General features: G+C 72.0%; 54 protein-coding genes and 1 pseudogene (1 of these 55 only partly in view). 24 read left to right on the forward strand and 31 right to left on the reverse strand.

Features of this window, described 5'->3' with window-relative positions; all coding sequences use genetic code 11:
* Positions 1-25 precede the first annotated feature (25 nt).
* Positions 26-724, reverse strand: coding sequence for an NUDIX hydrolase (locus SA2016_RS18180; protein ID WP_066500872.1), 699 nt, complete (start codon positions 722-724; stop codon positions 26-28).
* Positions 725-795: 71 nt separating this feature from the next.
* Here SA2016_RS18180 and SA2016_RS18185 point away from each other — a divergent pair, with 71 nt between their 5' ends.
* Entirely contained in the window at positions 796-1,764 is a 969-nt protein-coding gene (locus tag SA2016_RS18185; protein ID WP_066500879.1) for an NAD-dependent epimerase/dehydratase family protein, read from the forward strand.
* Between the two features lie 57 nt (positions 1,765-1,821).
* Here SA2016_RS18185 and SA2016_RS18190 read toward each other — a convergent pair whose 3' ends face one another.
* Both SA2016_RS18190 and SA2016_RS18195 read right to left on the reverse strand, forming a co-directional pair.
* Positions 1,822-3,501, reverse strand: coding sequence for an APC family permease (locus SA2016_RS18190; RefSeq protein ID WP_066500880.1), 1,680 nt, complete (start codon positions 3,499-3,501; stop codon positions 1,822-1,824).
* A gap of 138 nt (positions 3,502-3,639) precedes the next feature.
* A complete protein-coding gene (locus SA2016_RS18195) occupies positions 3,640-4,578 on the reverse strand; it encodes an NAD(P)-dependent oxidoreductase (protein ID WP_229710803.1) in 939 nt (312 codons plus the stop codon).
* A 122-nt stretch (positions 4,579-4,700) separates the two neighbouring features.
* Between SA2016_RS18195 and SA2016_RS22675 the strand changes: the two genes are divergently transcribed.
* Positions 4,701-5,102: a hypothetical protein gene (locus SA2016_RS22675; protein WP_371326668.1), complete on the forward strand. Its 402-nt coding sequence runs from the start codon at positions 4,701-4,703 to the stop codon at positions 5,100-5,102.
* A gap of 255 nt (positions 5,103-5,357) precedes the next feature.
* Here SA2016_RS22675 and SA2016_RS22680 read toward each other — a convergent pair.
* Positions 5,358-6,044 (reverse strand): annotated as a pseudogene (locus SA2016_RS22680) (LysR family transcriptional regulator); the annotation flags it as partial.
* A 124-nt stretch (positions 6,045-6,168) separates the two neighbouring features.
* Between SA2016_RS22680 and SA2016_RS18210 the strand changes: the two are divergent.
* From SA2016_RS18210 to SA2016_RS22370, 3 genes are all read left to right on the forward strand, one after another.
* Positions 6,169-7,296, forward strand: a complete 1,128-nt coding sequence (locus tag SA2016_RS18210; protein ID WP_066502827.1) for a PrpF domain-containing protein — start codon at positions 6,169-6,171, stop codon at positions 7,294-7,296.
* Between the two features lie 59 nt (positions 7,297-7,355).
* Positions 7,356-8,666, forward strand: a complete 1,311-nt coding sequence (gene dctA / locus SA2016_RS18215; protein WP_066500887.1) for a C4-dicarboxylate transporter DctA — start codon at positions 7,356-7,358, stop codon at positions 8,664-8,666.
* A 115-nt stretch (positions 8,667-8,781) separates the two neighbouring features.
* Positions 8,782-8,904 (forward strand): hypothetical protein, encoded by a 123-nt coding sequence (locus SA2016_RS22370; protein WP_257125794.1) that lies wholly within the window; start codon positions 8,782-8,784, stop codon positions 8,902-8,904.
* A gap of 30 nt (positions 8,905-8,934) precedes the next feature.
* Here the strand turns inward: SA2016_RS22370 and SA2016_RS21580 are convergent, their stop codons facing one another.
* Both SA2016_RS21580 and SA2016_RS18220 read right to left on the reverse strand, forming a co-directional pair.
* Positions 8,935-9,105 carry a hypothetical protein gene (locus SA2016_RS21580; protein WP_157089149.1) on the reverse strand — a complete coding sequence of 57 codons (171 nt, stop codon included), beginning with the start codon at positions 9,103-9,105 and terminating at the stop codon, positions 8,935-8,937.
* Between the two features lie 181 nt (positions 9,106-9,286).
* Positions 9,287-10,189 (reverse strand): MurR/RpiR family transcriptional regulator, encoded by a 903-nt coding sequence (locus SA2016_RS18220; RefSeq protein ID WP_066500890.1) that lies wholly within the window; start codon positions 10,187-10,189, stop codon positions 9,287-9,289.
* Between the two features lie 122 nt (positions 10,190-10,311).
* On the opposite strand from SA2016_RS18220, the gene SA2016_RS18225 reads away from it, so the two are divergent.
* The 3 genes from SA2016_RS18225 to SA2016_RS18235 are packed head-to-tail and all read left to right on the forward strand — an operon-like array spanning position 10,312 to position 13,393.
* The gene (locus SA2016_RS18225; protein ID WP_066500892.1) at positions 10,312-11,709 is read left to right on the forward strand and encodes an MFS transporter; all 1,398 of its coding nucleotides are present in this window, start codon (positions 10,312-10,314) and stop codon (positions 11,707-11,709) included.
* Positions 11,710-11,731: 22 nt separating this feature from the next.
* Positions 11,732-12,139: a GAF domain-containing protein gene (locus tag SA2016_RS18230; protein ID WP_257125872.1), complete on the forward strand. Its 408-nt coding sequence runs from the start codon at positions 11,732-11,734 to the stop codon at positions 12,137-12,139.
* 3 nt (positions 12,140-12,142) lie between these two features.
* A complete protein-coding gene (locus SA2016_RS18235) occupies positions 12,143-13,393 on the forward strand; it encodes a metal-dependent hydrolase family protein (protein ID WP_066500899.1) in 1,251 nt (416 codons plus the stop codon).
* 53 nt (positions 13,394-13,446) lie between these two features.
* Here SA2016_RS18235 and SA2016_RS18240 read toward each other — a convergent pair whose 3' ends face one another.
* From SA2016_RS18240 to SA2016_RS18270, 7 genes are all read right to left on the reverse strand, one after another.
* A complete protein-coding gene (locus tag SA2016_RS18240) occupies positions 13,447-14,421 on the reverse strand; it encodes a sugar kinase (protein WP_229710805.1) in 975 nt (324 codons plus the stop codon).
* Entirely contained in the window at positions 14,418-15,068 is a 651-nt protein-coding gene (eda, locus tag SA2016_RS18245; RefSeq protein WP_066502832.1) for a bifunctional 4-hydroxy-2-oxoglutarate aldolase/2-dehydro-3-deoxy-phosphogluconate aldolase, read from the reverse strand. Before eda ends, SA2016_RS18240 begins: the two co-directional genes overlap by 4 nt.
* An 11-nt stretch (positions 15,069-15,079) precedes the next feature.
* Positions 15,080-15,916 carry a 5-dehydro-4-deoxy-D-glucuronate isomerase gene (gene kduI / locus SA2016_RS18250; RefSeq protein WP_066500906.1) on the reverse strand — a complete coding sequence of 279 codons (837 nt, stop codon included), beginning with the start codon at positions 15,914-15,916 and terminating at the stop codon, positions 15,080-15,082.
* Positions 15,917-15,964: 48 nt separating this feature from the next.
* The gene (gene kduD / locus SA2016_RS18255) at positions 15,965-16,729 is read right to left on the reverse strand and encodes a 2-dehydro-3-deoxy-D-gluconate 5-dehydrogenase KduD (protein ID WP_066500909.1); all 765 of its coding nucleotides are present in this window, start codon (positions 16,727-16,729) and stop codon (positions 15,965-15,967) included.
* A 25-nt stretch (positions 16,730-16,754) separates the two neighbouring features.
* Positions 16,755-17,918, reverse strand: coding sequence for a beta-galactosidase BglB (gene bglB, locus SA2016_RS18260; RefSeq protein WP_066500910.1), 1,164 nt, complete (start codon positions 17,916-17,918; stop codon positions 16,755-16,757).
* Positions 17,919-18,003: 85 nt separating this feature from the next.
* A complete protein-coding gene (locus SA2016_RS18265; protein ID WP_066500912.1) occupies positions 18,004-19,383 on the reverse strand; it encodes an MFS transporter in 1,380 nt (459 codons plus the stop codon).
* Positions 19,384-19,706: 323 nt separating this feature from the next.
* The gene (locus SA2016_RS18270; protein ID WP_084249632.1) at positions 19,707-20,771 is read right to left on the reverse strand and encodes a LacI family DNA-binding transcriptional regulator; all 1,065 of its coding nucleotides are present in this window, start codon (positions 20,769-20,771) and stop codon (positions 19,707-19,709) included.
* A 163-nt stretch (positions 20,772-20,934) separates the two neighbouring features.
* Here SA2016_RS18270 and SA2016_RS18275 point away from each other — a divergent pair, with 163 nt between their 5' ends.
* From SA2016_RS18275 to SA2016_RS18290, 4 genes are read left to right on the forward strand one after another with little or no spacing between them, the layout of a single operon-like run.
* The gene (locus tag SA2016_RS18275) at positions 20,935-21,360 is read left to right on the forward strand and encodes an L-rhamnose mutarotase (protein ID WP_066500914.1); all 426 of its coding nucleotides are present in this window, start codon (positions 20,935-20,937) and stop codon (positions 21,358-21,360) included.
* Between the two features lie 2 nt (positions 21,361-21,362).
* Positions 21,363-22,529, forward strand: coding sequence for an L-rhamnose isomerase (gene rhaI / locus SA2016_RS18280; protein WP_066500921.1), 1,167 nt, complete (start codon positions 21,363-21,365; stop codon positions 22,527-22,529).
* 17 nt (positions 22,530-22,546) lie between these two features.
* Positions 22,547-24,610: a bifunctional rhamnulose-1-phosphate aldolase/short-chain dehydrogenase gene (locus tag SA2016_RS18285; RefSeq protein ID WP_066500923.1), complete on the forward strand. Its 2,064-nt coding sequence runs from the start codon at positions 22,547-22,549 to the stop codon at positions 24,608-24,610.
* Complete coding sequence (locus SA2016_RS18290; protein ID WP_066500925.1) at positions 24,607-26,091, forward strand: rhamnulokinase; 1,485 nt, start codon at positions 24,607-24,609, stop codon at positions 26,089-26,091. The genes SA2016_RS18285 and SA2016_RS18290 overlap by 4 nt, the downstream gene beginning before the upstream one ends.
* Before the next feature lie 92 nt (positions 26,092-26,183).
* Here the strand turns inward: SA2016_RS18290 and SA2016_RS22535 are convergent, their stop codons facing one another.
* Entirely contained in the window at positions 26,184-26,849 is a 666-nt protein-coding gene (locus SA2016_RS22535) for an NADPH-dependent F420 reductase (protein WP_066500927.1), read from the reverse strand.
* Positions 26,850-27,044: 195 nt separating this feature from the next.
* Here SA2016_RS22535 and SA2016_RS18300 point away from each other — a divergent pair, with 195 nt between their 5' ends.
* From SA2016_RS18300 to SA2016_RS18305, 3 genes are all read left to right on the forward strand, one after another.
* Positions 27,045-27,815 (forward strand): SDR family NAD(P)-dependent oxidoreductase, encoded by a 771-nt coding sequence (locus SA2016_RS18300; protein WP_084249633.1) that lies wholly within the window; start codon positions 27,045-27,047, stop codon positions 27,813-27,815.
* A 103-nt stretch (positions 27,816-27,918) separates the two neighbouring features.
* Entirely contained in the window at positions 27,919-28,077 is a 159-nt protein-coding gene (locus tag SA2016_RS21585; RefSeq protein ID WP_157089150.1) for a hypothetical protein, read from the forward strand.
* Between the two features lie 26 nt (positions 28,078-28,103).
* Positions 28,104-28,382 (forward strand): YciI family protein, encoded by a 279-nt coding sequence (locus SA2016_RS18305; protein WP_066500930.1) that lies wholly within the window; start codon positions 28,104-28,106, stop codon positions 28,380-28,382.
* Between the two features lie 117 nt (positions 28,383-28,499).
* Here SA2016_RS18305 and SA2016_RS18310 read toward each other — a convergent pair whose 3' ends face one another.
* The gene (locus tag SA2016_RS18310; protein WP_066500932.1) at positions 28,500-29,540 is read right to left on the reverse strand and encodes an NAD(P)-dependent alcohol dehydrogenase; all 1,041 of its coding nucleotides are present in this window, start codon (positions 29,538-29,540) and stop codon (positions 28,500-28,502) included.
* A gap of 113 nt (positions 29,541-29,653) precedes the next feature.
* Here SA2016_RS18310 and SA2016_RS18315 point away from each other — a divergent pair, with 113 nt between their 5' ends.
* Positions 29,654-30,469 (forward strand): hypothetical protein, encoded by an 816-nt coding sequence (locus SA2016_RS18315; protein WP_066500936.1) that lies wholly within the window; start codon positions 29,654-29,656, stop codon positions 30,467-30,469.
* Positions 30,470-30,476: 7 nt separating this feature from the next.
* Here the strand turns inward: SA2016_RS18315 and SA2016_RS18320 are convergent, their stop codons facing one another.
* Positions 30,477-31,019, reverse strand: coding sequence for a VOC family protein (locus SA2016_RS18320; RefSeq protein WP_066500937.1), 543 nt, complete (start codon positions 31,017-31,019; stop codon positions 30,477-30,479).
* A gap of 68 nt (positions 31,020-31,087) precedes the next feature.
* On the opposite strand from SA2016_RS18320, the gene SA2016_RS18325 reads away from it, so the two are divergent.
* Positions 31,088-31,867, forward strand: coding sequence for a helix-turn-helix transcriptional regulator (locus tag SA2016_RS18325; RefSeq protein ID WP_084249634.1), 780 nt, complete (start codon positions 31,088-31,090; stop codon positions 31,865-31,867).
* 5 nt (positions 31,868-31,872) lie between these two features.
* Here SA2016_RS18325 and SA2016_RS18330 read toward each other — a convergent pair whose 3' ends face one another.
* Together SA2016_RS18330 and SA2016_RS18335 are read right to left on the reverse strand one after the other, a co-directional pair.
* On the reverse strand, positions 31,873-33,003 hold the full coding sequence (locus SA2016_RS18330) for an FAD-dependent oxidoreductase (RefSeq protein ID WP_066500938.1): 1,131 nt from the start codon (positions 33,001-33,003) through the stop codon (positions 31,873-31,875).
* 110 nt (positions 33,004-33,113) lie between these two features.
* Complete coding sequence (locus tag SA2016_RS18335) at positions 33,114-34,727, reverse strand: AMP-binding protein (protein ID WP_066500940.1); 1,614 nt, start codon at positions 34,725-34,727, stop codon at positions 33,114-33,116.
* 302 nt (positions 34,728-35,029) lie between these two features.
* On the opposite strand from SA2016_RS18335, the gene SA2016_RS22380 reads away from it, so the two are divergent.
* A complete protein-coding gene (locus tag SA2016_RS22380) occupies positions 35,030-35,242 on the forward strand; it encodes a helix-turn-helix domain-containing protein (protein WP_229710858.1) in 213 nt (70 codons plus the stop codon).
* Positions 35,242-36,426 (forward strand): type II toxin-antitoxin system HipA family toxin, encoded by a 1,185-nt coding sequence (locus tag SA2016_RS18345; RefSeq protein WP_066500943.1) that lies wholly within the window; start codon positions 35,242-35,244, stop codon positions 36,424-36,426. Before SA2016_RS22380 ends, SA2016_RS18345 begins: the two co-directional genes overlap by 1 nt.
* 27 nt (positions 36,427-36,453) lie before the next feature.
* On the opposite strand, the gene SA2016_RS18350 is transcribed toward SA2016_RS18345, so the two are convergent.
* Positions 36,454-37,398 (reverse strand): helix-turn-helix transcriptional regulator, encoded by a 945-nt coding sequence (locus SA2016_RS18350; RefSeq protein WP_066500948.1) that lies wholly within the window; start codon positions 37,396-37,398, stop codon positions 36,454-36,456.
* Positions 37,399-37,564: 166 nt separating this feature from the next.
* Between SA2016_RS18350 and SA2016_RS18355 the strand changes: the two genes are divergently transcribed.
* The gene (locus SA2016_RS18355) at positions 37,565-37,813 is read left to right on the forward strand and encodes a hypothetical protein (RefSeq protein ID WP_066500950.1); all 249 of its coding nucleotides are present in this window, start codon (positions 37,565-37,567) and stop codon (positions 37,811-37,813) included.
* 30 nt (positions 37,814-37,843) lie between these two features.
* On the opposite strand, the gene SA2016_RS18360 is transcribed toward SA2016_RS18355, so the two are convergent.
* Positions 37,844-39,058 (reverse strand): beta-ketoacyl-[acyl-carrier-protein] synthase family protein, encoded by a 1,215-nt coding sequence (locus SA2016_RS18360; RefSeq protein ID WP_066500952.1) that lies wholly within the window; start codon positions 39,056-39,058, stop codon positions 37,844-37,846.
* An 87-nt stretch (positions 39,059-39,145) separates the two neighbouring features.
* Here SA2016_RS18360 and SA2016_RS18365 point away from each other — a divergent pair, with 87 nt between their 5' ends.
* Positions 39,146-39,763 carry a TetR/AcrR family transcriptional regulator gene (locus SA2016_RS18365; RefSeq protein WP_066500953.1) on the forward strand — a complete coding sequence of 206 codons (618 nt, stop codon included), beginning with the start codon at positions 39,146-39,148 and terminating at the stop codon, positions 39,761-39,763.
* Between the two features lie 199 nt (positions 39,764-39,962).
* Here the strand turns inward: SA2016_RS18365 and SA2016_RS18370 are convergent, their stop codons facing one another.
* From SA2016_RS18370 to SA2016_RS18380, 3 genes are all read right to left on the reverse strand, one after another.
* Positions 39,963-41,564 (reverse strand): 4-hydroxyphenylacetate 3-hydroxylase family protein, encoded by a 1,602-nt coding sequence (locus SA2016_RS18370; RefSeq protein WP_084249636.1) that lies wholly within the window; start codon positions 41,562-41,564, stop codon positions 39,963-39,965.
* A gap of 80 nt (positions 41,565-41,644) precedes the next feature.
* Positions 41,645-42,205: a flavin reductase family protein gene (locus tag SA2016_RS18375; protein WP_066500958.1), complete on the reverse strand. Its 561-nt coding sequence runs from the start codon at positions 42,203-42,205 to the stop codon at positions 41,645-41,647.
* 143 nt (positions 42,206-42,348) lie between these two features.
* Positions 42,349-43,380, reverse strand: coding sequence for a helix-turn-helix transcriptional regulator (locus SA2016_RS18380; protein WP_066500960.1), 1,032 nt, complete (start codon positions 43,378-43,380; stop codon positions 42,349-42,351).
* Between the two features lie 209 nt (positions 43,381-43,589).
* Here SA2016_RS18380 and SA2016_RS18385 point away from each other — a divergent pair, with 209 nt between their 5' ends.
* A complete protein-coding gene (locus tag SA2016_RS18385; RefSeq protein ID WP_084249637.1) occupies positions 43,590-44,738 on the forward strand; it encodes an AI-2E family transporter in 1,149 nt (382 codons plus the stop codon).
* Between the two features lie 43 nt (positions 44,739-44,781).
* Here the strand turns inward: SA2016_RS18385 and SA2016_RS18390 are convergent, their stop codons facing one another.
* The 6 genes from SA2016_RS18390 to SA2016_RS18415 form a co-directional block, all read right to left on the reverse strand.
* Positions 44,782-45,414 carry a phosphatase PAP2 family protein gene (locus SA2016_RS18390; RefSeq protein WP_066500965.1) on the reverse strand — a complete coding sequence of 211 codons (633 nt, stop codon included), beginning with the start codon at positions 45,412-45,414 and terminating at the stop codon, positions 44,782-44,784.
* Between the two features lie 42 nt (positions 45,415-45,456).
* On the reverse strand, positions 45,457-46,884 hold the full coding sequence (locus SA2016_RS18395; protein ID WP_218030597.1) for an MFS transporter: 1,428 nt from the start codon (positions 46,882-46,884) through the stop codon (positions 45,457-45,459).
* 499 nt (positions 46,885-47,383) lie between these two features.
* The gene (locus SA2016_RS18400) at positions 47,384-48,802 is read right to left on the reverse strand and encodes a dihydrolipoamide acetyltransferase family protein (protein ID WP_066500970.1); all 1,419 of its coding nucleotides are present in this window, start codon (positions 48,800-48,802) and stop codon (positions 47,384-47,386) included.
* Between the two features lie 10 nt (positions 48,803-48,812).
* The gene (locus SA2016_RS21590; RefSeq protein ID WP_066500971.1) at positions 48,813-49,793 is read right to left on the reverse strand and encodes an alpha-ketoacid dehydrogenase subunit beta; all 981 of its coding nucleotides are present in this window, start codon (positions 49,791-49,793) and stop codon (positions 48,813-48,815) included.
* Entirely contained in the window at positions 49,793-51,019 is a 1,227-nt protein-coding gene (gene pdhA / locus SA2016_RS21595) for a pyruvate dehydrogenase (acetyl-transferring) E1 component subunit alpha (RefSeq protein WP_066500973.1), read from the reverse strand. The genes SA2016_RS21590 and pdhA overlap by 1 nt, the downstream gene beginning before the upstream one ends.
* Positions 51,020-51,177: 158 nt before the next feature.
* Positions 51,178-52,248: a histidinol-phosphate transaminase gene (locus tag SA2016_RS18415; RefSeq protein WP_084249819.1), complete on the reverse strand. Its 1,071-nt coding sequence runs from the start codon at positions 52,246-52,248 to the stop codon at positions 51,178-51,180.
* A gap of 156 nt (positions 52,249-52,404) precedes the next feature.
* Here SA2016_RS18415 and SA2016_RS18420 point away from each other — a divergent pair, with 156 nt between their 5' ends.
* Positions 52,405-52,830, forward strand: coding sequence for a phage holin family protein (locus SA2016_RS18420; RefSeq protein WP_066500981.1), 426 nt, complete (start codon positions 52,405-52,407; stop codon positions 52,828-52,830).
* Here SA2016_RS18420 and SA2016_RS18425 read toward each other — a convergent pair.
* Positions 52,796-54,217, reverse strand: a complete 1,422-nt coding sequence (locus tag SA2016_RS18425) for a hypothetical protein (protein ID WP_141305541.1) — start codon at positions 54,215-54,217, stop codon at positions 52,796-52,798. The two genes, SA2016_RS18420 and SA2016_RS18425, sit on opposite strands and share 35 nt — an antisense overlap.
* Positions 54,214-54,744 (reverse strand): hypothetical protein, encoded by a 531-nt coding sequence (locus tag SA2016_RS18430; protein WP_066500988.1) that lies wholly within the window; start codon positions 54,742-54,744, stop codon positions 54,214-54,216. Before SA2016_RS18430 ends, SA2016_RS18425 begins: the two co-directional genes overlap by 4 nt.
* 185 nt (positions 54,745-54,929) lie before the next feature.
* On the opposite strand from SA2016_RS18430, the gene purB reads away from it, so the two are divergent.
* A protein-coding gene (gene purB / locus SA2016_RS18435; protein ID WP_066500991.1) for an adenylosuccinate lyase crosses the window boundary here: on the forward strand, positions 54,930-55,176 show its start. The gene runs 1,205 nt beyond the window's last position; only the first 247 of its 1,452 coding nucleotides appear in the window; it begins with the start codon at positions 54,930-54,932; its stop codon lies off the right edge, out of view.

Here is a 55,176-nt window from a genome sequence, read left to right on the forward strand (position 1 = left end):
CGCGGGTGCTCCTGTCATGTGCCTGTCATGTGCGCTCATAGACCCAGGGCAGGCGCGAGATCGTGAGCCGGTGCCGCCCGCTCCCGGCCGCTGCCGGGTCCCCGTATTGCGCGTCGCCGGCCCACAGGACGGCCTCGATCCTCCCGTCGGCGTCCAGGAGCTGGTAGCTCGCGAAGTGGGCCGCCGGACGGGGAGCGCTTCCCAGGGCGTCCTCGACCGAGCCGGCGCCGGCCAGGCCGTGCAGCGTGAGCCACGTCGGCGGGAACAGCACCATCTCCCCCGCCGCGTGCCGCTCGAGGGCCACGGCCGGGCGGAGCCAGGCGGAGTCCACGTGCTCGTCGGCGCTCAGCAGCATCTCCCCGCCCGGGTCGCGGGCCAGGAAGAACCATGTGGTGAGCCGCTTGGGAGCGCGGGCCGGGGGCACCCAGCGGGAGAGCTCCACGAGGTGCGACTCGGCCAGGAGCAGCCCGGTCTCCTCCCGGGTCTCCCGCACCGCGGCCCGGCGCACGGCGGCGGGGGCGGCCGAGAAGGCCTCGTCGTGCACGGCGTGCTCCTCGGGATCGTCGGGGTGGGAGTCCTCGGGGTCGACGCGGCCGCCGGGGAACGCCCAGGCGCCGCCGAAGGACCCGGCCACGGGCCTCTCGAGGAGCAGGACCTCCAGCCCCGCCTCCGCGTCCCGCACCACGACGACGGTGGCCGCACGCCCCACGATCGGTGATTCCATACCGACACTGTAGGCGCATGATGGGGCAGTACCTCCTCACGTCTGAGCACGACTGAACGGAAGGCAGCATCATGGGCAGAGTCGTCGTCATCGGTGCCACCGGGCACATCGGGTCCTACCTCGTGCCGCGGCTCGTGCGCGCGGGCCACGAGGTCGTCGCCGTGAGCCGGGGAAGCCGGCAGCCGTATTTCGAGGCCGCCGAGTGGGCCTCCGTGGAGCGTGTCGCCGCAGACAGGGACGCCGAGGAGGCGGCCGGCACCTTCGGTTACCGGATCGCCGGGCTCGAGCCCGACGCGGTGGTGGACCTCCTCTGCTTCACCCCCGAATCGGCGCGGCACCTCGTCGACGCGCTGCGGCCCGCGAAGCCACTCCTGCTGCACTGCGGGACCATCTGGGTCCACGGCCGCGCGCTCCGCGTCCCCGTCACGGAGGACGAGCCCCGCACGCCGTTCGGCCCGTACGGGACGGGCAAGGCGCGCATCGAGGAGCTGCTGCACCGCGAGACACGCACGGGCGGGGTCCCCGCCGTCGTGCTCCACCCCGGCCACATCACCGGCCCGGGCTGGCCGGTCATCACGCCCGCGGGCAACCTCGATCCCGAGGTGTGGCGGCGCCTCGCCACCGGCGAGCCGCAGGCGCTGCCGGACCGCGGCCTGGGCGTGCTGCACCACGTCCACGCCGACGATGTGGCGCAGGCCTTCGAGCTGGCGCTCACGAGGCCGGCCGCGGTCGGCTCGAGCTTCCACGTGGTGTCCGCCCAGGCCATGACCCTGCGGGGACTCGCCGCGGGCGCGGCCGCGTGGTTCGGCCGCGAGCCCGTGCTCGAGTTCGTGGATCCCGAGGAGTTCGAGCGCCGGTACGGGCCCGAGCACGCCCGGGCCACGCACGAGCACACCGAGCGGAGCATCGCAGCGGGCATCGGGCGTGCCCGCGAGGTCCTCGGCTACTCGCCCCGCTACTCCTCGCTCGAGGCGCTCCGCGAGTCACTGCGGTGGCTCGTGGACCACGGCCAGGTCGACGTGGGCGGCCAGGCGTTCTGAGCACGTCCGCGGGCCACCCCACGGGGCCGCTGCTCCGTGGGGTGGCCCGTGGCGGCGTCAGAGGTTCGGTTGGCCCGCCGGGCGCCCCTCTGCAGGGAGGTCGATGGCCTCGAACTCGAACTCGTCCTCCTCGACGGCGGCGGCGATGTCCTCCGGCTTCATGGCCAGGCCGATGGCGTAGTAGAAGATCAGCAGCGCGAAGGCGACCACGAAGGCGATGTCCACCCATTCGGGCAGGATGCTGAGCGATCCCTTGCCGTAGCGCCCGAGGAGCCCGAGGACCACGAGCCCGATGAGCCAGGGCCAGATCCACGAGGCCGCGCGCCAGTCGAGGTCCCGGCGCGTCTTGAGGGTCTTGGAGCGGTGCAGGGCGATCTCGAAGATGATCCGCCCGAGGAGGACCGCGGTGAGGATCTTCCAGGTCGACTCGAACCCGGACCAGTAGATGATGAGGTTGGCGGCGATGAACCCGAACGGCATGAGCACCTTGGGCCAGGGCAGGCGGTACGGGTGCTCCCGGCCGGCGTGCTGGCGCATGAGCGCTGCGAGGGAGACCGGGGCGAAGGCGTACATGATGGCCGTGGCATCGGTCACGAGGCCCACGAGGGCCTGCCAGCTCGGGAACGGCAGGAGGGCGATGAGGCCCACGCCGAACGCCAGCAGGATCGATCCCCACGGCACTCCGCGCTTGCTGACAGCGGTGAGCCACGGCGGCAGCGCATCGTCCTCGCCGAGGGCGTAGGAGATGCGGGCCGACGTGCCGATGTACACGAGGCCGGTGCCGAACGGGGAGACGACGGCGTCGATCAGCAGGACGATCGCGAGCCAGCCCGCGCCGGCCGCGAGGGCCAGGTCGTAGTACGGCCCGAAGGCGCCGGCGCCGAGCGGCTTGTCCCAGTTCGTGAGGATGTTGGCGGGATCCACGGCGCCGATGAAGGCCACCTCGAGCAGGATGTACACCACGGCCCCGATGGCCATGGCGGTGATGATGGCCTTCGCGACGTCCTTCTTGGGGTCCCGGGCCTCACCGGCCATCTGCGCGGCCTGCTCGAAGCCCTGGAGGGCGAAGACCACCCCGAGCGGAAGGGCTGCGAAGATGCCGTGGAACCCGTTCGGGGCGAAGCCGCCGCCGGCCGAGAAGTTGCCGGGGTGGAACAGGAGGGCCGTGATGACGACAACCGTGAGGATCGGCACCGCCGTCTTCCAGATGACCACGCCGATGTTGCTGTCCGAGAGCCATTTGGCGCCCATGAGGTTGACCATGGTGAACAGCAGCAGCGAGATGGCGGCGATGACGAGCCCGAGCGGCGTCAGCGTCTGGTCGGCGTTGACGAGGTCGATGTTGTTGTCCTTGAGCCACGGTGCGCTCTCGAGGTAGGTGATGGCTCCTTCAACCTCGATGGGGGCGATCGTGACGGCCTGCAGGTAGCCGACCCAGCCCGCGGTGAAGCCCGCGAGGGCGCCGAACGCGTAGTGCGGGTAGCGCGCGGTGCCTCCGGCCACGGGGTACGCGGCGCCGAGGTCGGCGTGGATGAGGGCGAGGACCGCGAGCATGATCGCGGCCAGGACCCACGAGATGATCGAGGCGGGCCCCGCTGACTTCGCGGCGCCGAGGGCACCCAGGAGCCAGCCCGATCCGATGATCGAGCCCAGGGAAACGAACATGAGGCCCCAGAACCCCATGACCCTCTTGAGCGGTCGGCCTTGCCGAACTCCGGACACGGCGTCGTTTGCCATATGTAGTGAGTACTTTCGTTGCACGGTGCGTCCAACGGACCGAAGTCCGCCCCCGATGACCCCACGACAATAGACTGTGACGCAGCTCTCAGCAAACCCAGAGGGCGGCTGATCTGCCGGTGTCTGGGATCCCGGGCACTAGTAGCCGGCGGCGGCGTCCACGAGGCCCTCGAGCTCGCGGCCGGCCGAGTACCGGCGCAGGTTCTCGGAAAAGCGCTCGCCGAGCAGTGGACGGATCATCTCCAGGGTGTCCGCGGCGTGCGGGGTGATGAGCGCATGCGGCTCGTCCCACAGCGGGTGGCCGTCGGGCAGGGGCTCGGGGTCCGTGACGTCGAGCGCGGCGCCGGCGATCGTCCCGGACCGCAGCGCCGAGACCACCGCGTCCGTGTCGACGAGTCCGCCGCGGGCGATGTTCACCAGGACCGCCGTGGGCTTCATGAGCGCCAGCTCGGGCGCTCCGATCAGCTTGGAGGTATCCGCCGTGAGGGCGGCGGCGACCACTACGACGTCGGCCTCCGGCAGCAGCTCGGCGAGGTGGGCCGGCGTCGTCGTGCTCCTGGCCCCCGGGACCGAGGCGCGGGTGCGGCGCACGACGTCCACCTCCATGTCGAACACCTTCAAGAGGCGCAGGATCTCCAGGCCCACGCCGCCGGCGCCGATCACGAGGGCCCGCATCCCGTGCAGGGACGTCCCGGTGGCCGGGCCCCAGGAGCGGGCGCGGGCGCGCTCGGGCAGGTGGCGCAGGAGCGCGAGCGAGAGGGCGAGGGCGTGCTCGGCGACGGGCTTGGCGTAGGCGCCCTTGGCGCTGGTCCACACCTTCTCGGGGTGCGCGGCGAGCGCGTGCGCGTAGGCCTCGATCCCGGCGGAGGGCAGCTGGACCCAGCGGATCGACGGCGTCGCGTCGAGCACCGCGAGCAGCTCCCGCTTCGGGTTGCCGTGGTCGAGGACGAGGACCTCGGGCTCCCCGTCGAGCCCGACCAGGGACGCCCCTCCCGCCTCGATCGCCTCGGTCATGAACGGCAGCGGCTCGCCGTGCACGGCAACGCGGACGGGCGCGGACGGGGTCTTCGTGGTCATGGGGCCACCCTATCGGCGCCTACGATCGAGGCGTGCACCGCTTCGCGATCGTCCTGCCCCTGGCGCCCATGGCCATCGGCGAGCGCTACGCGGTGCGGGACTGGCCCCTGCACATCACCGTGATGCCCGTGTTCACGACCTGGGCGAGCGCGGCGCAGCTCGCAGCGGACATGGGCGCCGTGGCCGCCCGGACTGCCCCCATCACGGCCGTCGCGGGGCCCGGGGAGCTCTTCGGGCCGCGGCACGACACCCCGGTGGCCCTCGTGGACTCCCCCGAGGTCCGGGCCCTGCACCGCGACCTCGTCGGGGCACTGGAGATCCACGTGCCCACGTTCCGCCGCCCCGACTTCGCCGGCGACGGCTACCGCGCCCACATCACGGCGACCCGGCGCGGCGCCGCCGAGGAGGGCCAGCCACTGCGCCTGACCCAGCTCGCGCTCGTCGACATGGAGCCCGAGCCCGGCCAGGGGCGGCCGCTGGTGGTCGCCGTCGCCGGGCTCGCCCAGCTGGGGCGCGGCGCCTGAGCGGCGCCCCGCTCCCCTACTCCGCCGCCTGCAGGAGTCCCTGGGCGGCGCGCTCGGCCGTCGAACGGAAGACCTCGGTGGCCTGCTGCGCCGCGGGGCTGAGGCGGCGGCCCGCAAGCTGGGCCAGGAGGATCCTCCGGGCGGGCGAATGCTCGATCGGCACGATCGCGACGTCGGGGCGCAGCGCACTGAGCGCGAGCCGGGGGCCAAGGCTATGCCGATGCCCGCGGCGACCATGCCCTGGGTCTCGTTGTAGTCGTTCGCGGCCAGGGCGATGCGGGGCTCGAAGCCCGCGCCGCGGCAGACGCGCCTGAGGACATCCGCCACCGGGTGCTCGTCGCGGACCACCCATTCCTGGTCCCGCAGCCGGCCCATGCGCACCGGGCCGCCGCGGGCGAGGGCGTGCTCGCGGGGCACCAGGAGCACGGTGGGGTCGTCGAGCAGCGGCGTGATGGCCAGCTCCTCGTCCTTGATGCGCTCCCAGGGGTAGTCCCACAGGAGGGTCAGCTCGATGTCACGGCGCTTGAGCCGCTCGATGAGCCCGTCCCGCCGGGCGCTGGCCACCGTGACGGCGACCCCGGGGTGGCGCGCGCGGAAGGCCAGGACCACGTCCGGCATGAGCGAGGCGCCGACCGTGGGGAACGTCCCCAGCCGCAGCTGGCCGCGCCGCAGGCCCGCGAACTCCCCCATTTCGGCGTGCGCCGCCTCGATCGTCCTGTCGATCTCGTCCGCATAGCGCAGCAGCGCGGTGCCTGCCTCGGTGAGGACCACGCCCCGCGGGTGCCGCTCCACGAGCGCCACCCCCATCTCGCGCTCGAGCTTGGAGATCTGCTGGGAGACCGCGGAGGTGGTGAAGGACAGGGCCGCCGCGGCGGACGTGAGGGAGCCCAGGCGGCCCACTTCCCGCAGGAGATGGAGGCGCCGCAGGTCGAGATCGGCCATGCGTGGAGTTTAGCAAAAGTAGAGGGACGTCTACTTTTCAGCGATTGTGCTGAAGCATCGCTGCCCTGATCGTAGAAGGAGCAGGCGCTGTGAGGCGCACCACCGAAGGATGAAGGAGAGGACCGTGCAACTCCGCGGTCATTGGTATCGAGGCGGCACGAGCAAGTGCTGGCTCTTCGACGCCCAGGACGTGGCCCGGCATGCCCACACCCCCCAGGAGGTGCTGCGCCTGCTGGCCGACGCGTTCGGGGCGGCGGACGCCCGGCAGCTCGACGGCGTCGGCGGCGGGACCTCGACCACGTCGAAGGCCGCCATCATCACCGCGACCCCCGAGGGACCGTCGGACCTCGACTACCTGTTCGCGCAGATCGGGATCGGCGATCCCACCGTCGAGCTGGGCTCCAACTGCGGCAACTGCGCCACCGCCATCGCGCTCTACGCCGTCCAGTCCGGCATCGTCGCCGCACAGGAGGGCACCACCCGGGTCCGGATGCGCAACGTCAACACCGGTGCGGTGCTGACCGGGACGATCGCGACGCCGGGCCGCCGCGTGCCGACCTCCGGCCGGGCCACGGTGCCCGGCAGCAGCGCGCCCGGGGTGCCCGTGAGTCTGTCCTTCCACTCGCCCTGGGGCGGGACCACCGGCAGCGTGCTGCCGACCGGCAGGCCGGCCGACGCGCTCGCCGTGGGGAGGACCACGCTGAACGTGACCATGGTGGACGCGGGCGCCCCCGCGGCCCTCATCCACGCCGACGACCTGGGGATCGACCTGTCCTCCATGGGCGCCAGCCTCGCCGGGAATCTGCCCCAGCTCATCGCCGCGCGTGCCGCCGCCGGCCTGGCGATGGGCCTGAGGACGCCGGAGGACCCGCCGCAGAACGCGATCCCGAAGATCGGAGTGGTGGCCCCCGCTGCGGACTACACCGCCGCCGACGGCACGCTCGTCTCGGCCGAGAGCCACGACCTGCGCGTGCGCATGCTCTCGATGCTCGCTCCGCACCCGGCCATCGGCCTGACCTCCGCGGTCGCGGTCTCCCTCGCAGCCGCCGTGCCCGGATCGGTGGTGGCCGACGCGCTGCCCCCGGGCCACACCGGGCAGCTGCTGCGCCTCGGCACCCCTGCCGGAGTCATCACCACCGAGGTCGTCACCGACTCCTCAGGCGCCGTCACCGAAGTCGCCCTCCACCGGGCCGCGCGCCAGCTCGCTGTCGCGGACATCGACGTCGCACACTCCAGGGCCAAGACGGCCTGATCCCCACCCCCCCCGGCCCCGCCCTGAGCAGCGGGACCCCCCATCCAGGAAGTTGTTCAATGAAGATCAAGTCCATCCTCGGACACCTCTATGTCCAAGTCCTCGTCGGCGTCGCGCTCGGCATCCTCGTCGGGGCACTCTGGCCCAACCTGGGCTCCTCGCTCCAGCCGCTCGGCGACGGCTTCGTCAAGCTGGTGAAGTTCCTGATCGCCCCGATCGTCTTCTGCACGATCGTCAGCGGAATCACGTCCCTGACGGACGCCAAGAAGGTCGGCCCGACCCTGCTGCGCTCGCTCGGGCTCTTCTACGTCCTCACCGCCCTGGCCCTCGCCCTCGGCCTCGGCGCGGTCCTCCTCTTCCAGCCCGGGGCCGGGATGCACATCGATCCGGCCCACCTCAACGCCTCCGTCGCGTCGAAGTACACCAGCCAGCTGCCCAGCAGCAACCCGGCCGACTTCCTGCTGAACATCATCCCCGCCACGCTCGTGGGGGCCTTCGCCAACGGCGAGGTCCTGCCCGTGCTCCTGGTCGCCCTCCTCTGCGGGTTCGCCTTCACCAAGCTCGGCGCCCCCGGCAAGCTCGCTCTCGACGTCGTCAACAGCTTCAACAAGCTCCTGTTCGTCGTGTTCGGCTACATCATGAAGGTCGCCCCGATCGGCGCCTTCGGTGCCATGGCCTTCACCGTCGGCAAGTACGGCGCGCACTCCATCGGCAACCTGGGGATGCTCATCCTGGCCTTCTACGCGGCCTGCATCGCCCTCGTGGTCATCGGCCTGGGCATCCTCGCCAAGATCACCGGCTTCAGCCTGTGGCGGCTCCTGCGCTACTTCAAGGACGAGTTCCTCATCGTCCTCGCCACGTCCTCGAGCGAGCCCGTGCTGCCGCGCCTGCTCTCCAAGCTCGAGCGGATCGGCTGCGAGCGCGGCGTGGTGGGCCTCGTCGTCCCCACCGGCTACTCCTTCAACCTCACCGGCACCGCCGTCTACCTCACGCTCGCCTCGATGTTCATCGCCCAGGCCTGCGACATCCACCTCAGCTGGGGCCAGATCCTCCTCATGCTCGGCATGATGCTGCTGACCTCCAAGGGCGCGGCCGGGGTCAGCGGCAGCGGCTTCGTGGCCCTCGTTGCCACCCTCACCGTCATGCCCACGCTCCCGGTTGCAGGGGTCGCGCTGATCGTCGGGATCGACCGGTTCATGAGCGAGGCGCGCGCCCTCACCAGCACGGCCTGCAACATCGTCTCCTGCATCGCCGTCGCCCGCTGGGAGAAGGCCCTGGACACGGACGTGCTGCAGGCCGAGCTCAGCTCCGGCTTCGTCCCCACCGAGAACGAGAAGCAGGCGCTCGCCGCCGCCGTCCCCGCCCACTGACCCAGAGAAGGCCTCCCGGCGCCGGCTCGCGCAGCTCGCAACACGCACCCCGAAAGTCGGGGGAGCCGGCGCCGGGACACCACGCACCACAGCACGAAGGACGAAGGACGAACCCATGGCACCCACCGCGCTCGCCGCGATCGAGACCGACGCGATCGGCACGGCCGAGGAAGAGGTCTGCACCGGCGCCCCGCAGGCGGGCGGGTGCATCTACTGCTCGGGCCCCGAAACCGACTGACGACGCGCCTCGGCTGCGCGACCTCCAGCGCTACGCAGCGTCGGGGCCCGAGGCCCGCCGGTGGACCTCGTACTCCTCGAACTCGATGATGCGCCGCTCGCCCGCCGGCGACTCCGCCCAGAAGAGGCCCATGCTCGGGTGGATCTCCAGCACGCGGCCGCCAAAGTGCCACACGCCGCCCACCCTGGCCTCGATGTCCATCCCGGGCCTGAGCTCCCTGCAGGCCCTGATGCGCCCTGGTGCCGCGCCGTGTGCCGCCGCCACTGGTGCCTCCGCTGTCATCCCGGTCTCCGCTCGTCGATGCCTCCGCGGTGCATATACCCCGTCGGGCCGCGGGCTACCCGTCGGCGCGGACGGGGGATTACCCCGGAGCCCGGCCCGCCTAGGGCATGTGGCGCGGCGCGGACCGGTGCAGCAGGTTGAATTTCTCCCAACTGCGTTCCACCGCCATCAGGCTCGTCCGCGTGCGCTCATCGTCGAGCTTCGCGAGGGTCGCCACGATTCCCTGCTGGACGGCCATCGCCCCCGTGAGCGAGGGGAAGAACGAGATGCTCTCAGCCGGCGTGAGGACGACCTCGTCCGCTGACTTCTCGAGCGCCAGGGAGAGGTTGTCCGCCAGCACCACCACCGTGGCGCCGTTGGCCTTTGCTTCCGTCGCGGCAGTCACAGCAACGTCGTACAGGCGCCAGTACGAGCAGACGACGAGGGTGTCCCCCGGTCCCATCCTGGCCACCGCATTGGCAAGGCCTGCGGGATTGTCGAGGAGGGAGCGCGCCGGGTACCCGGCGATCTGCATGTTGTGCACGAACGCGTGGCCCACGGCGGCATAGCTTCCCTGGGCAGTGACGTAGATGTTCTCCGACTGGGCCAGCAGAGCGACGATCCGTGCGATGCGCTCCTCATCCACCCCGCGCAGGAGGCTCGCCAGGGAGTCCGCGTCCTGGCGGAGCGAGGCCCGGAAGGGGGAATCCGCCGTGCGGTGGCTCTCGGAGACCTCAAGCATCGACAGGTGGGCCAGATAGCGCGCCCTCAGGTCGCGCTGCAGGTCGGGCCACCCCGCGTAGCCGAGCCGCTGGGCCATCCTCGTCACACTCGAGATGCTCGTCTGCACCAGCTCGGCCAGTTCCGCTGCCGGGGCGAACGCGGCCTTGGCGGGCTGGCTCGCGATCAGGGCGAACACCTGGTGCGCGCTTCCTCCCAGCGCCTTGTCCGGCAGCAGTGAGCGCAGCCAGTCCTCGACGGAGTCAGCCTCGCCGACCCTCGGCACCGTTTCGTTGCTGGCCACACCGCCCCTTCCCCTTGAAAAAACTATTGCAGAAGGACATTGTCTGCAAAAGACCTTGCGCCTACGATGTCGGATCAAGCGGATCGAACCGTCCGATCACGCTATCCCCCAAGGAGCAAGTTGTGTCCCTTTCCGCAAGGCTAGACCGGCTGCCGCTCAGCAGGCCGCACTACGTCCTCCTCCTCATCGGAGGCCTCGGGTACACCTTCGATGGCATGGACAGCGCGATCGTCGCCTTCCTCATGCCCGACGTCCGCCACGTCTTCGCCCTGTCCTCCGGACAGCTGGGGCTCGTTGCATCGGCCGCCCCCTTCGGCTTCCTGTTCGGCGCCTTCTTCGCCGGCTACCTCGGCGACAGGCTGGGCCGCAAGAAGGTCATGATGTACTCGTTGGCCCTCTACGCGGTGGCCTCCCTCGTGGCCGCGTCCGCCTGGAACTTCGAGGTCTTCCTCATCGCGCGGATCCTCGCCGGTGCTGGCGCCGGTGCCGAGAGCGCCATCATCGCCCCGTTCCTGTCCGAGTTCGTGCCCCGCCACCGGCGCGGCTGGTTCATTGGCGCCCTGTCCGGGTTCTTCTCCTTCGGCTTCGTGGCTGCAGCGCTCATCGGGCGCTTCGTTGTCCCCGAAATCCCCCAGGGCTGGCGCTGGGCGCAGGTCATCACCTTCCTTCCCATCGTGATGCTGCTCTGGTGGCGGCGCTCCCTGCCCGAGTCGCCGCGCTACCTGCAGAACCTCGGCAAGGTCGCCGAGGCCGAGCAGGTCGTCGCCCACTTCGAGCAGAGCGTCCTCGATGCCACAGGCGCCCCGCTCCCCGAACCAGACCCCCACCACGCTGCGGAACCGGCCCCGGTGAAATTCTCGCTGGGCCGAGCCATCGCGTTCCTGTGGGGACCGGCGATGTGGAGGATCACCGCTGTCACCTGGCTGATCTGGTTCGTCATCACCTTCTCCTACTACGGCTTCTTCTCCTGGATTCCCACCCTGCTGATCAGCAAGGGCCTCACCGTCACCAGCAGCTTCACGTTCTCCCTGTACATCTACCTGGCCCAGATCCCTGGGTACTTCAGCGCCGCGTGGCTGAACGAGAAGCTGGACCGCAAGTTCACCATCGCGATCTACCTGGTCGGGTCAGCCGTCAGTGCCTTCTGGCTCAGCGCGATGACGGACACGCTGTGGATCACCGTCGCCGGCATCGCCCTCTCGTTCTTCCTCAACGGCACCTACGCCGGCGTCTACGCCTACACCCCAGAGGTCTTCCCCACCTGGCTGCGCGCCACCGGGGTCGGCCTGAGCTCCTCGTTCGGGCGCGTCGGCTCCATCACCGCTCCCCTGATCATCGGAATCTTCGCGACGCAGTGGGGCTTCGCCGGAGTCTTCGGCATGACGACCGCAGTCCTCGCCGTCGGCGTCGTCTGCACCCTGCTCTTCGCGGTCCGCACGGCCGGACGCTCGCTCGAGGACATCACCGCCAAGGAAATCATCGGCAAGGAGAACCCCGCTGAATACCCAGCAGCCCACTGACATCCCCACCGTCGAAGAGGCCATCGCCCACGCTGTCGGCTTCCGGCTCTTCACGGTCCTCGCCTTCCGCAAGGACGGCCAGGAGATGGAGAGGATCCACTCCTCCCGTCCCGCCGAATACCCGGTGGGTGGCCGCAAGCAGGTCGGCACTGACGTGGCCGCCGACTGGCTCCGAGCCAGCCTCGAGGAGCAAGTCCCCTTCTTCGGGAAGAGCCGCGCCGACGTCGACCGGATCTTCAAGGATGCCGAGCTCATCGCGAGTCTCGGCTGCGGCTCCATCATCAATGTGCCCGTCATCGCAGCGGGGAAGACTGTCGCGGTCCTGAACGTCCTCGATGCCGAGGGCGCCTATACCGACGACGATGTCGACACCGTCCAGACCATAGCCCGCCACGGCGCACAGGCGATCATCGCCGCCGCGAAGGAGTAAGAGATGCCCTACGACCTGCTCATCACGAACGCGCGCTACCTCGACGCTTCCGCGGGCGAGTACCGAGAGGGGGACATCAGAGTCGTCAACGGCACCATCGCCGAGATCGGGGCGGACCTGGCTGCCGCCGGACAGGCCACGGTCGATGCCAGCGGCAAGTTCGTCCTGCCGGGCCTGATCGACTGCCACGTGCACGTCACGGCCGCAACCGCGGACCTCACCCAGCTCGGCGAGTGGTCGCCGAACTACGCTGCCCTGAACACGGCCAAGCTCATGGGCAACATGCTGGACCGGGGCTTCACCACCGTGCGCGACGTTGCCGGGGCCGACTTCGGGCTCCACGACGCCCAGGCCGAGGGCCTCCTGCGCGGACCCCGCCTGTTCTTCGGCGGCAAGGCGCTGTCCCAGACCGGCGGCCACGCCGACCCCAGGCCGCGAGGACGGGCCGCCCACGACGGCGGCTACTGCTGCCCGCACATCGGTCGCCTGGCCGATGGAGTCGACCAAGTGCGCCAGGCGGCCCGGGACGAACTGCGCAAGGGGGCCCACCACATCAAGATCATGGCCGGCGGCGGCGTGGCCTCACCCACAGACCGCATCGACTCCACCCAGTACTCCGTCTCAGAGATCGAAGCGGCAGTCGAGGAAGCCGAGGCCGCCAACCGTTATGTCACCGCCCACGCCTACACGGGCCGGGCGATCAACAGGGCCCTCCGCGCCGGAGTGCGGGGCATCGAGCACGGAAACCTTCTCGATGACGAGTCCTTGGAGCTCTTCAAGGAGCACAACGCCTTCCTCACCATGAACCTCGTGACCTACTGGGCGCTGGAGCGGGAGGGGCGCAACTTCGGGCTCTCACAGGAGAACTGGGAGAAGGTGGCCGAAGTGCTCGACGGCGGGTACGAGGCGCTCGGCAGAGCCCACGAGGCAGGCATCAACCTCGCCTACGGGTCCGACCTGCTGGGCGGCATGCAGGCCCACCAGGCCAAGGAGTTCGCCATCAGGGGCAAGATCCAGCCGGCCATCGACGTGATCCGCAGTGCCACCACGACCGCCGCTGCCCTGCTCCAGCGCGAAGGCCAGTTGGGAGTCATCGCCCCCGGCGCCCAGGGCGATTTCGTGATCACCGGCGAAGATCCCGTCGCCGACCTCTCGGTCCTCGCCGACACGCGCCTGGACTACGTGATCCAGGGCGGTTCCATCGTCAGGGGTCCCGGGAACGGCCCCAGTGAGGAAGGCCCGGGCCCCCGGTGAGGACGCTCAAGGACTGACGCACCGCCCTGCGGGCCGGCCCTGCCGGAGCCTGCTCAGCGGGTGACTGGGTCGTGCGGGTCCAGCAGGTGCAGTTCGCTCCTGCGGGGCGCGCCCTCCCAGTCGCCCGGCACCAGGCAGGCGAACGCGCCCACTTGGGCGGCCAGCAGGAGCCGCTGGTCGACGTCCGCTCCAAGGAGCAGTTCCGAGAGGTACCCGCCGACGAAGGCGTCCCCCGCCCCGACCGTGTCGACGGCCTTCACGGGCACGGCCTCCCGGGCGTGCCCGGCCCCGTCCACCAAGGCCAGACAGCCCTGGGCGCCGCGCTTGAGGATCACCTGCGAAGGGCCCAGGGCGGCAATGCGCCGGGCCAGCTCCCACGGGTCGGGAGCGGGGCCGACGGCGATCGCGGCCTCGTCGTCGCCGGCGAAGACGATGTCTGCCTTGGCGATGATCTGCCGATACTGTTCCCCCGCGGCTTCCTGGGACCACAGGGCTGCACGGTAGTTCAGGTCGAAGGACACGAGCACCCCGGCCGCCCGGGCACGGTCGATGGCGTCATGGGCAGCGGCGGCCGCCGAGGGCGAGAGGGCCGGAGTGATGCCGGTGACGTGCAGAAGGCGGGACTGCTCGATCACTCCGGCGGGCAGGTCCTCGGGGGCCAGGCGGGAGCCGGCGCTTCCCGCGCGGTAGTACCAGACCTTCAGAGCGTCGGCGGTGCGTCGTTCCTTGACCATCAGCCCGGTGGGGGCGGCATCGCGCACGGAACGGACGTCGATGCCCTCCGCCACGAGCTCGCGCGCCACGAGGTCGCCCAGGCTGTCGGCGCCCACCCGTCCGATCCAGGTCACCGGGGTCCCCAGGCGCTGGAGTGCCACGGCCACGTTGCTCTCGGCTCCGCCGATGCCCAGGCTCCAGCCGTGGACATGGGCGAGCGGGCCGGCCGCACCGGCCTTGAACAGCGCCATCGTCTCGCCGAGGGTCACGACGTCGGTGCGCGCCGCCGTGCCTTCCTGCAGCGGGGCACTCACGGGGTGCCCTCCCCCACTGCGGACCCGGATGCCAGGGCGACAGCCTCGGACGTGAGGCGGGTGATCCCGGCGAAGTCTCCGCCCCGGATGCGGTCCCTGGGCACCATCCATGATCCGCCCACCGCTGCGACGGCGGGGATCGCGAGGTAGTCGTGGAGGTTCTGGGGGCCGACGCCGCCGGTGGGCACGAAGCGCACGCCGGCGAACGGCGCCGCAAGTGCTGCGATCGCCGCAGGGCCGCCGGAGGTGCCGGCGGGGAAGAACTTGAGGGTGCTCAGCCCCAGCTCGAGGGCTGCCTGGATCTCGGTGGCGGTCACGGCGCCGGGCAGCGCCAGCACGCCCTTCTCCTGGCAGCGCTCCACGACCGCCCTGCTCAGGCCCGGCGAGACGACGTAGGAGGCGCCAGCCGCGACCGCGTCGTCGACCTGCTGGACGGTCAGCACGGTGCCTGCGCCCACGGTCATGTCCCCGCGGGCGGCCATGATGCGCACTGCCTCGGCAGCCGCCTCCGTCCGGAACGTCACCTCCGCGACCGGCAGGCCGCCGCCGACGAGGGCTGCGGCGAGCGGCGCGGCGTCGGCGGCGTCGTCGAGCACCACCACGGGCACGAGCCCGGCTGCGCTGAGTGCGTCAAGGGGTCCGCTCATCGTGGCGCCCTTCACTTCAGGATGGTGACAGGGACGGCGTCCATGTCATCGAAGGACTGGTTCTCCCCTGCCATGGCCCAGACGAACGAGTAGGCGGCGGTGCCGACGCCCGAATGCAGCGACCAGGACGGGGAGATGACGGCCTGCCGGTCCGCGACCACGAGATGCCTCGTCTCGTCGGGGCGCCCCATCAGGTGGATGACCCGGGCGTCCTGCGGAACGTCGAAGTACAGGTAGCACTCGGTGCGCCGGTCGTGGGTGTGGGCCGGCATCGTGTTCCACATGGACCCGGGGTGGAGTTCGGTCACGCCCATGACGATCTGGCAGGACTTGATGCCGTTCTCGTGGATGTATTGGTTCAGGGACCGTCGGTTGCTGGTGAGCTGGTCGCCGAGCTCGCGCGCGGTGCCCTGCCCCTTGAGCACCAGCTGGCTGGGATAGGCGGTGTGGGCGGGGGCGCTGAACAGGTAGAACTGGGCGCCGCCCTCATCCCCGTCCGGCGCGTCGGCGAAGACGACGTCGCGGGTGCCCCGCCCGAGGTACAGGCACGCGCCGTTCGGGAGGGTGTGCACCTCGCCATCGGCGGTGACGGTGCCCGAGCCGCCCACGTTGACGATCCCCATCTCGCGGTGGGCCAGGAAGTACTCCGCGCGGAGCTCCTCGAACACGGGCAGGGGAAGCGGTGCGCCGGCGGGCACCGCTCCGCCGAGGACGATCCGGTCGTGGTGGGTGTAGGCGACGCGGACCTCCCCGGGGATGAACAGGTCCTGCACCAGGAACCGGTCGCGCAGCGCGGCGGTGTCGAAGTGCGGGAGCTGGTCAGGGCTCGTGGCGTAACGCTGGTCCATGGGGTGCTTCTCCAATGCAGGGGTCGGTGGGTTCTTGAGGCGGGGAGGTCAGCGGACGAGCCAGCCGCCGTCGACGGGGATGACGGCGCCGTTGACGTAGTCCGACGCTGAGGAGGCGAGGAAGACGAAGGCGCCCTGCAGGTCGGCGGGGGTGCCCCAGCGTCCGGCAGGGATGCGGTACAGGATGGACTTCTCGCGCGCCTCGTCCGAACGGATCGCCGTGGTGTTGTCGGTGGCCATGTAGCCCGGGGCGATCGCGTTGACATTCACCCCGCGGGCGGCGAGCTCGTTGGCGAACGACTTGGTCAGCCCGGCGACGGCGTGCTTGCTCGCGGCGTACCCGGGCACGAGGATGCCCCCCTGGAAGGAGAGCATCGAGGCGACGTTGATGATCTTCCCCCCGCCGTTGGCCACGAACCGCCTCGCCGCGGCCTGCGAGAGATGGAACACGGCGTCCAGGTTGACGGACATCACCGCGTCCCAGTCCGCGGCCGGGTGCTCCAGGAGCGGGGCGCGGCGGATGATCCCGGCGTTGTTCACGAGGATGTCGATGCGCCCGAGCTCTGCCTCGACGGACTGGATCGACTCGTCCAGCTCCTCCGGGGTCGCCGTCACGAGGTCCTGCTCGATCAGGTGGGCGGTGCGGCCGAGGGCCCGGACCTTCTCGGCCGTCTCGCGTGACGCGCTCTGGCTGAGCAGGGCGACGTCGGCGCCTGCCTCGGCGAGCGCGACCGCCGCGCCCTGCCCGAGACCCCGTGACGCGCCCGTCACGAGAGCGACCTTCCCGTCCAGTCGGAACGAGTCGAGAACCATCAGATTTCCTCCATCACGGTCAACGTCAGTAGTAGGTGCGCAGGTACTCGGCCAGGCAGAGGATCGCCATGGCCTGCCCGTACGGCATCGAGGTGCGCGGGATGCTGCGGTAGAAGTCCAGGTCCGGGCCCATGCCGGTGCCGAAGGACACCTGCTGCAGCTCGCCGTCGGCGGAGATGTTCCGGATGACGGCCTGCACAGCACGCTCGGCCGTCGCCGTGTACTCCGCCTTGAGGTAGCCCTTGCGGACGGCCTTGAGGATCCCGTAGGCGAATCCGGCGGTGGCCGACGCCTCGAGGTACGAGGACGGGTCGTCGAGGAGCGTGTGCCAGAGTCCCGAGCTGTCCTGCACCGCGGCGAGGGCCGCAACCTGGGCGTCGAGGACCTCGATGAGGAACCGACGCACGGGGTCCGACTCCGGCAGGCCGGTCAGCTCGAGGAAGTCTGGGATGACCATCGTCAGCCACGAGTTGCCCCGCGCCCAGCGCGCCCTGGCGAAGTTGTGGTTCCCCTCGAAGGACCAGCCGTGGAACCACAGCCCCGTCTCGCGGTCCATGAGGTAGGCCACGTGGGTGAGGAACTGGAAGGTTGCCTCTTTGACGTACTCCGGGCGGTCGAGCAGCAGGCCGATCTTCGTCAGGGGCAGGACGGTCATCATGAGCGTGTCGTCCCACAGCTGGTGGTGGTTCTCCTCTGCCAGGGTCATGTGCTGCATGCCGCCGTGGGGCGTGCGCGGCATGGACCGCATGGCCCATTCGGCCCACGCATCGAGCCACGGAAGCAGGGTGCGGTCCTTCGTCTCCTCGTAGCGGCAGGCGAGCGTCAGGAAGGGTGCCATGGTGTTGACGTTCTTCGTGGTGCCCTCCGCGAGCCGCTCGGCGAACCACGAGTCGATGATCTCGCGCATGCCGTCCTCGCCGGTCTGGTCGTAGTACTGCCAGATCCCGTAGAGGCCGATCCCGTGGGTCCACTCCCAGCCTGCCCAGCCCTTCGTGTCGATGACCCGGCCGTCGTCCAGCCGGAGGAGGAACTCACCGGTTTCATCCGTGATGGCGACCAGGTTCTCGGTGAGCCGGCGGATCAGCTCCTGAAGGCCGCTGCGCGTGATGGACCGCTGCGGTGCCCGCAGCAGCGGACTGTGCTTCACCGGCCACACCGCTGCGCTCGGGGCCTTGGTCTTCTCGGTCATCTGCTTCTCCGCTTGATGTGGTGTAGGTGCTGATGGGGTGGCTCTCGGCGAGGGGACCGCGGGGATCCCCCGCCGAGGAGCGGGCCTAGACGCCGCTGGTGCTTCTCGGGTGCAGCGAGGCCTTCTCGTCCTCGAGGTCCGCGAGGGACTTGCCCTTCGTGTCCGGGGAGAGGAGCGCCGCCAGGCCGGCGACGACGCAGATGCCGAAGGTGGCACCTCCGATGACGAGGGGGACGTTCGCGGTCCCAGGGGGAGCGATCGCGGTGAAGATGCTGGGGAAGAACGAGGCGATCATGAGGCCGATGTTCTGCGCCACCGCGAAGCCGGTCACGCGGATCCGCAGGGGGAACTGCTCCTGGAAGAAGGTCGCGAAGGTGGCGTTCCACATCTGGAAGAGCGCCCCCTGGACGATGACCACGAACACGAAGACGAGGACCAGGCTCCTCTGGTCGATGGCCCAGAGGTATGCCGTGGCCAGCAGGCCGCCGCCCACGCCGCCGACCACCATGAGGGCCCTGCGCCCGATCCGGTCGGACAGGGCACCGAAGACGGGGATCAGGATCACGGCGACGATGTTGGCCACGAGGGTGACCCAGAGGAACTCTCCGGCCGAGAAGCCGATGCCGTAGCCCTTCTGCGTCGCATAGGACACCCCGAAGACCAGGGTCGCCATGCCGATGACGTTGGTGAAGGTCATCAGGATGCACCGGACCAGGACCCACGGGTAGCTGCGCAGGAGCTCGAGGAGGGGGAACCGCCGCTTCACTGCGGCCTGGGCGGACTGGGCGACGTAGGCCGGGGGCTCCTGGACGCGACGACGGATGAGGTACCCCGCGAGGATCACGAAGGCACTCAGCAGGAACGGGACGCGCCAGCCCCACGACTGGAACTGGTCTGCGGGCAGCATCGCGGACAGGGGCAGGAGCGCGGCCGTGGCGAGGATCGAGCCGACCTGGGTGCCCTGGAGGCTGAAGCTGGCGAAGAACCCGCGCTTCGCGTCGGGCGAGTGCTCGACGATCATCGCGCTGGCTCCGCCGAGTTCACCGGCGACCGCGAAGCCCTGGATCAGGCGGAGGGCCACCAGGAGGGCCGGCGCGAGCAGGCCCACCTGGCGGTACGTGGGGAGGAGCCCCACCGCGAAGGTCGCGGTGCCCATCAGCAGCATGGCGAAGACGAGGACCTTCTTGCGGCCGTGGCGGTCCCCGTAAGCACCCAGGACGACCGCCCCGAGCGGACGGGAGACGTAGCCGACCGCGTACGTGGCGAGGGAGGCGATGATGGCGACCGTCGGGTTCCCTGACGGGAAGAAGATGCCCGGGAAGACGAGCGCAGCGACTGTCGAGTACAGCGCGAAGTCGTAGTACTCGAGGGCGCTCCCGATCCACCCGCTGATCGCGGCCCTCCTCGGGTTGCGCCGCCCCATGGTGGCTTCGGGACTGATGGTGTCCCCGGCTGACGTGTTCATGTGCTGACTTCCTTCATCGACGTTGGTGACAAGCCGGCGCTGGCCCCGCAGGGCGCTGGTCGTGTTGGGCTGCTGATGGCTCCAGTCCGCGCGTCCGCCGCGCGGTGGGGACGGGGCCACGGCCTCCTCCTCTCTGCGGCGCAGAGTCCGGAGGACCCAGAAGACGTTTTCTTGAATCGTTTCATGAATCGTAGGAGCGTGAGGCAGGCCACGTCAAGGGCCGGGTGCAATCCGGGGGTCAGCGACCGGCGTGCGTCACGCCGGGCCGAGTGCGCCCGGCCGGACGCGGCTCAGCGGTGCGGCCGGATTCGGGGGCGCGACGGCTAGTCTGCGCGCCCCGTCGTGGACGCCCGCACGACCAGTTCGGGCTCGAAGACGACATGCCGCGGCCCGAGTCCCGGATCCTCGGCCTCCTCGCGCAGGATGCGCACCGCGGTCTGGCCGATGAGCTCGCGCGGCTGGCGCACCGAGGAGAGCGGCACCACCGCGGCCGAGGCGAAGTCGATGTCGTCGTAGCCCACGATCGCCACATCCTCGGGAATCCTGAGCCGGCCCTCGCCCATGAGCACCTGCAGCGCTCCGATGGCCACGAGGTCATTCCCCGCCAGGATCGCGTCCGGCCGCTGGGCCGGCGGGCGTCCGAGGAGGGCCTTCGCTGCGAGCCGCCCATCCTCGAAGGTGAGGGCCTTGGTGGCGATGGCCTCGACGCTCGCCTCGGGCACGGCGCCGACGGCGGACTCCACCCCCGCGAGGCGGTCCTGCATCTGCTCGAGGTCGGGCGGCCCTCCCACGAAGGCGAGCCGGCGCCGCCCGAGGTCGAGCACGTGCTGGGCCGCCATCCGGCCGCCCTCGACGTCGTCCACGGCCACCGAGCTCAGGTTCCTCGTTCCGGCGGTGCGGTCCACGAGGACCACCGGGGTCCCCGCGGCCCGGAGCCGCTCGAGCCGGTCGCCGGGGTCCTTGATCGGGGAGATGAGCATTCCGAGGACCCGCTGCGTCTCGAAGTAGTCGAGGTGCGCGGCCTCACGCTCCGGGGACTCATCGCTGTTCGCCATGACGACCGAGAGCCCGTGCGAGTCCGCCTCGTCCTCGGCTCCGCGGGCCACATCGGTGAAGAAGGGATTGCGCACGTCCAGCACGAGGAGCCCGATGGTGGTGGAGCGGCCCGCCCTCAGCTGCCTGGCAGCGTCATTGCGGACGAATCCGAGTTCGGCGATGGCCGCGCGCACGCGCTCGACCGTGGCCGCCCGGACGATGTCCGGGCGGTTGAGCACGTTGGAGACCGTGCCCACCGACACGCCGGCGCGCTCCGCCACATCGCGGACGCTGGCCGTCCCGGCAGCGGCCGCACCGGCTGGACCGGAGGGCGTCGATCGGGAACGGCTCATGCTCCGGAGACTATCGCTTTCTGGGCGCCACGGCGGCACAGCATGGCCCAGCAGTCCCCCGGGCGGCATGGCCAGCAGCGCGACAGGGTGTTGACCTCTGCGCCACGACGTCCGTACTGTGGTGGAAGCAGCCATTTGAAACGATTCAGGATCGAGGGACGGCATGGCCCCCACCGCAGCGCCGCGGCGGCGCATCTGCTTCCAGCAGCGGATCCAGCCCGAGCGCATCGACGAGTACAGGCGCCGCCACGCCGCCGTCTGGCCCGAGATGCTCGAGGCGCTCGAGGCTGCCGGCTGGCACAACTACTCGCTCTTCCTCGGCCCGGACGGCCTGCTGATCGGCTACGTCGAGACGGACAGCCTCGACGCCGCGGCGTCCCGGATGGCCGCCCACGAGGTCAACGCCCGCTGGCAGGCCGAGATGGCGGACCTCTTCGACGGCATCGACACGCCCCCGGATGAGGCCTTCGTCCCCCTCGAGGAGGTCTTCAACCTCGAGTCCCAGCTCGCCGCAGCCCGCACCGACGGCGCCCGGGCCGGCCACACGGCGTCGTCCGCCGGCACCGCACTCACCACGGCAGGAGAATGACCATGACCGCACCCACCACTGTCCCCGGGGCCCTCGACGGCCTCGCGATCGAGGTCCCCTCCTGGGCCTACGGCAATTCCGGGACCCGCTTCAAGGTCTTCGGCACCCCGGGCACGCCCCGCACGGTTCAGGAGAAGATCCAGGACGCGGCGAAGGTCCACGAGCTCACGGGCCTGGCCCCGTCCGTCGCGCTGCACATCCCGTGGGACAGGGTCGAGGACTACGCCGCGCTGGGGGACTATGCCGAGGGTCTGGGCGTGAGGCTCGGCACCATCAACTCCAACACGTTCCAGGACGACGTCTACAAGTTCGGCTCGCTCACCTCCTCCGACGAGTCCGTCCGGCGCCGGGCGGTCGAGCACCACCTCGAGTGCATCGAGGTCATGGACGCGACCGGCTCCCGCGACCTGAAGGTCTGGCTCGCGGACGGGACGAACTACCCCGGCCAGGACGACATCCGCGGCCGCCAGGACCGCCTCGCCGAGTCCCTCGCCGAGATCTACGCCCGCCTGGGCGAGGGCCAGCGGCTCGTGCTCGAGTACAAGTTCTTCGAGCCGGCGTTCTACCACACGGACGTGCCGGACTGGGGCACCTCCTACGCCCAGACCCTGGCCCTGGGCGAGAAGGCGTTCGTGTGCCTGGACACCGGCCACCACGCCCCGGGCACCAACATCGAGTTCATCGTGGCCCAGCTGCTGCGGCTGGGGAAGCTGGGCTCGTTCGACTTCAACTCGCGCTTCTACGCCGACGACGACCTGATCGTCGGCGCGGCGGACCCGTTCCAGCTCTTCCGGATCATGGTCGAGGTGGTCCGCGGCGGCGGCCTCGAGCCCGGTTCCGGCGTGGCGCTCATGCTCGACCAGTGCCACAACCTCGAGGAGAAAATCCCCGGCCAGATCCGCTCGGTGCTCAACGTCCAGGAGATGACCCTGCGCGCCCTCCTCCTCGACCGCGCCGCCCTCGAGGACGCCCAGCGCAGCCGCGACGTGCTCGCCGCGAACGCGGTCTTCATGGACGCCTTCTACACCGACGTCCGCCCGGCCTTGGCCGCCTGGCGCGAGGAGCGCGGCCTGCCCGCGGACCCGATGGCCGCCTACGCCGCCTCCGGCTACCAGAAGCTCATCAACGACACCCGCACCGGCGGCACCCAGGCCGGCTGGGGCGCCTGAGAGGAATGCACCACACCATGGACCCGAACCAGCAGCAGAACCCGCCGCAGAACCAGACCGTCGCGGAGCTGATCGCCCGCTCCAACCGCCTGGGCGCGGACAGGCGGACCACCAACTACGCCGGCGGGAACACCTCCGCCAAGGGCACCGAGACCGATCCCGTGACCGGCGAGCCGGTCGAGCTGCTGTGGGTCAAGGGCTCCGGCGGGGACCTCGGGACCCTGAGGGAGGAGAACCTCGCCGTGCTGCGCCTGGACCGCCTCCGCGCGCTGGCGGGGGTGTACCCGGGAGTGGAGCGCGAGGACGAGATGGTCGCCGCGTTCGACTACTGCCTCCACGGCAAGGGCGGCGCCGCGCCGTCGATCGACACCGCGATGCACGGCCTCGTCGACGCCGCCCACGTGGACCACCTCCACCCGGACGCGGGCATCGCCATCGCGACCGCGGCCGACGGCGAGGCGCTCACCGGCAAGATCTTCGGCGGGAAGGTCGTCTGGGTGCCATGGCGGCGCCCCGGCTTCCAGCTCGGCCTGGACATCGCCGCGGTCAAGGCCGGCCATCCCGAGGCGGTCGGCACGATCCTCGGCGGCCACGGCATCACCGCGTGGGGCGCAACGAGCGAGGAGGCCGAGGCCAACTCGCTGTGGATCATCGCCGAGGCCGAGAAGTACCTCGCCGCCAACGGCCGCCCCGAACCGTTCGGCCCCGCCCTGGAGGGCTACGGCGCCCTGCCCGAGGCCGAGCGCCGCGCCAAGGCCGCCGCCCTCGCCCCCGTGATCCGCGGCCTCGCCTCGACCGACCGGCCCCAGGCGGGCCACTACACCGACGACCCCCGCGTCCTTCAGTTCCTCGCCTCCGCGGAACACCCCCGCCTGGCGGCCCTGGGCACCTCCTGCCCGGACCACTTCCTGCGCACCAAGGTCGCCCCCCTCGTCCTCGACCTGCCCGCCGAGGCCTCGATCGAGGACAGCGTCGCCCGGCTCAGGGAGCTCCACGCCGGGTACCGCGAGGCGTACGCGGCCTACTACCGCCGCCACGCGGACGCCGATTCGCCGGCCATGCGGGGGGCGGACCCGGCCATCGTGCTCATCCCGGGCGTGGGCATGTTCTCCTACGGCAAGGACAAGCAGACCGCCCGGGTCGCCGGCGAGTTCTACCTCAACGCGATCAACGTCATGCGCGGCGCCGAGGCCGTCTCCTCCTACGCCCCCATCGAGGAGTCGGAGAAGTTCCGCATCGAGTACTGGGCGCTCGAGGAGGCCAAGCTCGCCCGCCTCCCCCAGCCCAAGTCCCACGCGACCCGGATCGCCCTGGTGACCGGGGCGGCCTCGGGCATCGGCAAGGCCGTCGCGACCCGCCTCGCCGCCGAGGGCGCGTGCGTTGTCATCGCCGACCTCGACCTCGAGAAGGCGCAGGCCGCGGCCGCGGAGCTCGGCACCGCCGACGTCGCCATCGGGGTGCGCGCGGACGTGACCGACGCCGACCAGGTCGCCGCCGCGGTCGACGCTACGGTGCTGGCCTTCGGCGGGATCGACCTCGTGGTGAACAACGCCGGCCTGTCCATCTCCAAGCCCCTGCTGGAGACCTCCGAGAAGGACTGGGACCTCCAGCACGACGTCATGGCCAAGGGCTCCTTCCTGGTCTCGCAGGCCGCCGCGAAGGCCATGATCGCCCAGGGCATGGGCGGGGACATCGTGTACATCTCCTCGAAGAACTCCGTCTTCGCCGGCCCGAACAATATCGCCTACTCCGCCGTCAAGGCCGACCAGGCCCACCAGGTGCGCCTCCTCGCGGCCGAGCTGGGCGAGCACGGCATCCGCGTCAACGGCATCAACCCCGACGGGGTGGTCCGCGGCTCCGGGATCTTCGCCGGCGGCTGGGGCGCAAAGCGCGCCGCGGTCTACGGGGTCGAGGAGGACAAGCTCGGCCAGTTCTACGCCCAGCGCACCCTGCTCAAGCGCGAGGTCCTGCCCGAGCACGTCGCCAACGCCGCCGCGGTCCTGACCGGCAGCGAGCTCTCCCACACAACGGGCCTGCACGTCCCCGTCGACGCCGGCGTCGCCGCCGCCTTCCTCCGATGAGCACCCGGTCGTTCGTCGCGGTCGACGTCGGCGCCTCCTCCGGGCGCGTCATCCTCGCCACGGTTTCTCCAGACCGGGGGGCGGACGGCGGCGCGCCCCGCGTTGCGCTCGACGTCGTCCACCGCTTCCCGAACGGCGTGATCGACGACGGCGTGGACAGCGCGGGCAAGCGAGTCCTGCGCTGGGACCTGCCCGGGATCTTCGCCGAGGTCCAGGATGGCCTCGCGAAGGCAGGCGAGCTCGCGGCGGAGCGGGGGGTGCGGGTCGAGAGCATCGGCATCGACACGTGGGCGGTCGACTACGGCCTCGTCGACGCGGCCGGCAGGCTCAAGGAGCCCGTCCACGCGTACCGCGACGCCCGGACCGAGGCCACAGTCCCCGTGGTCCACGAAAAGGTCCCGCCGGAGAAGCTCTACGAGGTGACGGGCCTGCAGTTCCTGCCGTTCACCACGCTCTACCAGCTCGCCGCGGAGCCGCGGCTCCACGGGTACCAGGCGCTCCTCATCCCGGACCTGCTCGCGTTCTGGCTCACCGGCTCCCGCCGCACCGAGGAGACCAACGCCTCCACCACCGGGCTCCTCGACGCCCGCACCGGCATCTGGTCGGCGCAGCTGTTCGAGGAGCTCGGCCTGCCCGAGGGCCTCTTCCCCGAGCTCATCGTCCCCGGCGAGACCTACGGGACGCTTCTCCCCGCGGTAGCCGAGCGCACGGGGCTGCCACCGGACACGCCGGTCGTCGCGGTGGGCTCCCACGACACCGCCTCCGCCGTCGCCGCGGTCCCCGCATCCGAGGGCGAGGACGTCGCCTACATCTCCTCGGGCACCTGGTCCCTCGTGGGCGTCGAACTCGACAAGCCCGTGCTCACCGAGGCCAGCCGCGCGGCGAACTTCACCAACGAGCGCGGAGTGGACGGCACCATCCGCTACCTGCGCAACGTCGGCGGCCTCTGGCTCCTCTCCGAATCCCAGCGGCAGTGGGCCGCCGAAGGCCGGGAGGCCTCGCTCGAGGCCCTGCTCGCCGCCGCGGCAGCCCTGCCCGCCGGCGGCCCGCAGATCGATGTCGACGCCGAGGAATTCCTCGCGCCGGACGGCATGCCCGAGCGGATCCGCGCCGCCGCCGCGCGGGCCGGCACCCCCGGCGGCGAGGTGCTCACGGACGAGCCGGCCGCCGTCGTGCGCTGCATCCTCGACAGCCTCGCCGCCGCCTACGCCCGCACCCTCACCCAGACCGCGCAGCTCTCCGGGCGGCGCCCGGGCGCCGTCCACGTGGTCGGCGGAGGTTCGCAGAACGAGCTCCTCTGCCGTCTCACCGCCGCCGCGACCGGGCTCCCCGTGCTCGCCGGCCCCGTCGAGGCCACCGCCCTCGGCAACATCCTCGTCCAGGCCCGCGCCGCCGGCGCGCTCGACGGCGGCCTCCCCGCCCTCCGCGCCGCTGTCCGGGCCAGCGTCCAGCTGCGGGAGCACACGGCCGCGGCGGTCTGATCGGCCTCGAGGGCGAAGGAGGAGGCGCCTCCTCGCGAGCAGGACGCCCCGAGGGCGTCTCGGGTGCGACGAGGCGTCTGGCGGCGCCGCGCCTACGCCGCCGCAGCGCTCCCGGCGCCCGACGCCGCGTGGCGCCCGAGCGCCCCGGCCAGCCCCGCGGCGTCGTGCGCCCCGGCGAAGGCCTCGGTGCCCGGCTCGAGGGCTCGCCCGGCGGCGAGGGACCCGGCATCGACGGCGTCGTAGCCGAGGGCGTCGATGAAGGCGAGCACGCGCCCGCGGGCGTCGGGGTCGTCCCCCGCGACGGCGAGGGCGCGGCGGCCCGGGGAGCCCGCGGGGCAGCCGTCCGCCTCGAGCTCGTGGTAGCCGATGTGGTTGAGCGTCTTGACCACGTGCGAGGCGGCGAGGAAGTCCTGGATCACCTCGGAGGAACCGCGGCCTGCCAGCTCGGGCATGGTCCCGTCCGTCGGCTCCCAGTAGTTCATGGCGTCGATGACCACCCGGCCGGCGAGAGCGGCGGAGTCGAGAGTGCGGTACTTGTGCAGCGGCAGGGCCAGGACCACGAGGTCCGCCTGGGCAGCCTCGGCCGCCGTCACCGCGAGCGCGCCGGGGGTGATGATCTCCACGATGAGCGCGATGTCCTCGACCGGCTTCGCGGTGGCGATCCGCACCTCGAACCGGGCCTTGAGGGCCTCCCGGGCCACGGCGGTGCCGACGCGGCCCGCCCCGAGGATGCCGATGCTCCTGATGCCCTGCTCCATGCTGCTGCGCTCCGTCGATGTTGTGGACTCGTCAACTACCTGTCTGGGTCAACGCCGCCGCGCTCCCCCGCATTCCGCACGCGGCGGGGGCCGTTCGGTCCTATCCGGGCCGAGGCCTGCGTGGAATGCTGGCCGCATGCCGCGGATCCCGCGCACACCCGCGAGACAGTTCCCGCCGAATCCGAGGAGGCCGCCGTGCCCGAGTGGGAGGAAGTCATCACCCCGGGCCGTTTCGACGGCCAGACGGTCATCGTCACCGGAGCCGGCTCCGGAATTGGACGGGCGACGGCGCTCCGGGTCGCCAAGGAAGGCGGTCGGGTCATCGCCGGTGATGTGAGCCAGGAGAGGCTCGACGACCTTGTCGCCGAAGTCCCGGACCTGGGGATCGTCCCGGTCGCCGGGGACGTCAGCGCCGAGGACTCCGTGCAGCGGCTCGTGGCGGCCGCTGGGGGGCGGGTGGACGCCCTGGCCAACGTGGCCGGGATCATGGACCACTTCCACGGCCTGCACGAGCTTCCCGACGAGATCTGGGAGCGGGTCATGGCGGTCAACGTCACCTCGGTGGTGCGGCTTTCGCGCGCCGTGCTGCCCCTGATGCTCGGGGCCGGCCGCGGGTCGATCGTGAACGTCTCCTCCGAGGCCGGCCTGCGCGGCTCCGCGGCGGGGGCGGCCTACACCGCGTCGAAGCACGCGGTGAATGGGCTGACTAGGAGCGCCGCGGTCATGTACGGGCGCAAGGGCATCCGGGTCAACGCCGTGGCCCCCGGCGCCACGGTCACCCACATCGAGGCGCCCATGGACTCCGACCTGGCCAAGGAGGTCATCGCGCCGCTGTTCGGCGCAGTCCTCCCGCCCGCGGCCCAGGCCTCCGAGCTGGCGGCCTCCATCACCTTCCTGCTCAGCAGGGATGCGACCAACATCAACGGCGTGGTCCTCGCCTCGGACAACGGCTGGAACGCGATCTAGCCGGAGCCGCCGGGGCCCGCGGGCCCCTTGGACGGTTTGCCGCCGCGCGGACGGGTAGTGGTTACGGATACGCAGGACGCAGAGCCGAAGGAAGGACAGGACAGTGAAGCGGCGAGCGACCGTGCATGAGCACCGGCAGGAATGGATCCGCAGGCAGAGGGACGAGAGCGACTCCGCGCGGGGCGGCCAGCCCCCGCAGGACCGCTCCTCCCGCCAGGACCGCGACGACGCGGACCCGGGACGCGACCGACGGGCCGCCTAGGCCCCCTTCCCGGCTAGGATCCGGGCATGGAATTCGTGGTGTTCTACACCCTGCGCGAGGGCGCCGACCGGGCTCGCGTGCTCGAGGTCTATCCGCGCCACAAGGCCTACTACGAGGCCTTCCGGGCCCACGGCGGCGGCCTCCTCGCGCTCGGCCCGTTCCAGACACCGGACCCCGCGGCCAGCTCCATGGGGCTCTTCAGCTCGCGCGAGGACGCCGAGCGGTTCATCGCCGACGACCCGTTCGTGCTCGAGGGCCTGGCCGAGCCGCGCGTGCTCGAATGGAACGCCGTGCGCTTCACCTAGGCCCCGGGCCCCTGCGGGGCGCCACCGCAGCGGCGCGCCGCACCCGGAAAGGTGCGGCGCGCCGTCGTGCGTCCGAGCGGACGCGCAGAGAGGCGCAGCCCGCTCGGGACGCGGCCGTCAGAACGTCGCGGCGTCGATGACGAAGCGGTAGCGGACGTCCGAGGCGAGCACGCGCTCGTAGGCCTCGTTGATCTGCTCCGCGGGGATCAGCTCGATGTCCGCGCCGAAGCCGTGCTCGGCACAGAAGTCCAGCATCTCCTGGGTCTCGCGGATGCCGCCGATCATCGACCCGGCGAGGGTCTTGCCGCCGCCGATCAGGCTGAAGGCGTTGACGGCGAGGGACTCCGGCGGGGCCCCCACGCTGACCATGGCGCCGCCCGCGGCGAGCAGGCCGAGGTAGGCGTTGAGGTCGATCGGGGCGCTGACGGTGTTGAGGATGACGTCGAACGTGCCCGCGAGCTTCTCGAACGTCTCGGGATCGGACGTGGCGTAGTAGTGGTCCGCGCCGAGCCGCAGCCCGTCCTCCTTCTTCTTCAGCGACTGCGAGAGCACGGTGACCTCGGCGCCCATGGCGTGGGCGATCTTGACGCCCATGTGGCCCAGGCCGCCCAGGCCCACCACGGCCACCTTCTTGCCCGGGCCCGCGCCCCAGCGGTTCAGCGGCGAGTACGTGGTGATGCCCGCGCACAGGAGCGGGGTCGCGACGTCGAGGTCGAGGCCGTCCGGGATCCGCAGGACGAAGTCCTCGGTCACCACCACGTGGGTCGAGTAGCCGCCCTGGGTGATGGTGCCGTCGCGGTCCACGGCACCGTAGGTGCCGACGTTGCCCTCGAGGCAGTACTGCTCGTTGCCCTTCTCGCAGTTCACGCAGTGGCCGCACGAGTTGACCATGCAGCCCACGCCGACGCGGTCGCCGACGGTGTGCTTGGTCACCTCGTTGCCGACCTCGGTGACGACGCCCGCGATCTCGTGCCCGGGCGTGAGCGGGTACTGCTGGGGGCCCCAGTCCCCGCGGACCGTGTGGATGTCAGAGTGGCAGATGCCGGCGTACTTGATCTCGATGAGGACATCATGCGGGCCAAGCTCGCGGCGCTCGATGGTGGTCTTGACGAGCGGCTCAGCGGCGCCCGGTGCTGCGTAGGCATTGACGGTGGGCATGGTGACTCCAATCCGTAGGGTGTTGAGTTTGCTTGATGCGGCAAACATCGCCCAGCATCCTACGCTACTCAGGGGTACAGTCGCATCATCCAGCGCGCTGCGAGGAGGCGGGCATGGCTGTTCCGGACCGCTTCGGGCTGCTTCCTGCGGGGCCGCTGCTGCTCACCACGGAGGAGACGCGCCTCCTGTGGGCGTTCGTCCACGGCGACATCATGGACGCCGCGGTGCGGTCCTGGCTGCGCGCCTCGCTGGGCTTCTGCCCCCGGCACACGTGGGCGTACGCGGTGGTGGAGATCGAGCTGTGGGAGGCCGGGGTCGGCGGCCGGGGCGGCCACCAGCCCTTCGACGTGTGCGTCCTCTACGAGGACCTCTGCCGCACCCTGTCCGCCCGGCTGGGCCGGCCGCGCGGGTGGGGGCGCCGCGCCGAGGCCGCCCTCGTCCCCTCGCGCCGGTGCTACCTGTGCGCGCAGCTCGCCGGGGCGCCGCGGGAGGGGTTCGCGCTCGGGTATGCGAATTCGAACAGCGCGGCGCTGGCCGCCGAGGCGAACCTCCTGCGCCACACCCGCCGCTGGTGCGAGGCCACGGCGGACGAGTGGGCGCCCGCCGCCTGCCCGGCCTGCCTCGGCGCCGCCGCCGGCGCCGCCGCCGGGACGCACGACGACGGCGCGCGCCTCTGCCGCCTCCACCTCGCCGAGGCGGTGCGAAGGGTGGCGGGCGACGACGCGCGGGCCGGCGCGCTGCTGTCCGCGGCTTCCGCCCGGCTCGCCTCGAGCGCCCAGGGCCTGACCGTCCTGGCGCGCTCGATGACCGCCGCGGGGGCGCCCGCCGACGCCCGGACGGAGGCGAGCTGGATCGAGGCCCTGGGCTTCTTCGGCGGCTGGCAGTTCCCGGCGTTCCTCGCCGGGATCCGGGCGGACGGCGCCCCCTGAAGGCGCTTCAGCCGCCCAGCGACGCGGCCCACGCCTCGATGCGGGCCTTCACCTCGTCATCGGAGAGGTCCTCCACGCGGGTCATGATGGACCAGCGGATGCCGAACGGGTCGCGGATGCTCGCGAAGCGGTCCCCCGAGACGAAGTCCGTGGCGGGCTCCCGGACGGTGGCACCGCCGGCGACGGCCCGGTCCACGGCGGCGTCCACATCCGGGACGTAGACGGCCAGGGAATAGCAGTCGTCGTCCCCCGCCGGCGGGAGCACGAGGTGGTACTGCGGATTCGCGTCGCCGAGCTCGAGCCGGCCGGACGGGAAGTCCAGGACGGCGTGCGCCACGAGGGGCCGTCCGTCGGCGCCGGGCATGTCGGTCCGGGAGAGGAGGCGCGCGCCGAACACGGCCCCGTAGAAGCCGATCGCGGCCTCGGCGCCGTCCACCACGATGAACGGCGTCAGCGAGGTCGAGCCGCGCGGCATGCCGTTGACGGTGTGCTCGCCGTTGGCGGCGCGGCTGCCCGGAGCGGTGCTGGTCTCTTCTGTCTGTTCGCTCATGCGGCCACGCTAGCCGCGCCCGCGGGCAGCGCTCTTGAAGAATCCCGCCACCGCCTAGGCTGTGGCCTGTGCAGCCGACATCCCGTGGTGAGCTGACCCCCGATCCCCGGGCCCCGATCGCGAGGATCGCCCCGCCGGCCTGGGCCGCGCACGCCGTCCGGCACCTATGGATCGTCGAATGGGACCTCCCGGAGGGCCAGGCCGTGCGCCAGCTGGTCCTCGGCTACCCTGCGCTCAACGTGGTCGCCGAGCCGGAGAGGTTCGCCGTCTACGGGCCCGCGACGTCGGCTTCCACCCGCACGCTCGCCGGCCGCGGCTGGGGCGTGGGGATGCTGCTGCGGCCCGCGGCCACGCCGCTGTTCGCCCCGCGGCCCGCGGAGTTCGCCGACGCCGAACGCGACCTCGACGCGCCCGAGGTGCACCGCGCCGTCGTGCACTCCATGGCCTCGGAGCAGCCGGCGGAGACCCGCTACGCCGAGGCCGCGGACGCGGTGCTGCGCTGGATCGTGGGGCTCGTGCCGGCCGCGGATCCGCGGGGGCTCGAGGCCAACCGCATGGCCGAGCTCGCCGACTCGCACCCGGGCCTGCTGAAGGTGGCGGACCTCGCGGCCGCGATGGGGGCCTCCGAGCGCTCCCTCGACCGCCTTGCGGCCGACTTCATGGGCCCGACACCGGCTGCGCTCATGCGGCGGCGGCGGATCCAGGTCGCGGCCGAACGGCTGCGGGCCGATCCCCGCACGCCGCTTGCGGACCTCGCCCACAGCCTCGGCTACGCCGACCAGCCCCACCTCACCCGGGACTTCCGCGCGGTGCTCGGCATGACGCCCCGGGAGTACGCCGGCCGCTGAGGGGCCTACCGGGCCACGCGGAAGCGCGCGGGCACCTCCCCTGCGCCCGAGGCCGAGTCCGCCGCGAGCTCGCCGATCACAGGCGCGAACTTGGCCCCGTGCCCCGAGCAGGGGGACACCACCGTGATGCCGCCGGCGGAGTCGATGACGAAGTCCTCGGTCGGCGTGTTCGTGAACAGGCACGTGGTCTCCGCGTAGGGCTCGGGGACCAGGCCCGGGAGGCACTCGCGCACGTACTCGACGACGCGGCGCCGGTTCTCCGGGTCGATCACCCCGTCCTGGTCCGCCGCCGAGGGAAGGACCTTGCCTCCGTTGAACTCGGCGATCTTCTGCCCACGGAACCCTGCGTCGCGCCCGCCCGGGAGCCCGTACGCCGTCCAGCCCCGGCGCATGTGGATGAACGTGGGCCACGTCGCGGGCGCCTCGGTCGGCGGCTCGGCGTAGGGGAAGTGGTAGGCCTGCTCCTGCCGGACCTCGAGGTGCGGCATGGCGTCAAGGAACCCCTCCGGCAGGGGAAGCGCCCCGAGCAGCCGCGGCAGCCAGCCGCCCGCGGCGACGACCACCCGGCCGGCGCGCAGCGTCCGCCCGTCCTCCGCGGTGACGACGAACGCGGGCCCGTCGCGGACCACGGACTCGGCGGCCCAGCCGGTCTCGAGCCGGGCGCCGTGGTCCGCGGCGGCGCCGACCATCGCCATCACCGTCTCCTGGGCATCGATCACCCCCGCACCGGGGTGCCACAGCACGTCGGTGTCGAACGCGATCTGGGGCCACCTCCCGCGGGCCTCCTCGGCGCCGAGCAGCTCGTGCTCGACCCCGCAGGCCGCGAGGACCCCGGCGAGCGCCGCGGGGTCGCGCTCGGCGCCGTAGTCGACGGACCCGGTGGCGGTGATGAGCTCGCCGCCGCCGAGCCGGGCCAGCTCCGCCCAGCCCTCCTCCGAGCGCTGGAGGAGCCGCGTGTAGAACTCGTCCTCGTATGCGTAGCGGAAGATCCGCGCGGAACCGTGGGAGCTGCCGGCATCGTTCGCGGGGGTCGAACGCTCGAGGACGGTCACCTCGTGGCCGCGGGCCGCCAGGTGCCAGGCGGTGGAGGCGCCCGCCAGCCCGGCCCCGATGACGGCATACTCGGTCGATTCCATGGTCCTGCTCCTGAGTCTTTCCTGGATCCGCTGCCCTTCCAGTAATCCATCAGGGGCGCGCTCTGCGCCAACCGGGACCTGCTGCGCGCACCAACGTGTCGCCGGAGGCCTCAGCCCCGCTCCGCCGCCCGCAGCTCGCGCCGGAGGATCTTGCCCGAGGAGGACTTGGGGATCGCGTCGAGGAACTCGACGGCGCGGACCTTCTTGAACGGGGCGACGTGCTCGGCCACGAACGCCATGACGTCCTCGTCGCCCAGCTGGGCACCCGGCTGGCGGACGACGAACGCCTTGGGGACCTCCTCGCCGTCGTCCGCCCGCACCCCGATCACGGCGGCGTCCGCGATCTGCGGGTGGGTGAGCAGCACCGCCTCGAGCTCTGCGGGCGCGATCTGGTAGCCCTTGTACTTGATGAGTTCCTTGAGCCGGTCCACGATCGTCACCACGCCGTCCGCGCGGACCGTGGCGATGTCCCCCGTCCGCAGGAACCCGTCCGGATCGATCGTCGCGGCGGTCGCGTCCGGGCGGTTGAGGTAGCCGAGCATCACCTGCGGCCCCCGGACCAGCAGCTGCCCGGGCGCGCTCACGGCCTCCGGGCCCTTCTCCGCCGGGGGCAGCGGGATCTCCTCGTCCGTGGCCGGGTCGAGCAGCTTGCACTGCGTGTTGGGCACCGTCACGCCGACCGAGTCCAGGGGCATCCGGCCGGCCTCCGAGAGCGGCATGATGTGCGAGGCCGGGCTCAGCTCCGTCATGCCGTAGCCCTGCAGCATCGCGCAGCCGAGGCGGGCGGCGACCCCCTCGCCGAGCGCCGCATCCAGCGGCGCCGCACCGGAGAACGCGACGCGCACGCTCGAGAGGTCGTACTGCTCCACGAGCGGGTGCTTGGCGAGGGCCACCGCGATGGGCGGGGCGATGAACAGGTAGGTGCAGCGGTGGTCCTGGGTGATGCGCAGGAACTCGGCGAGGTCGAACTTCGGCATCGTGACGAGCCGCGCCCGCTGCAGGAAGGCCGCGTTGACGAGCATGGTGAGGCCGTAGATGTGGAAGAAGGGCAGGACGGCCAGGAGCGTGTCCTGGGCCGTCACCCCCAGCAGGGGCCTGCCCTGGGCCACGTTCGCCACGAGGTTGTAGTGGCTGAGCATGACGCCCTTGGGGGTGCCGGACGTGCCCGAGGAGTACGGCAGGACCGCGACGGCGTGCGGGTCCACCTCGACGTCCGGCGCGTGCAGCCCGGCCGAGAGCGCCTCCCCGAGCGAGGGGTGCGCCGCACCGGAGGGCGACGGGCCGCCGTCGAGCACCACCACCCGTTCCGGCGGGATGCCGGCCTCCCCCGCGGCGGGCTCGGCGCGGTCCAGGAACGGCGAGACGGTGAAGAGCCACGTGGCGCCGGCGTCGGCGAGCTGGCGGCCCGTCTCCTCGGCGGTGTAGAGCGAGTTGACCGTGGTGACCGCCGCCCCGGTGCGCAGGATCCCGTGGAACACCACGGCGAAGGCCGGCACATTGGGGCACATGAGCCCGAGGGTGGTCCCCGGCCCCACCCCGTGCGCGGCGAGCCAGCCGGCGAGGGCGTCGATGCGGGCCACGAGCTCGCGGTAGGTGGTCTCGGCCCCGCTCGTGCCGTCCACCATCGCGACGCGGTCCAGGTCCTCCTCTGCCAGGCCGCCGAACAGGTACTCGTGGAGGGGCACCTCCGGGATCTCGACGTCCGGGTACGGGCTCGCGAACATGGGTTCTCCTTCGGATCCGGCGGATCGGCGCACGACGGCGGCACTCGCCGCTGTGGACATCGTGCTGTGCCGTCGGGGCCGGGGCAAGGGGCGGAGAGGCGCGCCGGGCCGGGGTGGCGGCGGGTCGACGCCGGGGTGGCGGCGGGATGTTGCCGGATCCGGCCGCTGCAGGGCGTGGGCCCGCGGCCCGACCGGGAAAGCGGCAGGATCTTGCCGGATGCGGCCCCAAGGGGGACACTGGTTCCCAACGACGAGCAGACCGGCAGGATCCTGCCGGGAGGATCCTGCCGGGAGGAGGCGGCGTGGAGGACTCCGCGCGAGAGGCGCTGGCGGCGCTCGGTGCGAGCATCAGGGCCGCGCGCAAGGACGCCGGCATCACGCAGGCGACCCTGGCCGAGCTTGCCGGGACATCGGAGCGGACGGTGCGCGACATCGAGCGCGGCTCGCCGAGCCCGAGCATCGGTGCCGTGATCGCCGCAGCTCGCGCCGTCGGCCTCACGGTCGGCGCGAGCTGATGTCCCACGACCTCTCCGCGCTGAGGTTCATCGACGAGGCGGACGTGTACAAGGCCGGGGTCCTGGCCGGCAGGCTCTGGCGCGACGAGCGGGCACGCATCAGCTTCGCCTACCGGGACGAGTACGTCGCGGCGCAGGGCCGGCCCGTGGCCCGGACGCTGCCGGTGGGGGCGGAGACCGTGGGGCCCCTGCACGGCCTCCCTGCGTTCTTCGCCGGCCTCCTGCCCGAGGGGCACCGGCTCAGCGTGCTGCGGTCCGCGGCCAAGACGAGCCTCGACGATGAGCTCACGCTGCTCCTCGCAGTCGGGGGCGACGTTCCCGGCGACGTCCAGGTGGTCCCCGCGGGCACGGCGCCGTCGGAGCCGGAGCCGCTCGCCGACCTCGACGCGGCGCCGGCGGACTTCTCGCGGCTCGCCGACGCCCTCGACCTGCACGGGCTGCCCGGCGTCCAGGACAAGGTCAGCGCCTCCATGCTCTCCGCGCCCGTCGCCTCCCCCCACCACCGCTGGATCCTCAAGCTCGATCCGCCCGGAACGCCGCACCTCGTCCTCAACGAGGCGCTGCACCTCGCGGCTGCCCGGGCGCTGCGGATCCCCGTCGCGTCCGCCCACGTGGTGCGCGACGCCCAGGGGGTGCCCGGGCTCCTCGTCTCCCGGTTCGACAGGATGCACGAGGACGGCCGCTGGCGCCGGCTCGAGCTGGAGGACGGCGCCCAGATCCTGGGCATCCTGCCCGCGGCGAAGTACTCCGTGGCGGCCGAGGACCTCGTCGCCGGCGTGGCGGGGGCGTGCCGGGCACCGGCGGTCGCCGTCCGCAACCTGTACCTGCAGTTCCTGTTCGCGTGGCTCACCGGAAACGGCGACCTCCACGCCAAGAACGTGGCCGTCCTGACCGGCCCGTCCGGGCATCGCGCCCCCGCGCCGGTCTTCGACCTCCCCAGCACGGTGCTCTACGGCGACATGACCATGGCCCTTCCGGTGGCCGGGCGGACCAAGGGCCTGCGGGCCCGGCACTGGGCCGAGTTCGCCGCGTCAATCGGCCTGCCCGAGCGGGCCGCCGCGTCCGCGACAGCGCTGGCACTCAAGGCCGCGGCCGGCGCGGACCTCGCGACGCTCCCCTTCGAGGGCTCGCCGCTCAACCGGGCCCTGCGCGAGCTGCGGCACCGGAGGGCGGAGCTCGACTAGTCCCCCACGGCGCCGCCCGCGCGCCCCTCAGCCCCCGGCCGCGGCGAGCCGCTGCGCGAGCTCGCGCATCGTGTCCCGCAGCTCCGGCGGGTCGATCACCGTGACGGGCCAGCCCAGCCGGACCACGTGGTAGGCCACGTAGTCGAGGTCGTCCGCACCGGCGGTGAGGAGGGTGGTCTCCCCCTCGGGCTCGACGACGGCCATGGTGGACGGCACCCGTTCGGCGACCTCGTGGGCCGGGGCGTGGATGCGGACCTTCGCGACGAACTGGTAGGGCGCCTGCGTGATGGACGACTGGACGTACTCGACCGCGTCCGGCGCCTCCCGGGGCCTGAAGCGCCAGCCGGTGCCGCGGGCGGCTGCCATGCGGTCCAGCCGGAAGGTCCTCCAGTCCTCGCGGTCCAGGTCCCACGCCATGAGGTACCAGCGGCGCGCCGCGGCCACGAGGCGGTACGGTTCGACCCGGCGCTCGGACCGCTCGCCGCCGGACTTCGTGTAGTCGAACGTGGCCCGCTCCGGGGTACGGATGGCCCGCGCGAGGGCCACGAGGACGTCGGCGTCCACGGCCGTCACGGGGCTGTCCAGGCTCACCGTCGCCTCGATGACGCCCTTGACCTCCGCGCGCAGCCTGGCCGGGAGGACCTGGTCGAGCTTCGCGAGCGAGCGGACCGCGGCCTCGCCGAGCCCAGTGACCGTGCCGCCCGCTGCAAGGCGCAGGCTCACGGCCACCGCCACGGCCTCCTCGTCGTCGAGCAGCAGCGGCGGCAGCGCCTTCCCGGCGCCGAGCTGGTAGCCGCCCCCGGTTCCGTGCTCGGCCCGCACCGGGTAGCCGAGCTCCCGCAGGCGGTCCACGTCGCGGCGGATGCTGCGTGTGGTGACCCCGAGCCGCTCGGCGAGCTCCGCGCCCGTCCAGACCGGGCGGGACTGGAGCAGGTTCAGCAGACTCAGGACGCGCTGCGTCGTGTCGTTCATGGCTCCATCATGGACTCCGATTGCGGACAGAAGCTGTCCGCACTGCGGGTTCTCCTGCGCGTCGTGCCGACCGCCGAAGCAGCGGACCGCCCCTGTCCTGCACCCCCGGGACACTGGTCTCGGGACAGCGGGAAGCACCGGGAACGGGCAGGACAAAGGAGTGGCCATGGCCGCACAGGGGACCGTACAGCAGCTTCGGGGCAGGGCGTGGACCGGGCCCGGGAGCATGCAGGACACGGCGCGGGAGGCGGGCCGGCTGCCCGAGGTGCTGCGCGCCGTCGTGCGCGGGTGGGCCCGCAGGTGGGACGGCGCGCTCCGCGCCTGGCGCGCCGCGGACCGGCGGGGGCAGGGGCTCGACGACCGGCGCGAGCAGGTGCGGCGGGACATCGCCCTGCTCGGCCCGCGCCCGTGGTGAGCTCCGCTGGCCGCCCGCGGGCGGCCGGCGTCAGGCGCGGGTGAGCAGCAGGCTCACGTTGTGGCCGCCGAACCCGAACGAGTTCGAGACGGCGGCCTCGACGCGCGCCTGGCGCGGGGCGCCGGCAACGACGTCGAGGTCGATCGCCGGATCGAGGTGGTCGAGATTGCGCGTGGGCGGGATGATGCCCGATTCGAGCGTGAGCGCGGTGAGGATCGCCTCGACCGCACCGGCCGCGCCGACGAGGTGCCCGAGCGCGCCCTTCGGCGCGGTCACCGCCACGTCCTCGCCGAGCGCCTCGCGGACGGCGAGGGCCTCGCTGATGTCGCCGACGTGGGTGCCGGTCGCGTGCGCGTTGACGTGCTGGATGTCGCCGCCGTCGATGCCCGCGCGGCGCAGGGCCTTGCGGATCGCCTTGATCTGGCCGATGCCCTCGGGGTCGGTGCCGGTGATGTGGAACGCGTCCGCGGTGACGCCGTAGCCGGAGAGGGCGGCGCGGGTCCGGGCCCTGCGCGCTCGGGCATGCTCAGCGCGCTCGAGGACCACGACGCCGGCCCCCTCGCCGAGCACGAACCCGGTGCGGCCCGCGTCGAACGGTCGGGAGGCGGCCTCGGGGTCGCCCTGGGCCTTGGAGAGCGCGCCGATCTGGGCGAAGCCGGCGATGGTCAGCGGGGTGATCGCGGCCTCGGCCCCGCCGGCGATCACGATGTCCGCCTCGTCGCACTCGATGAGCCGCGCAGCGTGGACGATCGCCTCGGCGCCCGAGGCGCACGCGGAGGCGGGGGCCATGGCGGCGGCCCGGGCGCCGTATTCGATGCTCAGCTGCGCGGCGGCGGCGTTGGCCATGAGCATCGGGACGGTGCGCGGGGAGACTCGGCGGGAGCCGGCGGCCTCGAGGATGTCGTCCTGGGCCAGGAGGGTCTCCACCCCGCCGATGCCGGTCCCGATCACGACGGCGAGCCGGTCGCCGTCGACCTCCGGCGCGCCCGCGTCGGCCCACGCCTCGCGCGCGGCGATGACGGCGGCCTGCTGGCTGCGGTCGAGGCGGCGCGCCTGGACCGGCTGCATGGCCAGCTCGGGCTCGACAGCGAGCCGCCCGGCGATGTGGACGGGGAGCGAGGGGTCGAACCCCGCGAGGGCGCGGACGCCGGAGCGGAGGGACAGCATGCCTTCCCAGAGCTCGGGCACGGTGCCGCCGAGCGGCGTCGTGGCGCCCATTCCGGTGATGACGATCTCGGTCCCCATGATGTCCTCCGCGTAGACGAGCCCCCCCGACGGCAGCTTGTATGCCGTACAAGAGGGGAGGCTGCTTGTACAGCATACAATTCAGTCATGGGTCCCGTCGAGACACGCGCCGCCGCCGCCGCACGGCGCCTCCTCGCCCCGCGCAAGGGGCGCGGCGCGGAGACGCGCCAGCGCATCGTCGACGCCGCGGCAGCCCTGTTCGCGACCCGCCCCGCGGACTCGGTCACGGTCAGCCAGATCGCCGCCGCCGCGCGGGTCTTCCCGAACCAGATCACCTACCACTTCGGTTCGAAGGACTCGCTCTTCATCCACGCCGCGTTCGTGCTGCTCCTGCGGGACGCCGGGCGCATCGAGGGCGTGGGAACGCGGCTCTCGACGGCCGAGGCGTTCCGGCGCGCCATGGCGCGGACGGTCCTCGTGACCCCGTCCCTGCCCGTGGTCATCAGCGCGCTCGCGCTCGCGCGGGCCAAGCCCAAGCTGAGCCCCGTGGTCAAGGGCCACCTGAGCCTGCTGTTCCGCATCTCCGAGCACCACCTCGAGAACATGCTCGGGCTGCGCGGCTGGGTGATCGACCGCAGCCTGCGCCAGGAGGTCAAGACGTTCTGGTCCGCCGCCTTCGGCGCCATCCTCATCGCCGAGTCCGGCTACCCCGGCACCCAGGCCGACCTCGACCTGGCTGGCACCCTGACCATCCGGGAGCCCTAGGGGCACCCGCAGGAGGTGCCCTCCAGAAGCTGACCTCCAGAAGGTGTCCTCCAGAAGGTGACTCCCAGAAGGTGCCCTCCAGAAGGTGCCCTTCAGAAGGACATGGAGGCGACCCCCAGAGTCTGGGGGTCACCTCCTGAAAGTCACCTCCTGAAAGTCACCTCCTGAGAGTCAGGTCCTGAGGGTCAGATCCTGCGGGTCAGCGGTTGAGGAAGACGCTCACGTCCTCGTTGCCGATGAGGTCGGGCACCGTCCAGCCGTCGAGGTCGTACTCGGCGAGGCACTGGTCCGCGAAGCCCTTCATGGCCGCCGTGGTGCCGTTGGCCTGGGCCGCCATGAGCGTCTCGAGCCGCACGCCCTCGTGGTTGCCCGCGTAGTTGCGCTCGTAGAGCTCGTGCCGGCCGCCGAACTCGCTGCCGATCGCGTCCCAGAGCAGCTTCATGAGCTTGACCCGGTCCACGGCCTGGATGCCCTCGGAGCCGCGGATGTACTTGTCCAGGTACGGCCGGATCTCCGGGGTCTTGAAGTCCAGCGCGCTCGAGTTGAGGTAGATCAGCCCGGAGGCGACGTCCTGCTCGATGATCTCCTTGATCCGCGGGTACCCGACCGACATGAACACGCGGTAGGACATCGCGTAGTCCGCCTTCGGCAGCACCGTCCCGTTCGGGCCGGCGTCGGGGTTCAGCGCCATCGCGTCCGCGAGCCCATAGAACATGTTGCGCCAGGCGATCACCTCGCCGGCCCGCGCCTGCACCCCGCGGAAGTCCTTGGTGCCCGTGATCTCGAGGGCCTTGAGGAGCAGTCCGGCGATGAAGTCGAGCTTCACGGCCAGGCGGATCACGCCCTGGAAGGAGAAGCGGTTGAGGAACCCGGTGGCCGGGGTGAAGTTGTTCATCTTGTCGATGTCCCCGTAGGCGAACACGTTCTCCCACGGGACGAGCACGTTGTCGAAGACGAACACGGCGTCGTTCTCGTCCAGCCGGGAGGAGAGCGGGTAGTCGAACGGCGTCCCCATGACCGCGGCCTGGTGCGCGTACGAGGCCCGGGAGATGAGCTTCACCCCGGGCGAGTCCATCGGCACGGTGCAGATGAGCGCGAACTCCTTGCGCTTGATCGGCAGGCCGTAGTGGGCGATGAAGTTGTACTGCGTGATGGCCGAGCCGGTGGCGACCACCTTGGCGCCCGAGACGATGAGCCCGGCGTCGGTCTCCTTCTGGACCTTCATGAACACGTCCCCGGCCTGATCCGGCGGGAGGTGCCGGTCCACGGGCGGGTTCACGATCGCGTGGTTCCAGTACAGGACCTTCTCCTGCGACTCGCGGTACCAGCGGTTCGCGTTGTCCTGGTACGGCTCGTAGTACTCGGGCATGCCGCCGAGGGTGCCGAGGAAGGAGCCCTTGTAGTCCGGCGAGCGGCCGAGCCAGCCGTAGGACATGCGCGCCCACGCCTCGATGGCTGCGCGCGAGGCCTTCAGGTCCTCGACGCTGCGGGCGGCCTTGAAGAACGGGTGGGTGAGTCCGCCGGAGCCGGTGTCCGTGGGGACCAGGAGCGTCGATGCCGTCTCGTCGCGGTGGAAGCCGTCGTAGAGCCGCGCGACCATCCGGACGGAGTTCCTGAACGCCGGGTGCGTCGTGACGTCCTTGACGCGCTCGCCGTAGATCCACACCTCCCGGCCGTCGCGGAGGGACTCGATGTACTCGTCGCCGGTCTGCGGCTTGAGCGGGTTGGCGGGCGTGGTGCGGACGCTCATGTCCGGCAGGGCTGCGGCCTGGGTGCTGGGCTGGTCGAGGATCTCGGTCATGCGGTGGTTCTCCTTTCGCGCGGCCGACGGCGGCGCTGCCGCGGCCTGGGGTGGGCTGGCTGAGGTTTCGTGCGGGGAGCTCAGACGGAGGCGAACTCCCGCAGCGGCGTGAACTGGGCCCCGTGGCCGTCGCCGCAGTAGTCCCACGGCGCGCCGCCGACGAGGCCGCCGAGGTGGTGGAACTTCCCGCCGAAGAACAGCAGGGGCGGCACGGGGGCGATCTCGAGCGCGGCGACCTCGCCGACGACGATGAGGTGATCGCCGCCGTCGTACACGTTCCACGGACGGCACTCAAGGGTGGCGGCGTTGCCCGCGAGGACGGGCACCCCGGTCGTGCTCGAGCCCCAGGCCGGGCCGCCCTTCATGGGGTGGCCTGCGAAGTGCAGGCACGTGTCCTGCTGGGCGTGGCTGAGGATGTTGATCGCGAAGGGCCGTCCGCCCGCGTAGTCGGCGAGCTTCGAGCCGCGCATGAGCGTGACCTGGGCGAGCGGCGGGTCGAGGGACACGGCGGTGAAGGCGCTCACGGTCGCGCCGTGGGCCTCCCCCTCGTCGTTGCGGGTCGTGACAACAGTGACGCCGGTTCCGAAGCGCCCGAACGCGTGGCGCAGTTCCCGCGGGTCGATGGCTGGGGTGGTGGTCATGTCGGTCCTCCTGGTGGTCCGGCGATCGGGCCGCCGGGACTTCCACGAGTGTTCCAGCTCACATCCGGGCCCTGTGCGGGTCCGGCGCCGCCTGTCGGGCTGGTGCAAAAAGGCGTCCGCAGGGTGCAAAAGGGTGCCGGCCGTCAGGCAGGGCGCACGGGCACCGCGGCGCCCCGATCGCGGCGGGCCTCGCGCGGCGTCGTGCCGAACCTCGCCCTGAAGGCCCTGGCGAAGTAGGCCTGCGAGGAGAAGCCGCAGCGGGCCGCGATGGCGGCGATCGGCGTCGTGCCCTCCCCCGGGTCGGCGAGGAGCGCCGCGGCCCGTTCGAGCCGGCGCCGCAGCACGTAGGCGCCCGGCGGCTCGCCCGCCTCGGTGAAGACCCGGGCGAGGTGGCGTTCGCTGATGCCGACCGCGGCGGCGATCTGGGCGGGGCAGAGCCCCGGGTCCGCGAGATGGTCGCCGATGAAGCACCTCGCGGCGGCGAGATACGCTTCGGCGGCGCCCCCGCCCCGGCCGGCGAGGAGGAGGCGCAGGAGTTCGATGGACGAGTGTTCGACCCCGTCCGTGGCGGCACCGGGCCTCTGGCCGTCCGCCCCGTCGCGGTCGCAGGCGGCGAGCGCCCCGTGCACGAGCCGCGCGAGGGCGCGCATGTGCCGATTGGCGGGCCCGGGCTCGTGGAAGTCGACGACGACCGGCCGCCGCAGCGGCCGGCCGCCCGAGAGCCCGAGGTACGTCCCGCGCGGGACGGTCAGGACCATCTCCTCGACGCCGCGGTGGAAGCCGCGCATGAACGGCTGGTCGGCGTCGTAGATCACGGCCTGCCCCGGCCGGAGGGCCTCGAAGCCTCCGGGGTAGTAGAAGAAGGCCTCGCCCTTGAGCGCGAAGAACACGCCGATGAGGTCCATCGGGTGCTTCCTGATGTAGCTCTCGGAGCGCTCGATCACCTGGGCACTCCCCCGGACCCGGGCGAGCCTGACCGCGGCGAAGTGGAGGTTGACCTCGGTCGCGGCGAGCGGGGAATCGTCCATCGTGCGGATGTCCAGGTCGATCAGGGCCCTGGCGTTGTAGGCCGACCAGAGTTCGAGGCGGTTCGCGGCGGCGACCCCCTCGGTCGAGAAGGCCAGCGAGCGGGGACGGTCCGGGCCGTCGGCGGGGAGAAGCTGCTCAGCGGGCATCACTCGCCTTCCCGCCGGGGCGTCACTGCCGCCGGCTCAGGTGTGGTCTGCGTCACTCATGGATTACCCGACGCTAGATCTGGGCATCAGTAGAGGGGAATCGACCCCTTCCGCTGAGCTGAAGCAGAAGTAGCGCGGCTCCCCGGCGCTCCCGGCGGACGGCGGTACCCTGAGCACGCTCTACGGCAACCGACCGGAATGAGGACTCCATGTCCGTCACGCCCGACCCTCCCGCCAAGCGGCAGCTCGCCGCGCTCTTCACCGACACCCTCGGCCGGGCCGGCATCCGCTCGGTCCAGGCCCTCGCCGTCGGCGCCCTCGCCTGGGCCGTCATCTGGGTCCTGCTGAGAATCCCCCTCGTGGTGATCCCGGTGGTCATCGCGGCCATCCTCTCCAGCGCGATCGCGCCCCTCGTCCGCTGGCTGCACGCCCACGGGTGGCCGCGGGCCCTGGCGGTCCTGTCCTCCTTCGTGGCGATCCTCGCGGTCTTCGGCGGGATCATCACGGGGATCGTGTTCCTCATCCGGGCCCAGGCGCGCGAGCTGGCCGAACGGTTCACCGCAGGCCTCGAGCAGCTCCATGCCTTCCTCAACAACGGCCCGGCCCGCATCAGCGACCAGCAGATCACCCAGGCGCGCGATTCCCTCCAGCACTTCTTCACCTCCGGCAGCCTCGGAGCCGAGGCGCTCACCGGTGCCCGCACCGCGGGAGAGATCCTCACCGCGCTCATCCTCATGGCCGTGATCCTGTTCTTCTTCCTCAAGGACGGCCGGCAGATCCTCGACTTCGTGCTCTGGTTCATGCCGCCGTCCCACCGGGACAAGGCCCGGCTCGCAGCGGACCGCAGCGCGCACGTGCTCGGCGGCTACGTGCGCGGCACCGTGCTGGTCGCCGCCGCGGACGCCATCATCGTGGGCACGGGCCTGGTGATCCTGCACGTGCCGCTCGCCCCGGCGCTGGCCGTGTTCGTCTTCATCGGGGGCTTCATCCCGATCCTGGGCGCAACGCTCGCGGGCTTCCTCGCGGTCGGGGTGGCCCTCATCTCCAATGGACCGGTCGTGGCGCTCATCGTCCTGATCGTGGTCCTGGCGGCGAACCAGATCGAGCACCACCTCCTCCAGCCGCTGCTGATGGGCCGGGTCCTCTCGATCCATGGGCTGGCGATCATCCTCGCCCTCGCCTCCGGGACGGTGCTCGCCGGCATCATCGGCGCCCTGCTGGCCGTGCCGGTCACGGCCGTGGCCTGGGCCATCATCAAGACCTTCACCGGCCGCGGGGAACCCGCGGAGCCGGCCGAGCCGACCGGACCGGTCGGGGCGGACCTCGGCCCCGCGCCCACGGCCCGGTCTGAGTCCTAGCCTGCGGCCCGGGCCGAGTCCCAGCCTGCGGCCCGGGACGCGGTCAGCCGACCTCCAGGAACGCCTGCCACAGGCCCACGATCACGATCGGCCCGAACAGGGCCCCGGTGACCACCTGGGCGAGCGTGTGGGCGCGGAGCACCACGCGGGCCCAGCCGACCGCGAGGACCACGAGCAGCAGCGGCCACCACGCAGAGCCGAAGAGCACGAGCACTGACACCGCGGCGGAGGACACGGCCGCGGCGTGGCCGCTCACCTTCCACCAGATGCTCACGATTGCGAGGACGGCGATGCCCGCGATGAGCGCCAGGACCATCGCGACCACAGAGTGCGGCGCCCCCGCCCAGACGAGGACGCCGAGCCCGAGGAGCACGCACACGATCGCCATGGCGAGCACAGGGGCGCGCTGGGACCTCTTGCTCACGTGGTGGTCGACCACCTTGCCCGCACGCACGAGCGCGAGAAGCACCACGAACGGCAGCACCGACGTGAACAGGAGCGCGACGGCGCCGTACCACCAGGTGCCGGGCCAGCCGGGGCTCGCCGCCGGGCTCAGCAGAAGCTGGACCGCGATCGTGAACGGCGGCTGGAAGACCTCGCTGAGCGCCCGCGCGACGGCGGTGGCGCGCCCCTGCGGGGACGGCGCCGAGGGCGTCGGGCGATGGCTGGTGAGCACCGTTCCAGTGTTCCATGCCCGGGCTGGCCGGCGCCGCCCGGATCAGGGCGAGATGTGGTCGAGGTGCCTGTTGCGGGTGTGCGGGGTGAACTGCACCAGGACCGCGGCGATGACGAGGAACACGGAGATCAGCCCGAGCGCCCCGATCACGGGCAGCATCGGCAGGATCGGGGTGATGACCATGACGCCGATGCCGCCGCCGATGTGCCCCGCCCCGTCCACGATCGCGAAGCCCGTGGTCCGCGCCCGGGTGGGGAACGACTCGGCGGTCAGGGCGTAGGTCGGCGAGACCCACAGGTTGAACCCGGCGAAGATGAGGATGGAGCCGATCATCGCGATCCCCACGTTGGTCCCCGCGGCCGCCACCACCAGCGAACCGATCAGGGTCACCACGGCGCCGACGGGCAGCCAGTAGCGGCGCTCGAGCCGCTCGACGATCACGCTCATCACGGCGGCCTCGGCCACGAACCCGAGGGTCCCGACCGCGGCGATGACGCCGGCCTCGGGGGGCGGGTAGTGGAGGGCCGCGAGGACCACGGTGAAGCCGGCGGCGAAGGCGTAGACCGTGATGTACCCGATGAACCAGACGAAGAACAGCAGCACCATGCGCTTCACGTAGAGCGGGTTCGTGAAGAGGTCGCGGTACGGGACGGGCGACGGCGGCCTGGTCGCCCCGTGCACGTCCGTCACCACCGGTTCGGCGAGGGGCCCGTGCTGGGCGGCGCGCGCCTCCATGTCCTTCACCACGGAATCCGCCTCGGCGAAGCGGCCCTGCCCGATGAGCCAGCGCGGCGACTCGGGCAGCTCGAACCGCAGCAGCACCGCGACCACGGCGAGGATCGCCCCGACGCCGTACATCCACCGCCACCCGGTCTCGAACCCCGGCCCGGCCACCGCGAAGGGCAGGCCGAGCGGCCAGGGGGTGGCCGGCGTCGTGAGGATGAGCCCGAGCCAGATGCCCACGAAGGCGCCGAGGGCGGACATGATGAAGATGATCGTGGTGAACCGGGCGCGCGCGTGCCGCGGCGCCATCTCGTTGATGTACGTGTTGACGATCGCGAGGTCGGCGCCGATCCCGATGCCGGTGATGGTGCGGGCGATGTTGAAGTTGGCGTAGTCGCCCACGAACGCGTTGTACAGCGACCCGAGGCCGGTGAGGAGCATCGTGACCATGAGCATGTTCCGCCGGCCGATCCGGTCCGCGATGGGGCTCAGGACCAGCGTTCCGAGCACGTAGCCGGCCAGGTTCAGCAACACGGGCAGCGGCAGCGCCCCCAGCGCCGTCTCCGGGGTGCAGCCCTTGTTGAGCTGGACGCACGTCTGGATGAACGAGACGTTGATGTCGAAGATGTCGTAGAAGGTGAACAGGAATCCGAGGCCGATGATCCCGATGAAGAGGTAGGACAGGCTCCATACCTCGAGCCGCTCTAGCCGGGCGATGATCTGCGGGCCCGTCGGGGCGGCGCTCACGGATCCGGCATCCATGGATGCAGCCACATGGATCAACCTCCCGCAGCCCAGGGATGGTGCTCGCTGCGCCAGAGACTGCCCTGGCTGCCGCCTCCATGGTGCGCCCGCCGCCCAGCCGCCACAAGATGCGGCGGAGCCGTCAGCCCGCGGCGGGGTCCGGGCGGACGTAGGTGAGGTCCCAGGGCTGCTGGCCGTGGGAGGACTCCAGCCATCCGTCCCGGGCGATCTCGGCCCGCAGCTCGGCCAGGCTCGCCTCGAGCCCCGGCGCCCAGGCCTCCCGGGGGCGGTCCGCCCGAGGGCGGGCCCGGCGAACGTGGCCCCGCGGTAGAGGATCCGCCCGTCGTCGGCGCGTGCCACGAACCGCATGGGCGAGCGCCCGTACTGGGACGTGAGCGTGTACAGGACGCGTGCCCACCAGGGCACCGAGGCGGGGTCCTCGAGCTCGATCCGGAGCGTGCGCGCGCTCCCGGGCTGCTCAGCGCTGCCCATGGTCCCTCCCTCAGTCGAGCAGGAGCGCGGGCTCCTCCATGATCGCCGCGACGTCCGCCATGAACCGGGCCGAGAGGTCGCCGTCGACCACCCGGTGGTCGAAGGAGCCGCCCAGCGTGGTGATCCAGCGCGGGATGACCTCGCCGGAGACCACCCACGGCTTCTGCCGGATCGTGCCGAACGCGACGATGGCCACCTCGCCCGGGTTGATGATCGGGGTGCCGATGTCGATGCCGAGGGCGCCGATGTTCGTGATGGTCATCGTGCCGCCCTGCATGTCCGCGGGCTTGGTCTTCCCGGCGCGCGCCGTGGTGGCGAGCTCGTTGAGGGCGATCGCGAGCTCGCGGAGCGAGAGGTCCTGCGCGTCCTTGATGTTCGGCACGAGCAGGCCCCGCGGCGTCGCGGCCGCGATCCCGAGGTTCATGTAGTGCTTGATGTGGATCTCGTCGCCGCCCGGCCCGGCGACCCACTCGGAGTTGACGCTCGGGTTGCGGGCCGCGGCCCAGATGACCGCCTTGGCCAGGATGAGCAGCGGGGAGACCTTCACGCCCTCGAAGTCGCGGGACTTCTTGAGCCGCTGCACGAACTCCATGGTCCGGGACGCGTCGACGTCCACGAAGATGCTCACGTGCGGCGCGCTGAAGGCCGAGTCGACCATCGCCTTCGCCGTCGCCCTGCGCACACCGCGGACGGGGACGACCTCGACGCGGCGCTCGCTCGGCCGCTTCGTGTGGTCCCAGAACGTGGGCGCCGCCGCCTGCTCGCGCTCGCGCTGGGCCTGGTAGGACTCGAGGTCGGCCCGGGTCACCTCGCCGCGGGCGCCGGTGGCCGGCACGTCGGAGAGGTTGATGCCCAGTTCCTTGGCGATCCGCCGGACCGGCGGCTTGGCGAGGACGCGGGAGAGGAGGCCGACGACGGCGTTCCCCGGCTCGGGCTTCTGGCTCGCCTCCGCGGCTGCGCCGCTCGGGGTGCTGTCGCCCGCCGGCACCACCGTGGGGGTGGTGGGCTGGTGCGGGGCGGCAGGGGTCTGGCGGCGGGGGCGGCGCTTGGCCGCGTCCGCCTTCGGGCCGGAGCCGACCAGGGGCCCGCTCTCCACGCCGGGCTCCTGCATCGTCGGGACCGGGGACTCGACCGCAGCGGACGGCGAGGCGGGAGCGGACGGCGCGGGCGCGGCGTCGTGCGCCTGCACGGCATCGCCGATCGCGATGATCGGGGTGCCCACCTCGATGGTGACGTGCTCGCCGGCGAGGAGCTCCACCACGGTGCCGGCGTACGGGCTGGGGAGCTCGACGAGGCTCTTCGCCGTCTCGATCTCGCAGATGACGTCGTTGATCGCCACCGTCTGGCCCGGCTGGACCTTCCAGGACACGATCTCGGCCTCGGTGAGCCCCTCGCCCACGTCGGGGAGGGAGAAGATCTGCTGCGTCACGGGGCGGCTCCTAGTACGCGAAGGCGCGGTCGAGGGCTTCGAGGATGCGGTCGATGTCCGGGAGGTAGTGCTCCTCGACCTTCGCCACGGGGTAGGGCATGTGGAAGCCGCCGACCCGGATGACGGGCGCCTCGAGCGAGAGGAAGGCGGCCTCGCCCACGCGCGAGGCGATCTCCCCGCCCATCCCGCCGAAGGTAGGTGCCTCGTGCGCGACGATGAGACGGCCCGTCTTGGTCACGGAGGCGATGATCGCGTCGAAGTCGATCGGGGAGATCGAGCGCAGGTCGATCACCTCGACGCTGCGCCCGTCCTCGGCGGAGGCCTCGGCGGCCGCGAGTGCCACGGGGACCAGCGGGCCCCACGCGACGACGGTCGCGTCCGTGCCCTCGCGCACCACGTGGGCCCGGAAGGGGTCCGCGCTCGCGCCGGGATCCTCGGTGTCCACCTCGCCCTTGAGCCAGTAGCGGCGCTTGGGCTCGAAGACGATGACCGGGTCTGCGCAGGCGATGGCCTGCTGCGTCATCCAGTAGGCGTCGTGGGCGTTGGAGGGCGTGACGATCCGCAGGCCCGCCGTGTGCGCGAAGAGCGCCTCGGGCGACTCGGAGTGGTGCTCGACCGAGCCGATGCCGCCGCCGTAGGGGATGCGGATGGTCACGGGGACCGTGAGCTGGCCGTTGCTGCGGGCGTGCATCTTGGCCAGCTGGGTGGTGATCTGGTTGAAGCCGGGGAACACGAACCCGTCGAACTGGATCTCGGCGACGGGCCGGTAGCCGCGCAGCGAGAGGCCGATGCTCGTGCCGATGATGCCGGACTCGGCGAGCGGGCTGTCGACGACCCGGTCGGGGCCGAAGTCGGACTTGAGCCCCTCGGTCACGCGGTACACGCCTCCGAGGGTGCCGATGTCCTCCCCCATGAGCAGGACGCTCTCGTCCTGCTCGAGGGCGGCGCGCAGGCCGGCGTTGATCGCCTTGGCGATGGTCATGGTGGGCATCAGCGGCCGCCTTCCCTCGTCGCCTCGGCAGCCGCGTCCGCGAAGCCTGCCTCGTAGTCGCGGTGCCACGCGAGCTCCTGCTCCACGAGGGGGTGGGGCTCGGCGTAGACGTTCGCGAACGCGTCCGCCAGCACGGGCGCGGTGAACTCGAGGATGTCGGCGCGGGCCTTGGTGGCGAGCGCGTCGCCGTCCGCGGCGACCTGCTCGAAGAACGCCTCGTCGGCGATGCCCTCGGCGCGCAGGTGCTTCTCGAAGCGGGCCAGCGGGTCCTTGGCGAGCCAGGACTGCTCCTCGTCGCTGAGCCTGTACTTCGTGGGGTCGTCCGCCGTGGTGTGGGCGCCCTGGCGGTAGGTGTAGGCCTCGATGAGGACCGGGCCCTTGCCGGCACGGGCCCGCTCGAGGGCCCACTGGGTCACCGCGTAGACGGCGAGCACGTCGTTGCCGTCCACCCGCACGCCGGGGAACCCGTAGCCCTTGGCGCGGTTGAAGAGCGGAATCCGGGACTGGACCTCGGCGGGAACGGAGATGGCCCATTGGTTGTTCTGGCAGAAGAAGACCACGGGCGCCTTGAAACTGGCCGCGAAGACCATGGACTCGTGCACGTCGCCCTCGGAGCTCGCGCCGTCGCCGAAGTAGGCCACGACGGCGCCGGGGTCGCCTGCCTCCTCGCCCCGGGCGGCCGCGCGGGCCTGGTCGCGCTGCATCCCCATCGCGTAGCCGACGGCATGGGGCGTCTGGGCCGCGAGGACGAGGGTGTACAGGTGGAAGCCGGTGGCCCTGGGGTCCCAGCCGCCGTTGGAGAGGCCGCGGAAGAGCCGCAGCAGCTCGGCGAGGTCGACGCCGCGGGTGAGGGCGACGCCGTGCTCCCGGTATGTCGGGAAGACGTAGTCCTGGGCCTGGGTGGCGGCGCCGGAGCCGATCTGGGCGGCCTCCTGCCCGCGCAGCGGGACCCACAGCGCGAGCTGCCCCTGCCGCTGGAGCGCGGTGGCCTCGGTGTCGAACCGCCGGATCATGGCCATCTGCCGGTACATGCCCTGGAGGGAATCTTCGCTCAGGCCTTTGATGGACTCCGCGAGCTTCGAGTCGCGCCGGAAGCGCCCGTCCTCGTCGAGGAGCTGGACCATGGCCCCGTGCCCCTCCGCGCCGTCGTGCGCGTGGGCCTCGAGCTCCATCGCGAGCTCATCGGGGATGTCGCTGAACTCGGTCGTGGGAAGTTCTACTCCCATACCGCCTCCTCGCCTGCCGTGGGGACCGATCCCGGAGCACCGGGCGGTGGGCCGGACTCATATTCCCCGTCAGGAATGCATTCTTGCGTCGGAATATAGGGGGCGACCCAGCTGACACTCTACCGAGGGGAGCTGGGCCGCCGCGAAGTGGAATTCTTCTAGGAAGACTGCGGGACCTTTGTGAAAGCCCTACAGAGTTCGATGAACCGCGAGTTCGCCTCGGACTCGCCGATGCTCACTCGGACGCCCTCGGTCCCGAAGGCCCGCACCGAGAGGGCCTGCGCGGCCGCCTGCTGGGAGAACTCGGGCGTCGCCTCGCCGAGCGCGAGCCAGACGAAGTTCCCCTGGGCGTCGGGCACGTCCCAGCCGAGCTCCCGCAGGGCCGCCGTGACGCGCTCCCGCTCGTCGACGAGCGTTTGTACCCTTCCTACAACATCGCCGAAGTGCTCGAGCGACGCCACGGCCGCGGCCTCCGCGATCGAGGAGACCGCGAAGGGCACGGCAGCGACCCGCAGGTACTGGGTCACCTCGGGGTGGGAGATCGAGTAGCCCACCCGCAGGCCGGCGAGGCCGTGGGCCTTGGAGAACGTACGCAGCACCGCGACGTTCGGGTACTTCCGGTACAGCTCGATCCCGTCCACGGCCTCGGGGTCGCGGACGAACTCCTGGTACGCCTCGTCCACCACGATCAGCACGCTGCCCGGGACCGACTGGATGAACCGCTCCGTCTCGGCGCGGCGCAGCGCCGGTCCGGTCGGGTTGTTGGGCGTGCACAGCAGCACGACCTTGGTGCGCTCGGTGACGGCGGCGGCCATCGCGTCCAGGTCGTGGCGTCCGTCGGCCAGCACCGGCACCTGGACGCTGCGGGCCCCGGCCAGCCCCACCGAGATGGGGTAGGCCTCGAAGGAGCGCCACGCGTACACGACCTCGTCCGGGGTGCCGTCGTCCTGCTGGCCCGCGAAGGCGGCGAGGATCTGGTTCAGGGCGCCGAGGCTGCCGCCGCCGGTGACGATGTCATCGGCCGGGACGTCCAGGAACCTCGCGAGCGCGGTGCGCAGGCGGGTGGACACCGCGTCGGGGTAGCGGTTGACCGCCGATTCGCGGGCGATCGCCTCGGCCACCGCGGGGAGCGGGCCGAGCGGGTTCTCGTTCGAGGACAGCTTGTAGCTCGTGAGGCCCTCCACGGGTGCGGGAGGGCGGCCAGCGGCGTACTTGGGAAGCCGGTCCATCACGGGTCGGGGGGTGACGCCCGTGGTGCCGGCCGCGACGGCGGCGGCGTCGGCGCCGTCGTGCTCGTTCAGCGGTGAAGTCATGACCTACAGCCTAACCGCCGCCCCCACACCTGTGCCGCGCTGGCGGGGCCGGCGCTGTGGGAGCATAGGCGCATGATGCGCTTCCTCCTGCACGTCATTGTCAGCGCCCTTGCCCTCTGGGTTGCGGCGTGGATCCTGCCCGGCATGGACATCACCACCACGGCCGCCGCGGGCGCGGCGGCGAACGCGGGCGCCGGCACGGCGAGCAACACCGTGGGGATCGTGCTCGGCTACCTGTTCCTCGGGCTCATCTTCGGGCTCGTGAACGCGGTCGTGAAGCCGATCGTGAGCTTCCTGTCCCTGCCCGTCACCTGCCTCACCCTCGGCCTGTTCGCGCTCGTGATCAATGCCGCGATGCTCGGGCTCACCGCGTGGATCTCGGGCTACACCCCGGTGCACCTCACCCTCGACTCGTTCGTGACGGCGCTACTGGGCGCCATCATCGTCGCCATCGTCTCCGCGGTCACCGGCTGGGCCCTGGGCCTGCGGAAGGACTAGGAGCACCCGCTCCCCCGGCCAGTCGTGGCGTCAGGGGCGTCGTGGTGTCGGTTCCCGTGTACACGAAGCGCTCGCGCCGCGCCGCCGTGGGCGTCGCGCCTCCACCCGCCGCGCGGACCACTCCGGCGCCTACCACGCCCGTCCCGACCACGGTGCCGAGGACCGAGGCGTAGCCGCGGACGGACGGGTCGGTGGACAGGTCGAGCGCACGGGCATCTGCTGCGTACTGCGTGATGTCGTGGGCGCCCACGATCCCTCCGCCGTCTGCGTGCTCCGGCGTCTGCACGTCCACGACGTTGGGGCGAGGGACCGGGAACGACCCCGAGAGGGCAGGGACGATGTCGGCCTCGTTCGAGACGGTGAGCGCCGGGATGTCCTCCGGGATGGGGAACGCCGTGGGGATCCCGCCGAGCAGGGTCACGGCAGCGACGGGGTAGCGGGAGCGGAAGTCCTTGTCCCCGAGGAGTCCGAGGACATGCAGCGAGCCCTGGCTGTGCGCGTTGAAGACCACGGAGTCACCGGCCCTCAGCTCCTGGTCCGCGAGGGCGCGCTCGATCAGCTGGCGCGCGTGGCTGTCCCTGCCGTCCATGCCGTCCAGATTGCCCTCGATGTCGAAGACGCCGCCCTGGGCATCGTCCAGCGCCCACGATTGGGTGCCCGGGACCGTGACCACCACGGCGGTGGATCCGTCGGCCCGGGGGATGCGCTCCACGAGGACCGACGACGGCGGCACGGGCGTCCCGTCCTCGAGCGGCGCCGCGCCCTGCGCCTGCCTCAGGCTCTCCGCTGCGTAGGCGAAGGTGGAGGCATCCCCGCTTCCGGGGGCCACCTCGTGGCGGACGACGCTGATGCGGTCATCGGGCGCACCCACCGGCATCCACGGAGACAGGCCCGGCACGCTGTCGCCCACCGCCGTGGCAACTCCCCGCAAGGCCGCGGCGCCCAGCCTGCCCGGAGGGATCCCGATGAGGTTCCACAGGTAGCCCGACGGCACCAGGCCCGAGACTGCCAGCCGTGCGCCGAGCGGCAGCCCGATGCCTCCGATCGCGGCCCACCCCTCCGCCGCAAGGTAGCCGGCCTTCGCGGCGGCGACGCCGTCCCTCGCGCTGCGGAGGTCGAGCGCCGCGCGCATCGCCTGCCCGACCAGGTCCGCGGCGCGGGCGTCGAAGGCAGCCCCGGTCGCACTGCCGGCGCAGACGCCCCGCCAGGCCGCGGCGCGCGCCGACTCCAGCCGGCCGATCACCGCGTCGGCACAGGAGAGCGCTGCCGTGAGGGAAGCCGCGGCCTCCTGGAGGGCCTCGGTGTTCACCCGGAAGGCCTCGCCGCCCGTGACCGTGAACGTCGACGGATCGCGCGCAGCCGTCCGATCGGACCCGTCCCCGCTCACCGGCACCCCGCCTCCGCACCCGGCGCGGAGGCCGGGTCCGGCAGCCCGCGCGCGAACACCGGGCCAACAGGCGCCGGAAGGCGCAGGGCCGGGCCGCGCGACGGCAGGGGCGCGATGGGACCCGTCCGCCCCTCGACCACCAGCCCCCTCGTCGGAGCCGCACTGGCGAAGGGCACGGGGGCCGCGCCGCGGCAGCCGGCAGCCTCCGACTGCACGGATCCCACGGTCAGCGCGAGGCCGGCCAGCGCCGTGGCGATCGCCGCGAGCTGGGCCGTGAGCGCCGCGGCCGTCCCCTTGAACGCGGACGCGGCCGGCCCGTCCCAGTCGGCGGCGCCGGCGCGGGCCACCGCGGCACGCGCGCCTTCGAGCTCCTCCCCTGCCGCGGCGAGCTGTGCCGCCGCTGCCCGCAGTTCCGCCTCGTCGTGCCCGCACGGCCGGCCCTCTCCCGGCCCTCCCCCGGCCTCCGGCCCGTCGAGCCCCGAGGCCGACCCCCACCCGCTGAAGCCGCTGCCCGACGTCCCGGCCATGGTCCCTCCCCCGCTACCAGCGCTCCTGGCGGAGCCCCATGCCCCGACGCTAGGCGGGCGGGGAGATCCGCGGCGACCGGCCGGGGTCGTATGTGGACAACGCGCCCGGCGCGCACGCGGAGGACCGCCGGGGCGGCCGCAACCGCCTGTCACAGCCTGCAGGGGCCCGGGCCGGGCATGGAAGAATGGAGGCCATGGCTGATTCCCCCTCGCGCATCCCGTCCGGACGTCTCTCCCTGGCCGTGGCCGGCGAGGACGCCGCCAGGCCCATCGCCCTCGGACCGCTCGACGGCCGCTACCGCCCCGCGGTCGCGCCGCTGGTCGACTACCTCTCCGAGGCCGCCCTGAACCGGGACCGTGTGGCCGTCGAGGTCGAATGGCTCATCCACCTCACCAAGAACTCCGTGCTCCCGGGCGCCGGGCCGCTCACGG

This window comes from Sinomonas atrocyanea (assembly GCF_001577305.1).
Classification (GTDB): Bacteria; Actinomycetota; Actinomycetes; order Actinomycetales; family Micrococcaceae; genus Sinomonas; species Sinomonas atrocyanea.

What these genes read in the sequence shown, in the direction of transcription:
- SA2016_RS18365 (WP_066500953.1), top strand. Translation starts at nt 39,146, where the DNA reads ATGGGTCCCGTCGAGACACGCGCCGCCGCCGCCGCACGGCGCCTCCTC.
- SA2016_RS18235 (WP_066500899.1), top strand. Translation starts at nt 12,143, where the DNA reads ATGCCCTACGACCTGCTCATCACGAACGCGCGCTACCTCGACGCTTCC.
- SA2016_RS18195 (WP_229710803.1), bottom strand. Translation starts at nt 4,578, where the DNA reads ATGACCACGAAGACCCCGTCCGCGCCCGTCCGCGTTGCCGTGCACGGC.
- pdhA (WP_066500973.1), bottom strand. Translation starts at nt 51,019, where the DNA reads ATGGGAGTAGAACTTCCCACGACCGAGTTCAGCGACATCCCCGATGAG.
- SA2016_RS22535 (WP_066500927.1), bottom strand. Translation starts at nt 26,849, where the DNA reads ATGGAGCAGGGCATCAGGAGCATCGGCATCCTCGGGGCGGGCCGCGTC.
- SA2016_RS21580 (WP_157089149.1), bottom strand. Translation starts at nt 9,105, where the DNA reads ATGGACATCGAGGCCAGGGTGGGCGGCGTGTGGCACTTTGGCGGCCGC.
- SA2016_RS18320 (WP_066500937.1), bottom strand. Translation starts at nt 31,019, where the DNA reads ATGAGCGAACAGACAGAAGAGACCAGCACCGCTCCGGGCAGCCGCGCC.
- rhaI (WP_066500921.1), top strand. Translation starts at nt 21,363, where the DNA reads ATGACCGCACCCACCACTGTCCCCGGGGCCCTCGACGGCCTCGCGATC.
- kduI (WP_066500906.1), bottom strand. Translation starts at nt 15,916, where the DNA reads ATGGACCAGCGTTACGCCACGAGCCCTGACCAGCTCCCGCACTTCGAC.
- SA2016_RS18430 (WP_066500988.1), bottom strand. Translation starts at nt 54,744, where the DNA reads ATGGCCGGGACGTCGGGCAGCGGCTTCAGCGGGTGGGGGTCGGCCTCG.
- SA2016_RS18285 (WP_066500923.1), top strand. Translation starts at nt 22,547, where the DNA reads ATGGACCCGAACCAGCAGCAGAACCCGCCGCAGAACCAGACCGTCGCG.
- SA2016_RS18330 (WP_066500938.1), bottom strand. Translation starts at nt 33,003, where the DNA reads ATGGAATCGACCGAGTATGCCGTCATCGGGGCCGGGCTGGCGGGCGCC.
- SA2016_RS18305 (WP_066500930.1), top strand. Translation starts at nt 28,104, where the DNA reads ATGGAATTCGTGGTGTTCTACACCCTGCGCGAGGGCGCCGACCGGGCT.
- SA2016_RS18385 (WP_084249637.1), top strand. Translation starts at nt 43,590, where the DNA reads ATGTCCGTCACGCCCGACCCTCCCGCCAAGCGGCAGCTCGCCGCGCTC.
- SA2016_RS18180 (WP_066500872.1), bottom strand. Translation starts at nt 724, where the DNA reads ATGGAATCACCGATCGTGGGGCGTGCGGCCACCGTCGTCGTGGTGCGG.
- SA2016_RS22675 (WP_371326668.1), top strand. Translation starts at nt 4,701, where the DNA reads ATGCCCGTGTTCACGACCTGGGCGAGCGCGGCGCAGCTCGCAGCGGAC.
- SA2016_RS18185 (WP_066500879.1), top strand. Translation starts at nt 796, where the DNA reads ATGGGCAGAGTCGTCGTCATCGGTGCCACCGGGCACATCGGGTCCTAC.
- SA2016_RS18420 (WP_066500981.1), top strand. Translation starts at nt 52,405, where the DNA reads ATGATGCGCTTCCTCCTGCACGTCATTGTCAGCGCCCTTGCCCTCTGG.
- SA2016_RS18190 (WP_066500880.1), bottom strand. Translation starts at nt 3,501, where the DNA reads ATGGCAAACGACGCCGTGTCCGGAGTTCGGCAAGGCCGACCGCTCAAG.
- SA2016_RS18275 (WP_066500914.1), top strand. Translation starts at nt 20,935, where the DNA reads ATGGCCCCCACCGCAGCGCCGCGGCGGCGCATCTGCTTCCAGCAGCGG.
- bglB (WP_066500910.1), bottom strand. Translation starts at nt 17,918, where the DNA reads ATGACCGAGAAGACCAAGGCCCCGAGCGCAGCGGTGTGGCCGGTGAAG.
- SA2016_RS18270 (WP_084249632.1), bottom strand. Translation starts at nt 20,771, where the DNA reads ATGAGCCGTTCCCGATCGACGCCCTCCGGTCCAGCCGGTGCGGCCGCT.
- SA2016_RS18335 (WP_066500940.1), bottom strand. Translation starts at nt 34,727, where the DNA reads ATGTTCGCGAGCCCGTACCCGGACGTCGAGATCCCGGAGGTGCCCCTC.
- SA2016_RS18265 (WP_066500912.1), bottom strand. Translation starts at nt 19,383, where the DNA reads ATGAACACGTCAGCCGGGGACACCATCAGTCCCGAAGCCACCATGGGG.
- SA2016_RS18360 (WP_066500952.1), bottom strand. Translation starts at nt 39,058, where the DNA reads ATGGGGACCGAGATCGTCATCACCGGAATGGGCGCCACGACGCCGCTC.
- SA2016_RS18310 (WP_066500932.1), bottom strand. Translation starts at nt 29,540, where the DNA reads ATGCCCACCGTCAATGCCTACGCAGCACCGGGCGCCGCTGAGCCGCTC.
- SA2016_RS18315 (WP_066500936.1), top strand. Translation starts at nt 29,654, where the DNA reads ATGGCTGTTCCGGACCGCTTCGGGCTGCTTCCTGCGGGGCCGCTGCTG.
- kduD (WP_066500909.1), bottom strand. Translation starts at nt 16,729, where the DNA reads ATGGTTCTCGACTCGTTCCGACTGGACGGGAAGGTCGCTCTCGTGACG.
- SA2016_RS18355 (WP_066500950.1), top strand. Translation starts at nt 37,565, where the DNA reads ATGGCCGCACAGGGGACCGTACAGCAGCTTCGGGGCAGGGCGTGGACC.
- SA2016_RS18380 (WP_066500960.1), bottom strand. Translation starts at nt 43,380, where the DNA reads ATGCCCGCTGAGCAGCTTCTCCCCGCCGACGGCCCGGACCGTCCCCGC.
- SA2016_RS18290 (WP_066500925.1), top strand. Translation starts at nt 24,607, where the DNA reads ATGAGCACCCGGTCGTTCGTCGCGGTCGACGTCGGCGCCTCCTCCGGG.
- SA2016_RS18350 (WP_066500948.1), bottom strand. Translation starts at nt 37,398, where the DNA reads ATGAACGACACGACGCAGCGCGTCCTGAGTCTGCTGAACCTGCTCCAG.
- SA2016_RS22370 (WP_257125794.1), top strand. Translation starts at nt 8,782, where the DNA reads ATGGCACCCACCGCGCTCGCCGCGATCGAGACCGACGCGATCGGCACG.
- SA2016_RS18415 (WP_084249819.1), bottom strand. Translation starts at nt 52,248, where the DNA reads ATGGACCGGCTTCCCAAGTACGCCGCTGGCCGCCCTCCCGCACCCGTG.
- SA2016_RS21590 (WP_066500971.1), bottom strand. Translation starts at nt 49,793, where the DNA reads ATGCCCACCATGACCATCGCCAAGGCGATCAACGCCGGCCTGCGCGCC.
- SA2016_RS18345 (WP_066500943.1), top strand. Translation starts at nt 35,242, where the DNA reads ATGTCCCACGACCTCTCCGCGCTGAGGTTCATCGACGAGGCGGACGTG.
- SA2016_RS18375 (WP_066500958.1), bottom strand. Translation starts at nt 42,205, where the DNA reads ATGACCACCACCCCAGCCATCGACCCGCGGGAACTGCGCCACGCGTTC.
- dctA (WP_066500887.1), top strand. Translation starts at nt 7,356, where the DNA reads ATGAAGATCAAGTCCATCCTCGGACACCTCTATGTCCAAGTCCTCGTC.
- SA2016_RS18370 (WP_084249636.1), bottom strand. Translation starts at nt 41,564, where the DNA reads ATGACCGAGATCCTCGACCAGCCCAGCACCCAGGCCGCAGCCCTGCCG.
- eda (WP_066502832.1), bottom strand. Translation starts at nt 15,068, where the DNA reads ATGAGCGGACCCCTTGACGCACTCAGCGCAGCCGGGCTCGTGCCCGTG.